General features: G+C 38.6%; 49 protein-coding genes and 5 tRNA genes (2 of these 54 cut by a window edge). 29 read left to right on the top strand and 25 right to left on the bottom strand.

The window, feature by feature from the left end; translation table 11 throughout:
* Positions 1-285, top strand: partial view of a cell division protein FtsZ gene (gene ftsZ, locus AAHH40_RS05835; protein ID WP_342219735.1) — the final stretch only. 894 nt of this gene lie to the left of the window's left edge; the window shows 285 of its 1,179 coding nt (coding positions 895-1,179); its start codon lies beyond the left edge, outside the window; its stop codon occupies positions 283-285.
* A 41-nt stretch (positions 286-326) separates the two neighbouring features.
* The gene (gene lpxC / locus AAHH40_RS05830; RefSeq protein ID WP_342220810.1) at positions 327-1,247 is read left to right on the top strand and encodes a UDP-3-O-acyl-N-acetylglucosamine deacetylase; all 921 of its coding nucleotides are present in this window, start codon (positions 327-329) and stop codon (positions 1,245-1,247) included.
* 49 nt (positions 1,248-1,296) lie between these two features.
* Here lpxC and rnhA read toward each other — a convergent pair whose 3' ends face one another.
* Together rnhA and AAHH40_RS05820 are read right to left on the bottom strand one after the other, a co-directional pair.
* Positions 1,297-1,743 (bottom strand): ribonuclease HI, encoded by a 447-nt coding sequence (gene rnhA / locus AAHH40_RS05825; RefSeq protein ID WP_342219734.1) that lies wholly within the window; start codon positions 1,741-1,743, stop codon positions 1,297-1,299.
* Complete coding sequence (locus AAHH40_RS05820; protein WP_342219733.1) at positions 1,736-2,455, bottom strand: hypothetical protein; 720 nt, start codon at positions 2,453-2,455, stop codon at positions 1,736-1,738. Before AAHH40_RS05820 ends, rnhA begins: the two co-directional genes overlap by 8 nt.
* Before the next feature lie 274 nt (positions 2,456-2,729).
* Between AAHH40_RS05820 and AAHH40_RS05815 the strand changes: the two genes are divergently transcribed.
* A complete protein-coding gene (locus AAHH40_RS05815; protein WP_342219732.1) occupies positions 2,730-4,055 on the top strand; it encodes a transglycosylase SLT domain-containing protein in 1,326 nt (441 codons plus the stop codon).
* Between the two features lie 60 nt (positions 4,056-4,115).
* On the opposite strand, the gene galU is transcribed toward AAHH40_RS05815, so the two are convergent.
* Both galU and AAHH40_RS05805 read right to left on the bottom strand, forming a co-directional pair.
* Positions 4,116-5,003 carry a UTP--glucose-1-phosphate uridylyltransferase GalU gene (gene galU, locus AAHH40_RS05810; protein WP_425287958.1) on the bottom strand — a complete coding sequence of 296 codons (888 nt, stop codon included), beginning with the start codon at positions 5,001-5,003 and terminating at the stop codon, positions 4,116-4,118.
* A gap of 1 nt (position 5,004) precedes the next feature.
* Positions 5,005-6,336: a UDP-glucose/GDP-mannose dehydrogenase family protein gene (locus tag AAHH40_RS05805; RefSeq protein ID WP_342219731.1), complete on the bottom strand. Its 1,332-nt coding sequence runs from the start codon at positions 6,334-6,336 to the stop codon at positions 5,005-5,007.
* Between the two features lie 159 nt (positions 6,337-6,495).
* On the opposite strand from AAHH40_RS05805, the gene AAHH40_RS05800 reads away from it, so the two are divergent.
* Together AAHH40_RS05800 and AAHH40_RS05795 are read left to right on the top strand one after the other, a co-directional pair.
* Positions 6,496-7,290 (top strand): thymidylate synthase, encoded by a 795-nt coding sequence (locus AAHH40_RS05800; protein WP_342219730.1) that lies wholly within the window; start codon positions 6,496-6,498, stop codon positions 7,288-7,290.
* 235 nt (positions 7,291-7,525) lie between these two features.
* Positions 7,526-8,170, top strand: coding sequence for a hypothetical protein (locus tag AAHH40_RS05795; protein ID WP_342219729.1), 645 nt, complete (start codon positions 7,526-7,528; stop codon positions 8,168-8,170).
* A 26-nt stretch (positions 8,171-8,196) separates the two neighbouring features.
* Here AAHH40_RS05795 and greA read toward each other — a convergent pair whose 3' ends face one another.
* The 4 genes from greA to grpE all read right to left on the bottom strand — a co-directional run bounded on the left by greA (position 8,197) and on the right by grpE (position 12,930).
* On the bottom strand, positions 8,197-8,673 hold the full coding sequence (gene greA / locus AAHH40_RS05790) for a transcription elongation factor GreA (protein WP_342219728.1): 477 nt from the start codon (positions 8,671-8,673) through the stop codon (positions 8,197-8,199).
* Positions 8,674-8,894: 221 nt separating this feature from the next.
* Positions 8,895-10,046: a molecular chaperone DnaJ gene (dnaJ, locus tag AAHH40_RS05785; RefSeq protein WP_342219727.1), complete on the bottom strand. Its 1,152-nt coding sequence runs from the start codon at positions 10,044-10,046 to the stop codon at positions 8,895-8,897.
* 127 nt (positions 10,047-10,173) lie between these two features.
* The gene (dnaK, locus tag AAHH40_RS05780) at positions 10,174-12,159 is read right to left on the bottom strand and encodes a molecular chaperone DnaK (protein WP_342219726.1); all 1,986 of its coding nucleotides are present in this window, start codon (positions 12,157-12,159) and stop codon (positions 10,174-10,176) included.
* Positions 12,160-12,285: 126 nt separating this feature from the next.
* Positions 12,286-12,930 (bottom strand): nucleotide exchange factor GrpE, encoded by a 645-nt coding sequence (gene grpE / locus AAHH40_RS05775; RefSeq protein WP_342219725.1) that lies wholly within the window; start codon positions 12,928-12,930, stop codon positions 12,286-12,288.
* Positions 12,931-13,288: 358 nt separating this feature from the next.
* Here grpE and AAHH40_RS05770 point away from each other — a divergent pair, with 358 nt between their 5' ends.
* The 6 genes from AAHH40_RS05770 (at position 13,289) to AAHH40_RS05745 (ending at position 18,309) form a co-directional block, all read left to right on the top strand.
* The gene (locus tag AAHH40_RS05770) at positions 13,289-14,176 is read left to right on the top strand and encodes an NAD(+) kinase (RefSeq protein ID WP_342219724.1); all 888 of its coding nucleotides are present in this window, start codon (positions 13,289-13,291) and stop codon (positions 14,174-14,176) included.
* A 137-nt stretch (positions 14,177-14,313) separates the two neighbouring features.
* Complete coding sequence (locus AAHH40_RS05765; protein ID WP_342219723.1) at positions 14,314-15,573, top strand: hypothetical protein; 1,260 nt, start codon at positions 14,314-14,316, stop codon at positions 15,571-15,573.
* Between the two features lie 94 nt (positions 15,574-15,667).
* On the top strand, positions 15,668-16,987 hold the full coding sequence (locus tag AAHH40_RS05760) for a hypothetical protein (protein WP_342219722.1): 1,320 nt from the start codon (positions 15,668-15,670) through the stop codon (positions 16,985-16,987).
* A 13-nt stretch (positions 16,988-17,000) separates the two neighbouring features.
* Entirely contained in the window at positions 17,001-17,774 is a 774-nt protein-coding gene (gene tpiA, locus AAHH40_RS05755) for a triose-phosphate isomerase (RefSeq protein WP_342219721.1), read from the top strand.
* Between the two features lie 33 nt (positions 17,775-17,807).
* Complete coding sequence (secG, locus tag AAHH40_RS05750; protein WP_342219720.1) at positions 17,808-18,209, top strand: preprotein translocase subunit SecG; 402 nt, start codon at positions 17,808-17,810, stop codon at positions 18,207-18,209.
* Positions 18,210-18,224: 15 nt separating this feature from the next.
* Positions 18,225-18,309: transfer RNA gene (locus tag AAHH40_RS05745), tRNA-Leu, on the top strand.
* Positions 18,310-18,504: 195 nt separating this feature from the next.
* Here AAHH40_RS05745 and AAHH40_RS05740 read toward each other — a convergent pair.
* The 10 genes from AAHH40_RS05740 to icmW form a co-directional block, all read right to left on the bottom strand.
* Positions 18,505-18,981, bottom strand: coding sequence for a DUF4440 domain-containing protein (locus AAHH40_RS05740; RefSeq protein ID WP_342219719.1), 477 nt, complete (start codon positions 18,979-18,981; stop codon positions 18,505-18,507).
* Between the two features lie 71 nt (positions 18,982-19,052).
* Positions 19,053-19,877: a 2,3,4,5-tetrahydropyridine-2,6-dicarboxylate N-succinyltransferase gene (gene dapD, locus AAHH40_RS05735; protein WP_342219718.1), complete on the bottom strand. Its 825-nt coding sequence runs from the start codon at positions 19,875-19,877 to the stop codon at positions 19,053-19,055.
* Between the two features lie 33 nt (positions 19,878-19,910).
* Positions 19,911-23,003 (bottom strand): efflux RND transporter permease subunit, encoded by a 3,093-nt coding sequence (locus tag AAHH40_RS05730; RefSeq protein WP_342219717.1) that lies wholly within the window; start codon positions 23,001-23,003, stop codon positions 19,911-19,913.
* 4 nt (positions 23,004-23,007) lie between these two features.
* Positions 23,008-24,045, bottom strand: a complete 1,038-nt coding sequence (locus AAHH40_RS05725; RefSeq protein WP_342219716.1) for an efflux RND transporter periplasmic adaptor subunit — start codon at positions 24,043-24,045, stop codon at positions 23,008-23,010.
* 136 nt (positions 24,046-24,181) lie between these two features.
* Positions 24,182-24,958 carry a type I methionyl aminopeptidase gene (gene map, locus AAHH40_RS05720; RefSeq protein WP_342219715.1) on the bottom strand — a complete coding sequence of 259 codons (777 nt, stop codon included), beginning with the start codon at positions 24,956-24,958 and terminating at the stop codon, positions 24,182-24,184.
* A gap of 19 nt (positions 24,959-24,977) precedes the next feature.
* Complete coding sequence (secA, locus tag AAHH40_RS05715; protein ID WP_342219714.1) at positions 24,978-27,686, bottom strand: preprotein translocase subunit SecA; 2,709 nt, start codon at positions 27,684-27,686, stop codon at positions 24,978-24,980.
* A 70-nt stretch (positions 27,687-27,756) separates the two neighbouring features.
* Positions 27,757-29,649: a 1-deoxy-D-xylulose-5-phosphate synthase gene (gene dxs, locus AAHH40_RS05710; protein ID WP_342219713.1), complete on the bottom strand. Its 1,893-nt coding sequence runs from the start codon at positions 29,647-29,649 to the stop codon at positions 27,757-27,759.
* Positions 29,650-29,779: 130 nt separating this feature from the next.
* Positions 29,780-30,793 (bottom strand): hypothetical protein, encoded by a 1,014-nt coding sequence (locus AAHH40_RS05705; protein ID WP_342219712.1) that lies wholly within the window; start codon positions 30,791-30,793, stop codon positions 29,780-29,782.
* A gap of 35 nt (positions 30,794-30,828) precedes the next feature.
* Positions 30,829-31,335, bottom strand: a complete 507-nt coding sequence (locus AAHH40_RS05700) for a hypothetical protein (RefSeq protein ID WP_342219711.1) — start codon at positions 31,333-31,335, stop codon at positions 30,829-30,831.
* Between the two features lie 2 nt (positions 31,336-31,337).
* Complete coding sequence (gene icmW / locus AAHH40_RS05695) at positions 31,338-31,790, bottom strand: type IVB secretion system protein IcmW (RefSeq protein ID WP_342219710.1); 453 nt, start codon at positions 31,788-31,790, stop codon at positions 31,338-31,340.
* Between the two features lie 250 nt (positions 31,791-32,040).
* On the opposite strand from icmW, the gene icmV reads away from it, so the two are divergent.
* Genes icmV through AAHH40_RS05680 form a run of 3 tightly spaced genes read left to right on the top strand, consistent with a single transcriptional unit; the run spans position 32,041 to position 35,527 of the window.
* Positions 32,041-32,493, top strand: coding sequence for a type IVB secretion system protein IcmV (icmV, locus tag AAHH40_RS05690; protein ID WP_342219709.1), 453 nt, complete (start codon positions 32,041-32,043; stop codon positions 32,491-32,493).
* Positions 32,493-34,961, top strand: a complete 2,469-nt coding sequence (gene dotA / locus AAHH40_RS05685; RefSeq protein ID WP_342219708.1) for a type IVB secretion system protein DotA — start codon at positions 32,493-32,495, stop codon at positions 34,959-34,961. Before icmV ends, dotA begins: the two co-directional genes overlap by 1 nt.
* Positions 34,962-35,011: 50 nt before the next feature.
* Complete coding sequence (locus tag AAHH40_RS05680) at positions 35,012-35,527, top strand: hypothetical protein (RefSeq protein ID WP_342219707.1); 516 nt, start codon at positions 35,012-35,014, stop codon at positions 35,525-35,527.
* A 42-nt stretch (positions 35,528-35,569) separates the two neighbouring features.
* Here AAHH40_RS05680 and AAHH40_RS05675 read toward each other — a convergent pair whose 3' ends face one another.
* The 3 genes from AAHH40_RS05675 to AAHH40_RS05665 all read right to left on the bottom strand — a co-directional run bounded on the left by AAHH40_RS05675 (position 35,570) and on the right by AAHH40_RS05665 (position 44,528).
* The gene (locus AAHH40_RS05675) at positions 35,570-36,772 is read right to left on the bottom strand and encodes a hypothetical protein (RefSeq protein WP_342219706.1); all 1,203 of its coding nucleotides are present in this window, start codon (positions 36,770-36,772) and stop codon (positions 35,570-35,572) included.
* A 6-nt stretch (positions 36,773-36,778) separates the two neighbouring features.
* On the bottom strand, positions 36,779-43,441 hold the full coding sequence (locus AAHH40_RS05670; RefSeq protein WP_342219705.1) for a hypothetical protein: 6,663 nt from the start codon (positions 43,439-43,441) through the stop codon (positions 36,779-36,781).
* 208 nt (positions 43,442-43,649) lie between these two features.
* Positions 43,650-44,528 (bottom strand): LOG family protein, encoded by an 879-nt coding sequence (locus AAHH40_RS05665; protein WP_342219704.1) that lies wholly within the window; start codon positions 44,526-44,528, stop codon positions 43,650-43,652.
* A gap of 127 nt (positions 44,529-44,655) precedes the next feature.
* Between AAHH40_RS05665 and AAHH40_RS05660 the strand changes: the two genes are divergently transcribed.
* Together AAHH40_RS05660 and AAHH40_RS05655 are read left to right on the top strand one after the other, a co-directional pair.
* The gene (locus AAHH40_RS05660) at positions 44,656-44,871 is read left to right on the top strand and encodes a ribbon-helix-helix protein, CopG family (RefSeq protein WP_342219703.1); all 216 of its coding nucleotides are present in this window, start codon (positions 44,656-44,658) and stop codon (positions 44,869-44,871) included.
* Positions 44,865-45,230, top strand: a complete 366-nt coding sequence (locus tag AAHH40_RS05655) for a type II toxin-antitoxin system VapC family toxin (protein WP_342219702.1) — start codon at positions 44,865-44,867, stop codon at positions 45,228-45,230. The genes AAHH40_RS05660 and AAHH40_RS05655 overlap by 7 nt, the downstream gene beginning before the upstream one ends.
* An 88-nt stretch (positions 45,231-45,318) precedes the next feature.
* Here AAHH40_RS05655 and pgi read toward each other — a convergent pair whose 3' ends face one another.
* From pgi to AAHH40_RS05640, 3 genes are all read right to left on the bottom strand, one after another.
* The gene (gene pgi, locus AAHH40_RS05650; RefSeq protein WP_342219701.1) at positions 45,319-46,926 is read right to left on the bottom strand and encodes a glucose-6-phosphate isomerase; all 1,608 of its coding nucleotides are present in this window, start codon (positions 46,924-46,926) and stop codon (positions 45,319-45,321) included.
* Positions 46,923-48,146, bottom strand: coding sequence for a polynucleotide adenylyltransferase PcnB (gene pcnB, locus AAHH40_RS05645; RefSeq protein WP_342220808.1), 1,224 nt, complete (start codon positions 48,144-48,146; stop codon positions 46,923-46,925). The genes pgi and pcnB overlap by 4 nt, the downstream gene beginning before the upstream one ends.
* Before the next feature lie 363 nt (positions 48,147-48,509).
* Positions 48,510-50,687 (bottom strand): cation:proton antiporter, encoded by a 2,178-nt coding sequence (locus tag AAHH40_RS05640; protein ID WP_342219700.1) that lies wholly within the window; start codon positions 50,685-50,687, stop codon positions 48,510-48,512.
* A 177-nt stretch (positions 50,688-50,864) separates the two neighbouring features.
* On the opposite strand from AAHH40_RS05640, the gene AAHH40_RS05635 reads away from it, so the two are divergent.
* From AAHH40_RS05635 to rocD, 4 genes are all read left to right on the top strand, one after another.
* Positions 50,865-51,452, top strand: coding sequence for a hypothetical protein (locus AAHH40_RS05635; protein WP_342219699.1), 588 nt, complete (start codon positions 50,865-50,867; stop codon positions 51,450-51,452).
* Positions 51,421-52,086 carry a hypothetical protein gene (locus AAHH40_RS05630; RefSeq protein ID WP_342219698.1) on the top strand — a complete coding sequence of 222 codons (666 nt, stop codon included), beginning with the start codon at positions 51,421-51,423 and terminating at the stop codon, positions 52,084-52,086. Before AAHH40_RS05635 ends, AAHH40_RS05630 begins: the two co-directional genes overlap by 32 nt.
* Before the next feature lie 81 nt (positions 52,087-52,167).
* A complete protein-coding gene (locus AAHH40_RS05625; RefSeq protein ID WP_342219697.1) occupies positions 52,168-52,323 on the top strand; it encodes a hypothetical protein in 156 nt (51 codons plus the stop codon).
* A 5-nt stretch (positions 52,324-52,328) separates the two neighbouring features.
* Positions 52,329-53,597 (top strand): ornithine--oxo-acid transaminase, encoded by a 1,269-nt coding sequence (gene rocD, locus AAHH40_RS05620; RefSeq protein WP_342219696.1) that lies wholly within the window; start codon positions 52,329-52,331, stop codon positions 53,595-53,597.
* A 119-nt stretch (positions 53,598-53,716) separates the two neighbouring features.
* Here rocD and AAHH40_RS05615 read toward each other — a convergent pair whose 3' ends face one another.
* Entirely contained in the window at positions 53,717-54,313 is a 597-nt protein-coding gene (locus tag AAHH40_RS05615; protein ID WP_342219695.1) for a MarC family protein, read from the bottom strand.
* Between the two features lie 114 nt (positions 54,314-54,427).
* Here AAHH40_RS05615 and AAHH40_RS05610 point away from each other — a divergent pair.
* The 9 genes from AAHH40_RS05610 to rplJ all read left to right on the top strand — a co-directional run.
* Positions 54,428-54,512: transfer RNA gene (locus AAHH40_RS05610), tRNA-Tyr, on the top strand.
* Positions 54,513-54,547: 35 nt separating this feature from the next.
* Positions 54,548-54,622 (top strand) — tRNA-Gly (locus tag AAHH40_RS05605).
* Between the two features lie 95 nt (positions 54,623-54,717).
* Positions 54,718-54,792 (top strand) — tRNA-Thr (locus tag AAHH40_RS05600).
* 11 nt (positions 54,793-54,803) lie between these two features.
* Positions 54,804-54,879, top strand: a tRNA-Trp gene (locus tag AAHH40_RS05595).
* A gap of 111 nt (positions 54,880-54,990) precedes the next feature.
* Positions 54,991-55,362: a preprotein translocase subunit SecE gene (gene secE / locus AAHH40_RS05590; protein WP_342219694.1), complete on the top strand. Its 372-nt coding sequence runs from the start codon at positions 54,991-54,993 to the stop codon at positions 55,360-55,362.
* Between the two features lie 134 nt (positions 55,363-55,496).
* The gene (gene nusG / locus AAHH40_RS05585; RefSeq protein WP_342147892.1) at positions 55,497-56,024 is read left to right on the top strand and encodes a transcription termination/antitermination protein NusG; all 528 of its coding nucleotides are present in this window, start codon (positions 55,497-55,499) and stop codon (positions 56,022-56,024) included.
* Between the two features lie 88 nt (positions 56,025-56,112).
* The gene (gene rplK / locus AAHH40_RS05580; RefSeq protein ID WP_342219693.1) at positions 56,113-56,556 is read left to right on the top strand and encodes a 50S ribosomal protein L11; all 444 of its coding nucleotides are present in this window, start codon (positions 56,113-56,115) and stop codon (positions 56,554-56,556) included.
* Positions 56,549-57,244 carry a 50S ribosomal protein L1 gene (gene rplA, locus AAHH40_RS05575; protein WP_342219692.1) on the top strand — a complete coding sequence of 232 codons (696 nt, stop codon included), beginning with the start codon at positions 56,549-56,551 and terminating at the stop codon, positions 57,242-57,244. The genes rplK and rplA overlap by 8 nt, the downstream gene beginning before the upstream one ends.
* A 292-nt stretch (positions 57,245-57,536) precedes the next feature.
* On the top strand, positions 57,537-57,671 hold the 5' portion of the coding sequence (rplJ, locus tag AAHH40_RS05570) for a 50S ribosomal protein L10 (protein ID WP_342219691.1). It continues 396 nt past the right edge of the window; the window shows 135 of its 531 coding nt (coding positions 1-135); its start codon is at positions 57,537-57,539; its stop codon lies off the right edge, out of view.

The raw sequence follows: 57,671 nt of genomic DNA, 5'->3' as shown, positions 1-57,671 counted from the left end.
GGTACAGTAATAGATCCTGGGATGAACGATGAATTGCGTGTGACAATAGTAATAACAGGTCTTGGACATCAACTTCCTACGGGTGCTGCAATGCATGAGGTAGAAGATTCAGGCCTCATTAGAGCAGCTGACGGTAGTTTAGACTACCATCAGTTAGAACGTCCTACGGTATTACGCAAGCAAGGTGTCGTTACATCGAGTAAGTCCACAGTAGATAGTACCGCAACCGATATTGAATATTTTGATATTCCAGCTTTTTTACGAAGACAAGAAGAGGTTTCTTAAGGGTGTCCAGAAAAAACAATTCAATTCAAACTTCACGTGCGCTGAAACAACGTACTTTAAAAAACGTTATTAAAGCCGCAGGGATCACTTTACACAGTGGTGAAACGGCTATTTTAACGTTGCGACCAGCTCCGATAAACACGGGAATTATTTTTCGACGGATAGATTTTAATCCTATAGTTGAGGTTCAAGCGCGGGCTGAACATGTCGGTGAAACTACCTTGCAAACTACTTTACTTAAAAATGGTGTCAGAGTGGCTACCATAGAGCATTTAATGTCAGCTATGGCGGGTTTGGGTATTGATAATGCGTACGTTGATATTACCGCTTCAGAAATTCCTATTATGGATGGAAGCGCAGGACCCTTTATTTTTTTAATTCAGTCGGCAGGTATTGAAGAGCAAAGTGCCTCAAAACGTTTTATCCGAATTAAACAAGCTATTAAGGTGACGGAAGGGGATAAATGGGCTTGTTTTGAACCCTTCGATGGATTTAAGGTTTCGTTTGAAATTGATTTTAATCATCCGCTTTTTCAAAATCGTAGTCAAAAAGCAAGTATTGATTTTTCTACGACTTCCTATATTAAAGAGGTTAGTCGCGCACGTACCTTTGGTTTTATGGCAGACTACGAAAAATTGCGTGAGGTTCGACTCGCTTTAGGTGGAAGCCTCGATAATGCGGTTGTTGTAGATGAGTATAGAGTACTGAATGAAGATGGTTTACGTTACGAAGATGAGTTTGTGCGCCATAAGATTCTTGATGCAGTGGGAGATCTCTATTTATTAGGTCACAGCCTCATTGGAGCATTTAGTGGTTATAAATCCGGTCATGCACTGAATAATTTATTATTACGTCGCTTGCTGAGCAATGCAGATGCTTGGGAATATGTGGAATTTGAAGATGAGATAAAAGCACCGCTGGTTTATCGACGTGCTTTGTTAGATGCATATAGGACTGAATAAAGCCTAATCTAAGATATTCTCTATTTTTTCTCGCAGGATAATAAATTGGCTATTTTAGCAGTTCATCCAAAGCAGCATTAGCTAAACTATCTACGCGGTCGTTTTCAGGATGGCCGCTATGTCCTTTTACCCATTCCCAGCGGATTTGATGACGTTCTGCTTGTACGGCTAATTCTTTCCATAAATCTGAATTTTTTACCGGTTTTTTATTGGCAGTTAACCAAGCTCGCCGCTTCCATTGAGGTAGCCATTCGGTAATACCTTTTTGGACATATTGTGAATCGGTACTGAGTGATATTTGACAGGGTTTTTTTACCATCATTAAAGCCTGAATGGCTGCCATTAACTCCATACGATTATTGGTAGTAGAGGTTTCTGTGCCTGAAATGGTTTTTTCTTTTCCCTGATATCGCAGGAGAGCTGCCCAGGCTCCAGGCCCCGGATTTCCTCGACAGGCGCCGTCAGTAAAAATCTCTATTTTTGGGATTTTAGGCATGATGGGCTCCTCGAGCATTGGGTGCTAAGACCTTATTATTGAGTACCGGGGGAAATTGCCAAACTAAGCCTAAGCCATTGAGTCTTTTTATTCGTTTTTCTGCAATAATCAAATAAATTCCTCCCATGTAAGGAATAAGCCAAGGCGATACCCGTTCTAACCATGCTAATTTCTTAAATAACCACAAACCGGGGGTACTGGATAAAGGGGGGCGGAATAGAAAGGTCTCGGTATGCTGAATTTCACCCCCTAAAAAATGTATCCATTGGCAAAGAGTTTGGATGGTGTGAAAACGACCCCCCCAAGCAGGGTTTTTATTGGATGAGAATAGCCGATATAGGCCCCATAAGCTGATAGGATTGATCCCTAATATAATCAAATGGCCATTGGGAGCGAGTACCCGCCAGGCTTCTGTGAGTATGGCTAATGCGGTACTTTTGTTCGTATCTAATGTATGGGGCATCAGGAGCAGATTAATACTATCATTGGCAAAGGGTAAATGAGTATATAGACTCTCTAAGTTAGAGCCATCTATTTTGTCAGTATTAGGCTTGCTTTTATAGTCAGAAGAAACCGTAATTTTATGAATAATAGGACTAGTAGATAAGCTCGAAAACGAATGTTGGCTCAACTGCAATAAGTGTCGGCCATCATAATGAGGGATTAGACTAGCTAAACGATGATCTTCAATATCCAAGTAATGCTGTTTCAAGGGGTTATATCCAGCTAACAAACAGTTAGAGTTAATTAATCGATGAATCTTAACACCTTTTTTATTATCGCATAGGTAGGTCTGGCTAAAAAGACCCTTAAAATGTAGGTTTTAACCGGGTATTTCTACTCAAAAACAATGCGAAAATGTAGGTCTTTAAGTAAGAAATCGCCTTTATAAATGTAGGTTAAAAACCTACAAAAAAGGCGTTTAATTTAGCTTTTGTAAGCCCTTTGTCTTGACCTACCTAAGGGCTCCCCGTAAGATCTTTAGTATGACTTATAAAATGCTTAAAATTTATTCTTTATTACTTACCGCACTACTCATTCTAGCAGTGGGTATCACCGCATGTGTGCAGTTTCCTACTTCTGAAGAAGGTGGAATGGGCCTCAGCGGGGCGGGTAACGATACAGATAGTAAAACCTATCAAACCGTTATTATGAAATCGACTGGTAGTAGTTTAGCGCCTCGGAATGCTAAAGCGCTTTATAGCGCCGTAGACAAGGGTACGCTTTGGGAGCCTATTCGAGCCCATTTACAATTGTCAGCTCGTGAGGAAAACCAACCTCAGGTTCAAGAGCAGATCCGTTGGTTTGCTAAAAATCCACTCTATTTAAAAGACGCGGTAAATCGAGCTGCGCCCTACATTTACTATGTGTATGCGCAGGTGAGAAAGCGTGATTTGCCTACAGAATTGGTTTTATTACCTATTATTGAGAGTGGTTATAATCCGTCAGCGACTAACTCGTCTTCAGGGGCGGCTGGTTTATGGCAGTTAATGACCGGTACCGCTAAGGGATATGGTGTACATCAAGATAGAGGTTTTGATGGTCGTCGAGATATTAGTAGCTCGACCAATGCGGCCTTAAATTACCTTACCTATTTAAGAAGCTTCTTCGGGGGCGACTGGTTGTTAGCCATAGCGGCTTACGACACAGGTGAAGGTAACGTACAGAATGCGATCCGTCATAATACGCAGCAGGATAAGAATACCCATTTCTGGGCATTGCCATTGGCATCTGAGACACGTTCTTATATTCCGCGTTTATTGGCTTTAGCTGCGATTGTTAAAAACCCAGCTAAGTATGGCGTGAGCTTACCTCCGGTCAGTGCTAAGCCTTATTTAGAGCTAGTTGACGCAAATAGCATGAGTTTAACTCGTGTAGCTAAATTAGCGGGCATGAGCGTTGCGGAATTAAAGGAATTGAATCCGGGAGTGAAAAGTAGCTCTGCTGCCATTAAACGTGGGCAGGTCGCTTTACCTATTGATAGGGTAGCTTTGTATAAACAACAATTAGTTACCGCTCCAAGCTCGAACTCTAAGGTTCAAGCTGATGATAGTAGGCTCGCTTTAAAACAGGCTGGATCAAAAGGCAAGCGTAGTTCTGCTCAGTTAGTGAGTAACCAAACTAAGCCTAGTCCGGCTACGTTGGTGAAGACTAACCCAGGTTCGCAGCAAATTCACTTAGTAAAAAGTGGAGATACGCTGGCAGGTATTGCAAAGCACTACCACGTATCGGTTAAGAAAATACAGGCTTGGAATAAGCTTGATAGCGACTTTCTCAAGCCAGGTGAAAAACTAAAAATTATGCTTTCATAAGCATAGCTTTAAAACGAAGAAATACGCAGGTATTTACTTCGTTTTTTTTTGCCAAAAAAACTAGCGATGCTTTTCACTCAAAATACTTAAATAATGAGTAAACAAATTTTTAGTTTCTGGGTGCTTTAAGGCATAGGCTATGGTTGCTTTTAAATAACCAAATTTACTTCCACAGTCGTAACGTATCCCTTCAAATTCCCAAGCATGCATCACCTCATCTTGTAGCTGGCTAGCGATGGCATCCGTCAGTTGAATTTCGCCGTTTTTTCCCATAGGTGTTTTGGAAAGATAAGGGAAGATAGTTGAAGTAAGAATATAACGACCGACCACAGCTAAATTGGAAGGTGCTTCTTTGTGACTGGGTTTTTCTACAATAGTGTTAATCTGGCTCAGTCTACCCGTTTTAGTTTTATAACCGATTATACCGTATTGCTCTGTTTCTTCGGGAGTGACACTTTGAACGGCAATGACAGTATTTTGTTTTTCTTGATAGATATCTAACATTTGTTTTAAACATGGGATAGCAGAATCTATTAAATCATCGGCAAGTAAAACAGCAAATGCTTCGTCATTTATAAGAGGCCGTGCACATAAAACTGCATGTCCCAAGCCTAAGGTGTCTGGTTGACGCAGATAAACACAACTCACCCCTTTTGGTAAGATATTTTTTACAATATCTAAAAGGTCTTTTTTTCCCGCTTCGTTGAGTTTAGCTTCTAATTCATAATTTGAATCAAAATGATCTTCAATAGCTCGTTTACTACTGCTCGTTATAAAAATGAGTTCGGTAATTCCCGCAGCAATGGCTTCTTCTACTGCATATTGAATTAGAGGTTTATCGACGATAGGCAACATTTCTTTAGGACTGGCTTTTGTTGCAGGTAAAAAACGTGTCCCTAAACCAGCCACTGGGAAAATTGCTTTTGTAATTTTTTTAATCGTTTTCATGTTAGAAATGCTCTCCGCGACCAATGGCATAGTATTTAATTCCCAATTGCTTTAAACAATCTGGATCATAAAGATTTCTTCCATCAAAGATAGCGGGCTGTTTTAAACGTTCTTTGATGAGCTGGAAATCTGGATTAAAGAAGATATTCCATTCAGTGACTATCACTAAGACATCTGCGTTAATTAAGGCTTCTTCAGGAGTGTCATAGCAACTAAAATTAGCTTGATCTTTATATAAACGAATTGCTTCAGGCATGGCGACAGGATCATAAGCTTGAATCCTCATGCCTGCAGCTAAAGCGGCTGTAACAAACACTTTGCTAGGTGCTTCGCGCATATCATCGGTGTTCGGCTTAAAAGATAAACCCCATAAGGCGATTACTTTTCCGCGTAAATTATTTTGAAAGAATTGAGAAACTTTGTTAAATAAAAGTTTTTTTTGTGCATCATTCACCTGATGTACCGCATTTAATAGCTTAGGTTGATAGTGAACCGTTTTAGCGGTGGCCTCTAAAGCGAGCACATCCTTAGGGAAGCAAGAACCACCATAACCGCATCCAGGATTAATAAAATGATAACCAATACGCGGGTCAGAACCGATGCCAATACGAACTTGTTCAATATCTGCATTTAAACGATCGGCCAGTTGACTCATTTCATTTATAAAACTTATTTTGGTCGCTAAAAAGGCATTGGCGGCATATTTTGTGAGTTCGGCCGAGCGAATATCCATGGCGATTAAACGATCGTTATTACGATTAAAAGGTCTGTATAGATGACGTAAGTGCGATTCTGCAGTTTTATTATCGGTACCAATAATGATTCTATCAGAACGCATAAAATCACTAACCGCTGCACCCTCGCGTAAAAATTCAGGATTTGAAGCAACATCAAATGAAATGTTGACGTTGCGCTGATGTAATTGTTTTTGAATAATTGCCTTTACTCGATCAGCAGTTCCTACGGGCACAGTCGATTTATTGATAATCAGCTTAGGTTCAACCAGTGCTCTCCCTATGTATTCAGCAACCTCCAAAACATAGCTTAAATCCGCTGAACCATCTTCATCTTGAGGCGTGCCCACGGTAATAAATTGGTAGAAGCCGTGCTCAACCCCGCGTTGCGGATCCGTACTAAACTCGAGCCGGCCAGCACTTAAGTTTTTTTGTAATAAAGCAGGCAAATCAGGTTCATGAATAGGGCATTCACCTTGTTGTAACCGTTTTACTTTTTCTTGATCAATGTCAACACAAAGCACTTTATTTCCATGCTCGGCTAAACAAGCGGCTGTGACCAAACCTACATAACCTGCACCAAAGAGATTAATTCGCATAATTTTAATAAGGGCTAGAAAATACTAGGGTTTATATAGATTACCTTGAAGAGACGAAATCACGTCTGCAACATCGAGCAGTATAGTATCGCAGAATAGTGATTGCTTCAATTTTGGCTAAATATCCGCTAGACTTTGATGTTTTAGAGAGTAACTCTGATGCGACCCTATTTGGATTTTTTACAGCACATTCTTAATAATGGACAAGCTAAAACCGATAGGACGGGCACGGGTACACTCAGTACCTTTGCTTATCAAATGCGTTTTGATTTGAGTGTCGGTTTCCCACTCGTCACAACAAAAAAATTACATTTAAAAAGTATTATTTATGAGTTGTTGTGGTTTTTACGTGGTGATACGAATATTCGTTACTTAAATGAAAATAAAGTTACTATTTGGGATGAATGGGCTGATTCAGAAGGCAACTTAGGGCCTGTTTATGGTAAGCAATGGCGTTCTTGGCCAACCTCCGATCATAAAACGATTGATCAAATGAGCCAGCTTATTCAACAAGTAAAAACTAATCCGGATTCACGGCGCTTAATTGTTAGCGCTTGGAATGTCGGCGAGCTGGCAAAAATGGCTTTGCCGCCTTGTCATTTGTTATTTCAATTCTATGTAGCTAATTCACGGCTCTCATGTCAGCTGTACCAGCGCAGTGCCGATGCATTTTTAGGTGTACCGTTTAATATTGCTTCTTACGCTTTATTAACACACATGATTGCGCAACAGTGTAATTTAGAAGTCGGTGAATTTATTTGGACCGGTGGTGATTGTCATATCTATAGTAATCATCTCGAGCAAGTGCATACTCAATTGTCACGACAGCCCTATGCCTCACCACAACTAAACATTTTACGCAAACCAGATTCATTATTTGATTATGCGTTTGATGATTTTTCTTTAGCAGATTATGCGTATCATCCTATGATTAAAGCAGCCATAGCGGTTTAATTAAATGCCCGTCATGGCGAGGCCGAAACCGTTAGTGAGGCCGTGGCCATCCATGGATTGCCGCGCGCTTCGCGCTCGCAATGACGAGTAACAAGATGTTTATTAACTTCTCGATGTATTAGAAAAAAATAAAAATTAATTTATACATAAATTTTTTTCTATTCCTTAAGGAAACCTTAAGACTAAATCGTTAGCCTATAAAAAACTTACATAATATTTTATGGGCTAATCTCATATGCGAACAAAAAATGAAATTAAAGAATTACTAAGTTCTCCTTCTGATCATAAAAAGCCAATTGAAGAAGCAACGGAGCTTGATAATAAACGTCGTTGGTTTGAACAATTCATAAAAGAAGCAGAAGGACGAAATAAAATTTCTAACCCGGTGTCTAATTCAAGCCTTAATGATCCAATAAAAACTTCTAAATTTTCTAGGGAAGATCAAGCTACCCAGTCTCCGTTTAGGGTTTCCCGGATCCCACAGCTGGATAAAAGCATCAATACGAGTGATTCATCCAGTAACATTTCGTTAAGAAGCGCTAGTAGCAGCTCAAGTTTATCTTCAACAATTCCTTCAAGAATTCCCACACCAATACTAACTAGAAGAAATTCGAGTTTATTGTTTAATAAAGATCAACTAGAAAAGATAATTAAAATATATAAACTTAATAAAGACAAGAGGTGGGTTTTAATTTCTCCTGATCACAGATTTGTAAGGCAGTGTCGTCCTAAAACAACACCAGCGCTTACTTATCGAGAACATGACAAAATCCGAGTTGAACATTTATCAAATAAAGAAATTGAAATATTAGAACTAATGCAATTAGAGGATAATTCAGAAAAAAATAACAAGGAAATAAGATTTTTGGGAAAGAAATAAATTATTTCAGTTCAAATATAATTAACTTAAATATACTCTACTTTATCAATCTCTAGATTAACCAAGCCAGCCGGAGTTTGCACATCGACACTATCGCCTTCTTCTTTGCCAATGAGTGCACGGGCAATCGGGGAGGCGACCGATATTTTCGAGTGCTTGATATCTGCTTCGTCTTCGCCGACGATTTGGTAAATAACCCCTTCGTCGGTTTTGGTATTAATTAGACGTATGGTAGAACCAAAAATGACTTTGCCATGATTGTTTATTTTGGTGACATCAATCACTTGCGCGCTGGCTAATTTATTTTCGATTTCGGCAATACGACCTTCAATAAAACCTTGCATTTCTTTAGCGGCATGATATTCGGCATTTTCCTTGAGATCACCATGCGCACGCGCTTCAGCAATAGCCGCAATGACTTGTGGTCGCTTCAAGGTTTTTAGTTGGTTGAGTTCTTCCTTTAAATGTTCAGCACCGCTGATAGTCATAGGAACTTTTTTCATGATTTCTCTCTAGCTTGCTTGGTATTTTTTTCTTCAGCGTCCTTACTGAATCCATTGCTATACTCTTCGCAGTTGAATTTTTGTCTGCGTTGCCGCTCAATTCGCAATCCTCATGTATATTAATACATTCCGGTTGCTTCATTATCACGCCGCCTTGTCAAAAATCCGATTGCTGTGAGCATAAGACCGATCATACCTTTTTTGATTCAATTTTTCGAGTTTCAGTTTTGTTTACTGAAAAATTTCCTTACACTTTCAAACCATAATCGCGCTTTAGGGTAGTGATTTCCGTTTTGCAATTCTTTTTCTAGCGCAATGACCAATTCTTTTTGTGCTTTGCTCAGGTTAACCGGTGTTTCTACAAACACACGACAGAGTAAATCGCCGGTTACGCCAGGACGTCCAGGGACTCCTTTGCCACGCAAGCGTAATACCTTTCCACTTTGTGTTTCTGGCGGTATGTGTAAGTTTACCACACCCGTTAAGGTAGGAATTTGTATATCACCACCTAATAGCGCCAGCGTTAAATTAATAGGAACATCACAATATAAATGATTGCCTTCACGTTTAAATAAAGGGTGCGGTTTAAGATGGATTTGCACATACAAATCTCCGGCAGGCGCGCCATGACTACCGGCTTCTCCTTCACCGGATAAACGGATTCGGTTACCTTCGTCTATTCCAGCTGGAATCTTAACAGATAAGGTTTTGGTTTCTTGAACTTGACCCTGGCCACGACATTCTGGACAAGGATTAGTGATAATTTGACCCGCACCATGACATTCAGGACAGGTTTGTTGAATAGTAAAAAAGCCTTGTTGTATGCGAACTTGACCTTGACCTTCACAGGTTTTACAAATAGTGGGTTTCGTGCCTTTTCGTGCGCCGGATCCCTGACAACTTTGACAGGTAACAAGACGTGGAATACGAATTTGTACGGTGGTACCATGAATTGCGGATTCTAAATCCAATTCTAAGGTATAACGTAAATCGGCACCGCGTTGTGTCCGTTGACGTTGTTGCGGATCGCCGCGGTTGCCGAAAATATTTCCAAAGACATCACCGATATCGCCAAAAACATCATTAAAATTAAAGCCATGAGCGCCTTGACCACCCATTCCTGCTGCAGCATCTATGCCAGCATGACCATGTTGATCATACATATTCTTCTTTTTCGGATCAGATAAAATTTCGTATGCTTCACTGATCTCTTTAAATTTTTCTTCAGCAGCGGCTGCTGATTTACTCTCAGCAGCGTGATGTTTATCAGGATGATATTTCATCGCCAATTTACGATAGGCTTTTTTTATTTCATCTTCTGATGCGTTGCGTGACACACCCAGTGTTTCATAATAGTCAGTTTTTTTTGCCATAGTTAGAGAACCAAAGATAGAAAATCCCCTGTGAGTAAACTACACAACAAGGGATTTTGAGATTTTTAATGGATATAGGTGTCGATCTAGTTACTGGGTTGACCACCAGTAACTAGAAGGCGAGCGCTTATTCTTTATCCTTATCGTTATCTTTTTTATCCTTGTCTTTGTCTTTTACTTCTTCGAATACAGCGTCAACTACGTCGTCTTTATTGTCATTAGGGCTGTCCTGCGCAGTGCTACCCGTTTGACTTCCAGCATCACCCGTTCCAGTATCTGGTTGTGCATAGAGGCGATCAGCCATTTTGCCAGATGTCTCGGTAAGTTCTTTAAGCTTAGACTCGATGTTTTCCTTATCAGTTCCTTTTAGCGCTTCTTTCAGTTCCTCTATCGCTTTCTCTAATTGCGCTTTTTCATCCGCATTAATTTTATCACCGGCATCGGTTATTGCCTTGCTAGTACTATGGATTAAACTGTCGGCTTGATTACGAGTTTGGATAAGCTCGTGGAACTTACGGTCATCATCAGCATGTACTTCAGCATCTTTGATCATTTGTTGAATTTCTGCTTCAGACAAACCACTACCTGACTTGATAACAATCTTTTGTTCCTTACCGGTAGTTTTGTTTTTAGCTGATACGTTGATAATACCATTCGCATCAATGTCAAAGGTTACTTCGATCTGTGGTGTACCCCGTGCACCCGGTGGAATATCAGCGAGATCAAAACGGCCTAATGTTTTATTCGCTGAAGCCATTTCCCGTTCCCCTTGCAGTACATGAATGGTAACTGCAGGTTGGTTATCTTCAGCCGTTGAAAACACTTGGCTTTTTTTGGTTGGAATAGTGGTATTTCTATCGATCAGTTTAGTCATTACTCCACCTAAGGTTTCTATTCCTAATGAAAGTGGAGTGACGTCAAGCAATAATACGTCTTTAACATCACCAGCTAATACACCGCCTTGAATAGCAGCGCCGATAGCGACTGCTTCATCCGGGTTTACGTCATGACGTGCTTCTTTACCAAAATAATTTTTAACAACCTCTTGAACCTTAGGCATGCGGGTTTGCCCCCCGACTAAGATAACTTGCGATATTTTATCGAGAGAAATCTTGGCATCTTTAACGGCTTTCTTGCAGGGTTCAATGGTGCGTGTAATCAAGTCTTCTACTAATGACTCCAGTTTGGCACGCGTTAATTTAATATGTAGATGCTTAGGGCCATTGCTATCAGCAGTAATGTAAGGAAGGTTGATGTCTGTTTCTTGAGCGGAAGAAAGTTCAATTTTTGCTTTTTCAGCGGCTTCTTTCAGGCGCTGTAAAGCAAGCGGGTCGTTATGCAAATCAATGCCTTGATCCTTTTTAAATTCGTCCGCTAAATAATTGATAACACGCAGGTCGAAATCTTCACCACCGAGAAAGGTATCGCCATTCGTTGCAAGTACCTCAAATTGATGTTCACCGTCGACTTCAGCGATTTCAATAATGGAAATATCAAACGTACCTCCACCTAAGTCATAAACGGCTATTGTTGAGTCACCACGTTTTTTGTCTAATCCATAGGCAAGCGCTGCAGCCGTCGGCTCGTTGATAATGCGTTTAACCTCAAGCCCTGCGATACGGCCTGCGTCTTTAGTCGCTTGACGTTGTGAGTCATTGAAATAGGCTGGTACGGTAATAACCGCTTCTTTTACTTCATATCCTAAATAGGCTTCAGCATCTCTTTTTAATTTCATTAAGATTTGTGCAGAAACTTCTTGAGGTGATATCTTTTTATTACCTACTTCCATCCATGCATCGCCATTGGCTGCACGAATGATTTTGTAAGGCACCATTTTGATATCTTTTTGTACCGCATCGTCCTCGAATTTCCGGCCTATCAAACGTTTTGCAGCATAAATCGTTTCAGCAGGTTTGGTGACGGATTGACGTTTTGCCACTTCACCTACTTTAATCTCGTTATGGTCAAAACTAACGATAGAGGGGGTAGTTCGTCGCCCTTCTTTGTTGTCGATTACTTTTGCTTTGCCGCCTTCCATAATGGCCATACAAGAGTTTGTCGTACCTAAATCGATGCCGATTATGGTATTTCTTGGTGGTTGTGCACTTGCCATAAATTTCTCCGCGTTAGTAGTAGCTCTTCTTGACTGGTATCAATAGAGTTGAAAATGATGGGTTGATTGAAAATTAACAACTCCTATTAAAATTGGGTTAGGAAGTTTAATTTTCAAGATATAGAATCATGAAGTTTTCTCTTTAGCTTTCGTGACCACGACTAAAGCGGGTCGTATCAGTCTTTCATGAAGTAAATAGCCTTTTTGCAGTACCCTTATAACAGTATTCGGTGCTAGTTCATCATTTTCTTCTGCCAGCATGGCTTCATGAAAATGAGAATCAAAAGGTTTGCCAGCAGGCTCTATCGATTTTACGCCGTTCTTTTCTAATAGGCTTTGTAGCTGTTTGAGTGTAAGTTGGATGCCAGATAAAGCAGTATCCTGTTCTTCAGCTTTGGCATGATCGAGGGCTGTTTCTAAACTATCCTTTACCGGTAATAATTCTTTGATAAATTTTTCTAATGAAAATTTATAAGCGTTTTCAATATCGCGCTTAGTGCGACGCTGAATATTGTCCATTTCAGCCAGCTGGTAAACTTTTTGCTCTTCAAATTTAGCTAATTGACTTTTGTAGTCATTAACTCGATTTTCTGTTTCTAGTAGTTGAGCTTCTAATGCTTCGTAAGAGGGGTGGGTTAATTGTTTCTCTTGCTCTAGTTCTTCTTTTTCTGCAGAAGGAGCTTTTTTCTCGTTAGCGGTAGAAGAATCTTGTTTTGCTGCAATATTGAGCTTTTCCCAAGTGGATTTTTTAGATGGTTCTTTTTCAGCCATTTCTGACAGGACTCCCATTTTTTAAAGAAAGAGACAGCTACTCTATATTAGAATAGAGGCACATGTATAAATTATGGAGGCTCGACCGCTTGGATTCAAGAGTTTGGGTTCTGCCAAATAAAATTTAACGAAAAAAGCTAATCACGACTAATATACAAAGTATCTGAGTTGACTAGCATGATAGTTTCGATCACGATATATACTCTTCGCACTTGGATTTTTGACTGTGTTGCCGTTCAATTCGCAATCCTCATGTATCTTGCATACATTCCGGTTGCTTCATTCTCGCGGCGCCTTGCCAAAAATCCAATTGCTGTGAGTATATTGCCTCAGTTTTAGCGGTATGAAATAAAAGCTTATGAGCAAAATTTTTACAACCATCGGTTTGATCGGCAGACAAGGGATGAAGGATGTCAGTGATACACTTATCGCTGTCTTAGATTATTTGCAATCCCATCATTATGAAGTATTGGTCGAAGAAGCAACGGCACATTGCTTTAAAAATCGCCAATTTACTTCTTGCACACGTGATCAATTGGCACAAAAAGTTGATCTGCTGATTGTGGTAGGCGGTGATGGGAGTCTAATCAATGCAGCCCATAGTGCCGTAAAACATGATACACCGGTGTTAGGTGTCAATCGCGGTCGTCTTGGTTTTCTTACCGATATTCATCCTCAAGATTTAGAAAAGAAAATAGGTGAAGTTTTAGAAGGAAGCTATCAAGAGGAACGGCGTTTTCTATTAAATGCCACGATAGCCATGCAATTAGATAAGCAGCAAGCGGGTTTAGCTTTAAATGAAGTGGTATTAATGCCAGGCAATGTGGCGCGTATGATCGAATTTTCTATCATGATTGATGACCAATTTGTCTGCGCTCAACAAGCCGATGGTTTAATAGTGGCGACACCAACTGGATCCACGGCTTATGCTTTATCTGGCGGAGGTCCGATTTTATACCCACAACTCGATGCTATTGTACTTGTCCCGATGTTTCCACATACGCTAAGCGCAAGACCTATCGTCGTTTCGGCAGAAAGTCGTATTGTGATTCATATTGATACGCATAGTACTGCCGCACCTTGGTTAAGCTGTGATGGTCAAGAACGCATTTCAGTGCCTGTTGGTGCCAATATTAGTATTCAAAAAAATGCTAAAGCACTGCGCTTAATCCATCCTTTAGATTATAATTATTTTGAAACTTTACGGTCAAAGTTACATTGGAATAAGCACAATCATACTAAATAAATAAAAATAAATTTGTTAATTTTAATTTGGTATTTAGCTAATTTAACTAAAAAGAAAGTTTTTTATTAATTGATTTTTTTTATATTTTTTTGTATTCTGTTGCAAGTAAAAAATAATAACAAAAAGAAGAGTTTTTTATGCCCTCCATAGCTCCACCCATATATGATAGTGAGGTCAATGAACTTAGTGTTTTTCTCGATCTGAAAGCAGCTAAAGATTGGCTGAAAAACAACAAGCTTGATACCAGCGATACACCCATTTTAGTCCCCTTCAAAGACGACAACGATAAAGTACATTTTTTAAAGCCAAGCGATCCTGATACTTTTTCAGATCCAAATAATGGAAAAATTACCGAAGAGGCTAACAAGAATATTCGAATAATAGGCGCAGCGAATAGTAGCCATGTACACGGGTTTTTCGGAAATATTTCAGCAGCATTTACTACAAAACGAGTTCCTCATTTGAATGAGTTAGAAGGGGATACTATCAATCTTGCTGATCATGGATTTATTATTATTTATAAAAGAGGAGAAGAAAAAGCCGGACATGACTTCTTTAAACTATTCGAGAAGGAAAGAGAACGTTTAATTGAAGAGATTAAAAAAGCCCAAACCAATGAACAGCCACATGTTAATCCAGCTGAATTTTTAGAAGCACTCTCTAAATTAGCTATAGATTTAAAAATAAAAGCAGGGATGTGCTATTTTTTTGGAACAGATAAAAATGGTAAACAACATGTTTATCGAGAAATTTTTAGACAAGATGCAAATAGTGCCAAACTTGATAAATATTTAAAAGAAGAATCAAAATGGCATGAATCTAAACCGATTAAAATCAAAGAACATAAATCTCAGAATCATCATATGATTCCATTTTTAATTGATTGGGGAAAGTGGACAGCTTTTGCAGCAATCACTGCTATAGGAGCTGGGTTGATACTTGGAATTTTTATCACTCCACCGATAGGAACTATTGCTGCAGCAGTCGTAGCAGTTGCTACGTTTGTTGGTATGAGTAGTATCGGTCTTGCTAAAGCAGATAGAGACAACCCTACAACGACAGATTTTGATACTCCAGAATTTGAGGTAGAATCTGAAGTTAGCTTTCTTTCTCGGATAAAAGCAAGGATTAGCAGTTTACATGATTTTTTTAATAGTAAATCAAACAAAACTGTAGCTTTGTCTACTCAAACTAACGAAAATGAAATATCCAGCGCTCCAATTGGAATATTTACTACTATTGTGGCCTCGACTAGGATCTTACCAACTAATAAAGCTAACTTTAGTCCAACTATAAATGCATTAGTCGAATCAAGCTTATGTTTATTTTCATTTCAGAAGGAAAAAGAGCTTATTCCAGATAAAGGTTTAAACAGGTCTCTCTCATTAAGAAATTAATTTAATTAATCGACGTTATTTAATTTGTTGATGCAAGTGTGCAAAAAAATCTGTGCTCAGTTAGTATGCCTTAACGAAAACAACAAGGATGGTTATGTTGCTGAGTCGATTAGACAATCAAAAAGGCACACGGAAAATATTAGTCGATTTACTTTTTAAAAAAGGCTATTGTCTCTGTATTCCCGATCCAGAAATTATTAAGTCACACCTCGAGCAAGTACGTCCAAGCTGGATACAAAACTTCTTCTTAAGTAAAAATGAGCTTGAACTTTCAGTGATCCCGATGTTCATGCTTATTTTTGTAAAAAATAAGAGTTTAACCACCGATCAAAGCAAGCGTCTACTTGAATTATTGCACGTGTTAATGTCGCGAGCAGAATTCGATACTATCGATCAAATACTCTTTGATAATAAGATGAATCAAATGGCTTGGGCCTATTATATATTAAGTGAGTTAATAAAATTTACGTTAAATGATTTTGCTAGTTCGGATAAAAATAGCAAAAGAATGATGGCGCTGGCTGCGAGCATAGAGTTTTTTTTTGATAAGGCGAGCGCGCTTACGATGACGAAATTAAGTTTGAATAGCGAAAATACAGGTTTTCATATTATTCACAAACTTATGTATGTCATAGCGTATGAAACTTTACATCCCAGTCAAGTTATTTATTTAAGTGCTATTAGTAAAAAAATAATTGATAAAACAACAAATTTTGCTTTAGAAACATTAGTTTTCCAGACGCAGCCTAATGGTTTTAGTTTCATCTGGTGTGTTTTAGGGACATGGTTACGGATAGTGTTTGCGGGTGAAAATTCAAATCAATTTAAAATCAATCAATATTCCCAGTTGCTTGATAGTTTATTGGAAAAAATCAATGATGAAAAGTTGTCCTCTATTCTGTTAGAAAATGAAACAAAAGGTTATATAATCATTTTACGTTATATTTTTTTTAAACGCTTTAGGTTTAGCTCTTCTCCGCAGAACTTAAGTGAAACGTTCAGTTTCTTTAATCGCCGGTGTAAAAAAATATTTTCTGCGCTTACCCTCCAACAAATTGAACTAATTTTAGATAATCTTCCTTTATTACTAATGAATGATCGAAATCTTTCCTATGTCGATCGACAGCAATTGATGCAAGATTTCTTTGTTTATTTGTTTGAGTTTTCTAGATTGCAACCCCAAGAGATTATCCAGTTAAAAGATTTAAAACAACGACTAGAAGATCGTTCTTCCCCTAGTAATAAAATAATAAGATTTCTTAGGCAAATAAAAACGCATTGTCGGTTTTTTAACAGGCCTAATTTTCGAAATGCTGTCCAAAAGGAGGATGAAATTTCTCTTGATGAAAGCAGTGATCTGCTTAGTGCTGAGTATGCTAGACTAAACACCAATTATTTGACAGTGAGTATGTAAGAGGAATCTCGTCATGCGTAAACAATATATCATCGGTAATTGGAAGATGCACGGTAACAAAACTTCCGTTGCTGAATTATTAGATAACATCAAGGATTTTGAGCAAAAAGAAAAATCTAATGTAAAGATGATAGTCTGTCCTCCTTATGTTTTTCTCGAGCAAACACAGATTTTACTAAAAAACACCCAACTGCAATGGGGTGGTCAAAACATGGCGGCTGAGCAAGAAGGTCCTTACACAGGAGAGATATCGGCGCGTATGTTGTATGAATTTGGTTGTCGATATGTTTTGCTTGGCCACTCAGAACGCCGGCATTTGTTTGGAGAAACGGATGCACAAATCGCAAAAAAATTTGATTTAGCTATAAAATCGGGCCTTACACCCATTCTTTGTGTCGGAGAGACCTTAGCTGAACGTGAAGCAAAACTAACCTATAGTGTATTGCAAACTCAATTAGAGAAAATAGTAGATTATGGTAACGATGTTTTGAAACGAGCTATTATCGCTTACGAACCTGTTTGGGCTATTGGTACAGGGTTGTCAGCCCAACCCGAGCAAGCGCAAGAGGCGCACCAATTCTTACGTGAGCAAATTAAATTTTTGGGCTCGGATCTTGCGCAAGAATTACCTATCCTGTATGGTGGCAGCGTTAAAGCCAGCAATGCTGAGGCTTTGTTTCGGATGCCCGATATTGACGGTGGCTTGATTGGCGGAGCATCATTAGATGCCATAGAGTTTTCACGTATTTATGGAATACTTGCTTCAATAGCATGTGATAGGGTTTAATTTTTAGTATTCTAGTAATAACTCACAAGATTTATGTTACAGCAGTTTTTAGTTTTAATGCACGTTATTATTTCAATCGCATTGATTGCTTTGGTGCTAATACAACAAGGCAAGGGTGCTGAATTAGGTGCGACTTTTGGAAGCGCAGCTTCACAGACAGTCTTTGGTAGTCAAGGATCAGGTTCCTTTTTACTTAAATTAACCGGTCTACTTGCGTTATTATTTTTTGTCACCAGTCTTAGTTTAGGTTATTTAGCTGGACACACAGTTAGAAAGGACCCCATTCAAAATTTAGCTAGCATGGCTCAGCAATTACCATCCAAAGTTAATAAAACTCATGATGTGGAAAATAAAAATTTATCTTTAAATAAAAGTACAGGAAAAACAACTTTAAACCATCAACAATCGTATCCTCTACCGTCTGAATTTTCTTAATTTATTCGTATCGTTGCCGAAATGGTGGAATTGGTAGACACGCCGTCTTGAGGGGGCGGTGGCGCAAGCTGTGCCGGTTCGAGTCCGGCTTTCGGCACCAACTGTTTGTGTATACGCGCAGCAATGGGATTTTTGACAAGGCGTCGCGATAATGAAGCAACTTAAATACATGAGGATTGCGAATTGAGCGGCAACACAGGCAATGTCAAGTGCGAAGAGTATTTTTACACTTTAAGATACCAATAGATATCTTGAAGTGTTTATCTCGGTTTTTTTGTTCTTCTTAAAATCATTTTTATTTAACTTCTTCTGGTAACACAGAAGAATGATGTGATGAAATCAACCATTTGTGCCCATCCCAGCGATAAGTGAATGTGTAACGTGCATGAACTTTTTTTCCGTCTTTTAAAGTAAATGTATATAAACCGGTATCAATTGCTTTGTTACACCCTATCTTTATGGTGCGTGAATCGATTTTTCCCACCGGATGTTTACTTAAAAAGTCTTTAAAATAAGCTATCCGTTCAGCACTATTCACTCTGGGCTTGTTGGATATAGTTGCCAACAATATGGCGTTATCTGTGTAATTAGCATTTACTCTAACAGGATTTCTGCTTTTAAGAGAGGCATTCCAGCGATCAAATAGTGCGGCAATCTCTTGTTCGTTAGTTTTGACACACGCTATATGGTTACTCGAGCTCATAGCCATAATAGCGGGGGTTGATAATAAGCTGCTTAATAAAACGGCTGTAATAATAGTTTTCTTACGCATAGGAAAATCCTTAAAAAATTAGAACTTAATACCAATAATAGTAGGTTAGTTATTTGATGTCTGCAATTAAATTAACTGTCTCTAAGTAATTCATTAATCGCAACTTTGGCTCGAGTTCGGTTGTCAATTTGTTTGATAATGACGGCACAGTTGAGGTGGCAATGTCCTGTTTTAGAGGGTAGACTCCCTGAGAGAACTACCGAACCTGCAGGAACGCGACCATAGATAACTTCATCTGTGTTGCGATTATAAATAGGCGTATTACTGCCTATAAAAACCCCCATACCAATGACACTATTTTCTTCAACCACTACGCCTTCTACCACCTCTGAGCGGGCGCCTATAAAACAGTTATCTTCAATAATGGTTGGCTTGGCTTGTAGGGGCTCGAGTACTCCACCAATACCTACACCGCCAGATAAATGTACATTTTTGCCAATTTGTGCACAAGATCCGACGGTGGCCCAAGTATCTATCATAGTCCCTTCGTCAATATACGCGCCTATGTTAACGAATGAAGGCATAAATATCGTATTTTTTGCTACGAAGGAACCTTGGCGAATGCAAGCATTAGGTACAATTCGCGGTGAACCATCTCTTGCAAAATCTTCTGTTTTATAATGAGCATACTTTAATGGGATTTTGTCAAAATAATGCGTATACCCCGCATCAAATAATTTATTGGTATGAATTCGAAAGGATAATAAAATGGCTTGTTTTAACCATTCATGGACTATCCAATCATCGTCTATTTTTTCTGCAACGCGTAGTTTTCCTTTATCGAGTAATTCAATCGCTTCTAAAATGGCTGATTTACTTGAGTCGTCAATCGTTTCAGCATTAATCTCATTTATATGTTGGTAAGCTTTTTCGATAATCGATTTTAATGACGTCATGGATGAGAAACTCAGTTGATTTCGGTAAAATAATTACTCGCTTGCAATGACTGCTTCGGTTTTGTCTTCTGGTTCAATAATTTTATCAGGACTTAATTTAGAATGATAAATCAAAGTATAGACGACTGGCAAAATAAATAAGGTAAAAAGTGTACCGATTGACATTCCTCCTAAAATAACCCAACCCAATTGGTTGCGCGCATGAGCCCCTGGACCATTGGCCAATGCCAGTGGAACGGCTGCTAACAACATAGTTGCTGTGGTCATGAAAATAGGACGTAAACGTAATGCAGCGGCTTCGATGACAGCTTCTTGTACAGAAATATGCAGATTTTTTTGTAATTGTCTGGCAAATTCTACAATTAAGATACCATGTTTAGTAATCAGTCCAATTAAAGTAATTAATCCAATTTGTGTGTAAATATTTAAACTTCCGCCCACGCAATGCAGTGCAAATAATGCTCCGGTTAAAGATAAAGGTACAGCAATGAGGATAATAAAAGGCGCACGAAAGCTTTCAAATTGGGCAGCAAGGACTAGAAAGATAAATAACAGCGCAAACAAAAAGGTTTGTTGCATACTATTTCCGGCTTGCATGAATTGACGTGTTTCCCCTCTAAAATCAATTTGCACGTTATGAGGAAGAATTTTATTCGTCAATTGTGTTAAATACTTAACAGCATCACCGATGGTATAACCAGGAGTAAGATTAGCACTAAACGTAACGGCGCGTAATTGCTGAAAATGATTGAGACTTAAAGGCGTAAATGAATTTTGTACATTGACGAAATTAGCTAAAGGAATCAGTTTGTTATTTTGTCCACGCACATTAATGAGTTTTAGCTGTTGGTCAGTCGTCATATAATTTCGATTTAGTTGAGGAATTACTTGATAACTACGACCATCCCAATTAACTAGGCTTGCTTGTGGCGCACCAATCAGACTATTCAAACTATTCGCTATATCACTCATAGCAATGCCTAATAAATTAGCTTTATCTCTATCAATATTAATTTGGATTTGATTAGCATCAATTTTCAGATCGGATTGTAGGCCTAAAATATGCGGGTTATTTTGTGTAATGGCTAATTGTAATTTTTTGCTAAATTGATTTAAGCTATCATAGCTGTCGGTACTTTTAAGTACAAACATCAAAGGAGCATGCCCAGTAGCGCCAGGCAAGGCATGCGGATTAAATGGGAATGCTTGTAGACCACTAATTCCCCAAAAACGCTTAAATAAAGTTTGAATAATATCGGTAGTAGTTTTACTTCGTTCCTGCCAAGGTTTTAAAATTAAAAAGGAGAGTGCGTTATTGGTGATAGGCATTCCTATTAAAGTAATATAAGTATCTATCTCGGGTGTGGATTTATAGATGGCTTGAATTTTAGCCATATACTTTTCCATATAAGCTAGGTTAGCCGATGTAGGTCCAGTTGCTGCACTGATGATAAGGCCTTGATCTTCTTGTGGAGCCAACTCACTAGGTAAGGTTTTAAATAATCCAAAACACACAAAATAAATTATTAGGCCGATACCTAACATGGTTTTTCGATGGGTTATTGCCAAAAGTAAATATTTTTTATAAGCAGTTATCGTTATATGAAAAAAAAGATCGACTTTTAGGCTAAAGCGAGAAGCTTGCTGTTCATGTTTTAAAAGCTTAGCGCACATCATCGGAGAAAGTGTTAAAGCAATAAAACCTGAAATAATGACGGCTGCGGCCAAAGTAAAAGCAAATTCACGAAATAATAAGCCGGTCATATCATTGATAAAACCAATCGGCGTATAAACAGCCGCTAAGGTTAATGTCATGGCAATGATGGCAAAGCCAATTTCTTTAGTGCCGATAATAGCTGCGTTTTCCGGCGTTTTTCCTAAACCGATATGACGGTGAATATTTTCTAACACTACAATCGCATCATCGACGACTAAACCAATACCCAACACCCAGGCTAAAAACGTTAATACATTTAATGTATAACCTAAGGCCAGCATAGCGACACACACGCCCATTAATGATAAAGGAATAGTGACAAAAGGGATTAAACCTGCACGAAAATTAGCTAAGAATAAAAAGATGATGGTAAATACAAATAAGCAGGCTTCAAAAATAGTTTTTTTTACATCATGTAAGGATGCAGCGATAAATTTTGCAGCATTCCAAACTAAATGAATTTTTACATCCGTTGGAGCCGCTTTTTCTAATCCGGGTAACAGCGCTATTACTGCTTTGGAAACATCTAAGGGATTTGCGGTGCTAAGAGGCACGATACCCATAATGACTGATTGTTTATTCCCGTTAACCGCGGCACTGCTTTCGTCCGACTCTACACCGAGAACCGCCACTCCGACGTCGGATAAGCGCACTAAATAATTATTTTGCTTGCGAATAACTAAATGATTTAATTCGGCTGCTGTATGTATATCGGTATTGGTATTGATATTAATGATTTGATTAGGAGTAATCAGTGACCCTGAAGCCGATTGAATATTATTTTGCTGTAAAGCGGTCATAATATCGCTAGCTGTTATTTGATGGGCAGCCATTTTTATCGGATCAAGCCAAATTCGTAAAGCATAGTGGTTACCACCAAATATTTGTGCTTGGCTAACGCCAGGAATAGTTTGTAATTGTGGTTGGATAACTCGAGTTAGATAATCGTTAATGGCAGGAGGACTCAGCGTATTACTAGCAAATGAAATGAAAAGCGTTGGATCTGCGTCCGGATCTTTGGTATTAATGACTGGATCTAAAACTGCTTTAGGTAATTGTTTGCGTATAGACGCAATCGCGTTACTGACATTGGTCATAGCTTTGGTTAGATCATAACCGAGCTTAAATTGCAAAGTGATCTGGCTAGTATTTTGTTTGCTTGAAGAATGCATAAGATCGATTCCTTCGATACCGCCTAAAGCACTTTCTAGAGGGGTAGTAACAAAACTTTCCATTAATTGTGCAGGGGCGCCCGGATAAGTGGTTTGTATGTTAATGACAGAAGGGGATATGGAAGGGTATAACCGTATCGGTAATGATAAGAATGCTTTAACGCCGACTAGCAAAATGAACAAGCATAAAACAATACTTAATACGGGTTTGCGGATAAACAGTTCAGTGAATTGCATGGGTTTATTTCTCGACCATCACGACTGAATTTCCTTGTACTTTAAAACCACCGGCGCTAATAATTTGATCTCCAGGATGAATATCACTACTCACTAACCCTATTTTTCCATCCTCATGAAAACGGATACTGACGAATGTTTTAATCGCTTTATGATGAATGATGCGATACACAAAGCTGCCGTTATCATCAGTATTGACTGCGGTTTCTGGGACGATAATCAAGGTTTGTGGTGTACCGACTTCTATTTGAATATCAACAAAAGCACCAGGAAGTAATGCTTGCTCCGCATTATTAAGGCTTGCGCGTACAGCTAAACTGCGTGTGTCATTATCGATGTGTGAATCAACCGCATAAATAGTGCCAACAAATGTCTTATTTGGGTAAGCACTCGCGTGAATCAATATCTTGCTACCCATCGTTATTTTGCTCGCTTCCGTTCCGGGTATATTAAAATCTACCCATAAGAGATTAATCGCCTCCAAGTTGGTAATAGGCGTACTCGGATCAATAATATCCCCTAAATTGACCTGACGGAGACCTAATCGTCCGCTGAACGGCGCGCGTATGAGTGTTTGATCGAAAGCGGCTTGACTTTGCGCTTGTTTAGCTAGATCGATTTGGTAACTTGCCGAAACTTTATCAAGGTCTGCTTTTGCAAATACCTTTTTTTTATACAACGTTAAACCACGTTCATAGTCGGCTTTACTTAATTGTGTTTGCGCTTTAGCGGCATCTAATTGAGCTTTTAAAATATCCGGATTGAGCTGCAGCAAGGGTGCACCGGCTTTAACATTTTCACCGGAACGGAAAAAAATGCCAGTAATGCGGCCAGATGTTTCCGCCTTGATAACGGTGCCTTGACTGGCAGATAGACTCCCGACAGCCTCTATCGTTTTTTGCCAAGATCCTAGGCATGCAGGAATAGCTTCCACCACTACAGGAGATGTGAGTTGAGTGCCTTTTTTATTAAAAACGATGCTAACCGCACTCGCGGCCATTAAGCCGGATAGGAATATGTAGCAAATTAAGCTTTTTGACATATTGTTATTTTTATTTGTTGACGCTTTTATTTTGTAAAATTCGCAGAATTAACGACTATAGAGGCTTAATAGCTTGAAATCAACCAGAGAATTTTAGTGAACATAAGGGGTAAAGGAACAATTATTTTTCTAGAGTCTAGATAAAGTCTCGTTCTTCGGTGCGTTTAGTCAATACTTCATAACCGGTTTCAGTAACGAGTAATGTATGTTCCCATTGCGCCGATAGGCTATGATCTTTGGTTATGACTGTCCATTGATCCGGCATGAGTTTAGTGAAACGTTTACCGGCATTGATCATAGGCTCTATGGTGAAAGTCATGCCAGGGACTAACTGGACCCCAGTACCGGTTCGACCATAGTGCAGTATTTGTAAGTCTTCATGGAAGAGTCGACCTATACCATGGCCACAATATTCACGTACTACGGAAAATCCTTCAGCTTCGGCATACTGTTGTATGCATGCGCCAATATCACCTAAGTGGGTGCCAGGCTTGACCAAGCGTATGGATTTATACAAACATTCTTGAGTTATTTTTGATAAACGTTGCGCTAATATCGAAGGTTTACCGACAAAAAACATTTTACTGGTGTCACCGTGGTAACCGTCTTTAATGACAGTGACATCAATATTAATCAGGTCGCCATCTTTTAAGACGCGATCGCTAGGGATGCCGTGGCAGACCTGGTGATTGATAGATGTGCAAATAGATTTCGGAAAACCACGATAGTTTAAGGGAGCAGGGATGGCTTGTTGTTCATTGACGATATAGTCATGACAGATTTTATCGAGGTGGTTGGTGGTAACCCCTACTTTAACATACGGGACAATCATTTCTAAAACTTCTGCCGCTAAGCGTCCCGCAATACGCATTTTATCGATTTCTAGCGAAGTTTTTATAATAATAGATGACATAATAAATGGATTTTATAAATTAATTGATCTGACCATGGCAATGTTTATATTTTTTTCCAGAACCGCATGGACAAGGATCATTGCGTCCTGTTTTATCAGAATTTCGTTGCGTACTAAGACGAGCGGTTGCAGTTTCATTAGTTAATGATTCCCCATCAGTCGCTAATAAGTCTTGATGTTGAAAATCGAGTAATTGTGGCATTTGTTGGCGTCGTTGCTCTTCCAAGCGTTCGGCATCTTCAGGTGTCTGTATTTGCAAACAGCTCAATAAACTGATGACTTGGTATTTTAATTGATCTAAAAGTTCAGCAAATAATAGGAAAGATTCACGCTTGTATTCTTGTTTCGGATTTTTTTGTGCATAGCCACGCAGATGTATCCCTTGACGTAAATGATCCATAGCCGCTAAATGATCTTTCCATAAAGTATCCAGTGTTTGTAGCATCAAAGTTTTTTCAACTTGGCGCAGCGTCGGCGAGCCAAATAATTTTTCTTTTTCTGCATAAGCATTTTGAGCGGCAAATAATATTTTTTCACGGAGATTTTCTTCCAGACAGTTAGGATCTTCCAACCATGTGTCTATCGGCAAATCTAAGCAAAAATTTTGTTTCAACTCATTTTTTAAGCCCGGTATATCCCATTGTTCTTCTAAGCTTTGTGGTGGAATAAAATGTTCAATGGCGCTATAGATAACGTCAGCCCATAAATTGTTAATCACCGGTGAAATATCTTCTGTAGCCAATAATTCATTACGTTGTTCATAAATCACTTTACGTTGTTCGTTGGCGACGTTATCAAACTCTAATAATTGTTTGCGCACATCAAAATTACGGCCCTCTACCTTACGTTGTGCATTTTCTATGGCGCGCGTTATCCAGCGATGTTCAATGGCTTCGCCGGGCTGCATGCCAATCTTTTGCATAATCATGGCAACTCGATCCGAAGCAAAAATCCGCATTAAATTATCTTGCAGGGATAAATAAAAACGCGAGGAGCCTGGATCACCTTGTCGACCGGAGCGTCCGCGTAATTGATTGTCGATACGGCGTGATTCATGACGCTCGCTACCGATGATATGTAAACCACCGGCGGCAATCACTTCATCATGTTTTTTTTGCCAGTTAAGTTTATGTTGCGCAATTTCTTCCGCAGAGCTATCACTCGGTAAGGCAGCGAGTTCAGCTTTTAAATTGCCACCCAAAACAATATCCGTTCCACGACCAGCCATATTCGTGGCAATGGTTACTGTGCCAGGACGACCGGCTTCAGCAATAATTTGGGCTTCCTTTTCGTGAAACTTAGCGTTAAGCACTTGATGGGGAATGTTTTCTTTTTCTAGCAGTTGCGATAAGTATTCCGATGTTTCTATCGATGCAGTACCGACTAATATCGGCTGCTTACGCGCCTGACAAGCTTTAATATCGTCGATGATGGCGGTAAATTTCTCATCTTTGGTCAAATAAATTTGATCGGCTAAATCATGACGTGAAACCGGTAAATGCGTGGGAATAACGACGACTTCTAAATTGTAAATTTGCTGGAATTCATACGCTTCGGTATCGGCGGTGCCAGTCATCCCCGCCAGTTTATGGTAGAGGCGAAAGTAATTCTGAAACGTGATCGACGCTAAGGTTTGATTTTCGTTTTGAATGTTGGCTTTTTCTTTGGCTTCAACTGCTTGGTGTAAACCATCCGACCAGCGTCGACCCGACATTAAACGGCCGGTATGTTCATCGACAATGATTACCTGATTATTTTGTACGATGTAATCAATATCACGTTGAAATAGATAATGTGCACGTAATGCCGCATAAACATGATGCATTAAACCAATATTAGTCAGGTGATATAAGTTTTCACCTGGATTTAGTAAGCCTTGTTTGACTAATAACTCTTCTAACTTTTGATGTCCTTCTTCGGTTAAGTAAGCTTGTTTAGCTTTTTCATCCAGATAAAAATCGCCGGGACCGTCTTCTTCTTTTCTTAAAATCAGTTTAGGTATAATTTGATTGATCTTGATATAAAGTTCCGAGCTTTCTTCGCTGGCACCAGAAATAATTAAGGGGGTACGAGCTTCATCTATCAAGATGGAGTCCACTTCATCGACAATGGCAAAATTTAAAATGCGTTGTGATTTTTCTGCCAATGAGAAAGCCATATTATCGCGTAAATAATCAAAGCCAAATTCGTTATTGGTACCGTAAGTAATATCTGCCGCGTAAGACGCTTGTCGTTGGGGAAGAGGGAGATCAGAAACAATCACACCGGTACTTAAACCTAGAAAAGCATAGACTGGCTTCATCCATTCGGCGTCGCGTTTGGCTAAGTAATCGTTGACAGTCACGATGTGTACACCTAAACCACTTAAGCCATTCAGATAAGCAGGTAAGGTAGCGACTAAGGTTTTACCTTCACCAGTACGCATTTCAGCAATTTTGCCACTATGTAAAACCATTCCACCAATTAGTTGTACATCGAAATGACGCAAACCTAACACACGAGTACTTGTTTCACGCACTACAGCAAAAGCTTCTATTAACAATTCATCTAAAGAGCAACCATCTTGTAAGCGGGCTTTGAATTCTGATGTTTTTGCTTGCAATTGCGCATCAGATAAACTTTGCATACTAGGTTCTAGCGCATTTATCGCAACAACGGTTTTTTCAAATTGTTTTAGTACGCGCTGATTGCGGCTAGGAATAAATTTACTTAAAAGCTTAGAAATCATAAATATAAAAAAGTCTCAGTATGCTTTACGCAACAAACTCAACAAAAGCCCAGAAAATGTGCTCACTGTACTAAAAAGTAAGTGATAGTGCTAGTCGTTGCTCAATAACAGACAAAATAGTAGCAGCATCTAAACCTGCTTCTGCAAGCAATGTATTTGGGTCACCATGTTCAATAAATTGACCCGGAAGTCCTAAGATCAATACATCACAAGGAATGCCTTGTTGATGTAGAAACTCACTCACCGCTGACCCGGCACCACCTACCTTAACATTTTCTTCTAAGCTGACCAATAAGCCATGTGTTTTTGCTAGATTACGCAACAACTTTTCGTCTAAAGGTTTGACGAAGCGCATATTAACCACAGTTGCATCCAATGACTCACCGACACTGAGAGCGGGATGCAACATGGAGCCAAAGGCCAACAAGGCTATCGATAGTCCTTTACGACAGATTTCTGCTTTGCCGATAGGGATACATGACATTTTTTCTTCTACTAAAGTGCCTCTCCCGACGCCACGCGGATATCGTACTGCGCAAGGCGTGGTTAGTTGAAAACCAGTGTAAAGCATTTGTCTTAATTCATTTTCATTGCTCGGTGTCATGATAGTCAGATTCGGAATGCAACGCAGATAAGATAGATCAAAGCAACCATGGTGGGTTGCGCCGTCTCCACCGACAATTCCGGCCCTATCTAAAGCAAACAATACAGGTAGATTTTGTAGCGCAACATCATGTATCAGTTGATCATAAGCACGTTGCAAAAAGGTAGAATAAATGGCAACTACTGGTTTTTGACCTGCGCAGGCTAAACCTGCCGCGAAAGTGACGGCATGTTGTTCCGCGATGCCAACGTCAAAGTAACGATCCGGATAACGTTCCGAAAACTCTATTAGATCCGATCCTTCACGCATCGCCGGTGTAATCGCGATTAGACGCTCATCGGTAGCCGCCATATCGCAAATCCATTGCCCAAAAATATTCGCGTAGGTTCTAGGTTTGGGTTTATTCGCAGTAGTGGGTAATACCGGCGCTAAAAAATGTGGGTTGACGGCATGATAAGCAATAGGGTTTTGTTCTGCGGCAGTATAACCTTTGCCTTTGGTAGTAATGACATGAACCAGTTGCGGGCCAGATAATTGACGTAAATTGCTGAGTGTATTTAACAATAAAGGTAAGTCATGGCCATCAATCGGGCCAATATAATTAAAACCTAATTCTTCAAATAAAGTACCCGGTACTAACATCCCTTTGACATGCTCTTCAGTACGTTTAGCGAGTTTACGTACACTGGGAATAGATTCTAAAATTCTTTTACTGCCTTCTCTCACACTAGAGTAAAGTTTACTGGATAATATACGCGCAAAATAATTAGATAAGGCGCCGACATTGTTGGAAATCGACATGTCATTGTCATTGAGTACGACTAAAAGATCCGCATGGATATCGCCCGCATGATTTAAAGCTTCAAAGGCCATACCTGCAGTCATCGCTCCATCGCCTATAACTGCTATCGCTTTTTGGCCGGTGTTATTTTTTTTAGCGGCGACACTAAATCCTAATGCTGCGCTAATAGAAGTGCTCGAATGACCGACACCAAAGCTATCAAATGAACTTTCTTCGCGCGAAGGAAAGGGCGCTAAACCATGAGTTTTTCGAATACTGCAGAGTTGTTCGCGGCGACCGGTCAGAATTTTATGTGGATAGGCCTGATGGCCGACGTCCCAAACAATATGATCGTATGGCGTATTAAACACATAATGCAAGGCAATGGTTAATTCTACGGTTCCTAAATTAGCGGCAAAATGACCCCCACATTGATCCAGCGTTTGAATAAGAAACGCTCTGAGCTCTGTGGCTAATTGCGGCAGCTGCGTAGGTGTGAGGTTGCGCAACTGTGCGGGAGAATTAATCTGTTCTAATATACTCTTCGCACTTGAATTTTTGTCTGCGTTGCCGCTCAATTCGCAATCCTCATGTATCTTGAAGAAATGAAGGTTGCTTCATTATCGCGGCGCCCTGCCAAAAATCCAATTGCTGTGAGTATAAAAAGCATATGATATGTTTAAATTCCATGTAGTTTCTAAGAGAAAATTATCCTGATGTTGGGTTAGGGTTATTGATGTTTTGCGCTTGTTGTATCAGTTGAGCTCTTCCTTGGTTGTTGAGTTCTAACACTAAGACCGACATAGTAGCGAGTAAACGCTCTAATGTCATCCGTGTTTGATAGCTCTCTGCTAAGTTTTCGGCTAATAATTCGACTTGTTGACGCTGCAATGTGGCTGGATTTTCATTAATCAAATCATTTTTATACCAGTTTTTATCTAGAATTCGGCGTGTTGCCATAAAATTTTCTAATTTTAATAGGCTGACTGGGCCCGATGTTTGACGACTTAATGCTGCCAATGCAGGCTGCACGGCAGGATCGGCTTTGCTAGGATCGATGGGTTGTCGTTCTGCGTACAGTTGATTAAGATTACTTAGCGCGACACTTTGTGTGGCTAAATAGCTGCGTAAGCTCGCGAGATATTCTTGTATGGGTTTTTCATTCAGTTTAATTCTTAGATTATTCTTTTTATCCCCATTTAGATTAGCAACCAGTTGATTGAAGTTGACGGTATTGATAGGTGTTAGCGAAGTATTTAAGGCATTAATAACATTTTTAGCTTCAGCGGCTTCGGTGTCACTATAGCTAATAGGTTGTAGCAAACTATTGATATCTATCGAGTGTAAAGGATTTTTTTCTATATTAGGATTAGCTTTTGTATTCGGATTCCAAGTAAAAGCGACTATATTATTGTTTTTATCATCTAAATTAGCAGATTGGATAAGTAGTTGTTGCGTCAATGGGCTAACCAAGGGTGAGGTGGGATATAACAAATAAGCGGCTTGAGCATTGTTAATAGCAATAGTTAAGTCATCACCTACCGGTGCAGTGTTCATGGCACTGGCATGGATTGCAATAGTTCCATAACCTGCAATTAAGTTATCAACACCGATATTATTGGTAGTATCTGCATAACTAGATAGGCTGTAGAAACTTAGGCTTGCTAAACTAATACTTAAAAAACTGTTTTTTAAAGTTTTTATTTTTGATGAGTAAGGCATAAAAACATCCTCATGGAGTTTGAAAGTAAAATTTCTTATAAATTAGCATTGGATTGCGATTTGTTTGTATTAGGGGTTGTTTGTGAGGGCGCAAAAATATTCGGTGGACTAGGAATAGCTAAATTTGCTGATGGCGTTGGACCTGGAATAGGTGCATTGGAATAAGGGTTTACTTTGGCGTTTTTTTCCCAAATATTAGGCGGTTGCTTTGCCCAGGGATTAGGCTGCAGCCAGGGATTTTTATTGGCTGTGTTTGCAGGTTTATCTGAAGGTGAAAAGGCTTTATCGTTATTTGAACGAGGCGTGGGCGTTGATGATGCAGGGGCTTCAGGTACTGACTTGTTTTGTTGAGAAGAGCTGTCCGGGGTGGCATTGGCTGCTTTCAAGGCATCCAGAACCGCTTGCGAGGCATTGGCTTCAGACTGTTTGATTTCATCACGATAGTCTTGCAAAGGATCATTTTTCGTGGATGCAGAATAAGCATGTGCCAGACCGATCGAGGAACAACCGAAAAAAATTAAAGCATATCGAGATATACTCACAATTACTCCCCCTCTAACGCTTTTAAAACTAAGTCCAAACGATCTTGCGAAAAAACTCTGGCGAGTAGACGTAAGCGCTCAAAGCTAATATTCCTACGCAGAAATAAGCCAGCTTCATCTTCAGGACCATTACTGACTTCTTCGGCATGCATGAGTAATTTAGCGGCAGAACCTGGATGTGATGTATCTAAGGCTTGGAGTAGACGTAAAGTACGTGACATACCTAAGTGGTTGCCTAAACGGATAAACAAAGCTTGTTGAGCGAGTTTATCCAGATCGACTTTATCGATATCATCCAGCTCTTTACCCAGTTCTAAGATACTGGCTTCAAGTGCGCTATCGCCATCCTGAGTCCAGGATTCAACACTTTCCATGAAGCAAAGAACCCGATAGATCAAAGGGTCTTGATAGTGTTTCCAATAGAGATGTGAACCTTTGTGAGTGAGATCAGGCATAAGTATTATATTTTTATTTGTAATATTCTATTTTAATAGGTATAAAACTGCTGCAAAGGAATCTTGATTATCCAACTTAATGCAAGCTAAATCAAACCCAATCTAGGTCTAGGTGAAAATTTACTGGGGGTAAGCTTACTTCAGGAAGCTCTATTGGCGGCATTTGGCTGTCTAAATATGCCTAGAGAACTGAAATTTGCAAGTTTGGTGTGGTCGGGATAATATAGGTAATTAAACCGCGGGGTGATACGTGAGTTTTTTTGGTGGTATAAAAAAAATAATTAAGCCAGCTGTTGATGTTCCGAAGTGGATAGACTATCGGCAATTGGTTAAAAGCAATCGTTCGATTTTCGGATTTATTAAAAAGTTTTTCATTCCTGATCAAGCTAAGACACAGGAGTCCTTTGAAGAGGCACTGTTACGTCTTAAGCTAACTCCAGCCGATTTAATTCAACGCAGTAAAGAATTTACGCGTTTGATGTGGATATGGATTTTTCTTTTCTTACTGACTCTTAGCTATAGCATTTATTTCTTATATAATAATGCTTTACGAGGATTTTTTCCTTGTCTTGCCATTAGCGTTATTATTTTAACGCAAATCTTTCGTTATCATTTTTGGCTTTTTCAAATTAAGCAGCGTCGGTTAGGTTGCGGTTTTCGTGATTGGTTAAATAATCAATTTATTATTGGAAAGAAAAAATAATGAAAAAGATTCTATTAAGTGGCTTTCTCTGCTTGTTTCCATCCTTATTATTAGCAGATAACTTAACTTTAACACCACCCAGTACAGATTTATCGATGTCGTATTTAGCGACTATTTTTGGTGTCGTGGATGGCGTATTACATGGAACAGGAAGTCAAATTTTAGGAACTATGTTCGGTGCCTTTAATGCCATTATATTAGTCATGGCTTCTGTCATATTAACCTATGTTTTATTTATTTCGATCTTAAATACTTCACATGAAGGTGAGTTTCTCGGTAAAAAATGGTCATCGATATGGGTACCTTTAAGAACCGTCATGGGTATCGGTTTATTATTACCGAAAGCGAGCGGTTATTCGTTTATACAAATCATGGTGATGTGGGTGGTGGTACAAGGAATCGGTGCAGCGGATGAAGTCTGGAATGTTGCTTTAAATTATATGAATCGTAACGGGACCATCGTTGAACCGATACAATCTCTGGCACCCGATCCAACATCTGGAAAAGCAAATAATACTTTTCTTATTAATAAAGCAGGAAGTATTCTTAAGTCAGAAGCCTGCATGCTCGCGGTGCAAAATGCGCTAATGCGTCAAAATGCTGCAAGCCCATCTTCCGGTACTCCCACGGCTCCCGTTCCTGATTTCATGAGCTCACTGTCTGTAACTGGGAAAGGTTCTGATGGCTTAAACACCGGCTTACCAATAAAGTACTCAAAAGATACGGGTGGGTTTATAACATTTCCTGGTAGAGAAGGTTTAGTTAAAACACCTTACGAAAAATATATAGGTATGTGCGGGAACGTTTCTTGGGATTTTATTGGTAAGAGTGATAATGCCAAAGTGTATAACCCGGCGCAATTGACCGCCAATGATAGTGCCAGTATTGCGGCTAGACAAATGACTTTAGATATAGGTTCGCTAGCTAAATCCATAGCCAATAAATTAGTTCCTCCTTACACAGATAAATCAGATAAAACAGTTCCAGTAATTAATTTGCTTGTAGACGATACTATCTTTGTTCCCGATGCATTAGTCGGTACCGGTGATGATTATTTTGCAATCGTAAAACCTGCTTTACGATCCTTAGATGACGATGCCAATAAAAAATATAAGGATTTTATCAAAAATGCTAAAGATACCGGCTGGATACTGGCCGGAAGTTATTACTACAACATGGCACGTTTAGAACAAAATATAAAGAAAAATACTGGTATATTGGCAATTAAGGACAAAATGAATACATCATTTGTTCCAACGTATGACAAAGGAAGTTTTAACGATATCTCTGATGACAATGTTAAAATTAACTTAAAAAATAATTTGCCTAGCAATGACGGCGTGATTGATAAATATATTCTTGCCGAAATCGCTAACGCAGGAAAGAATAATAATCCAGGGCCTGAAACAAATCCTTCGTTTCCAGCGAATATACACGCAACTTCTGGGGGCGTGGGGTCTATGGTAAATGGACTAATGAATCTCATATTCCCACGTGTATATGATTTCGAAAAAACTCTAGCAAATAATATTAATAAGGAACAAATGGATCCTATTTTTGCTCTAGTATCGGTAGGAAATGGTCTAGTTAGCATGGTAGAGCAAATATGGATAGCTATATTAGCCGCTGCTGTGGGATTAGGTGGGATTGGTGCTGTAGTTTCGTTTTTCTTCCCTGGGCCTGCGATTGTAGCGGGTTTAGTTGCTTCGATAATAGTGTCGATATTTATGCCATTAATTACAGTCTGGATGATCGCTAATTTGCTGCTAGGTTCGGTACTATCCTATTACGTGCCACTTATTCCTTTTTTCCTATTTACGTTTGGTGCCATTACTTGGTTTGCAGTCGTGCTAGAGGCAATTTTAGCTGCACCATTAGTTGCTTTAGGTATTACTCATCCAGAAGGACATGATTTTTTAGGGAGGTCAGAGCAGTCGGTTATGTTGCTGGCTAGTGTTTTTTTAAGGCCGATGTTAATGATATTTGGTTTAATTTTTGGAATTATTTTATCTTATGTCGCATTGTCGGTATTTAACCGTGGTTTTGCTATTGCTGCACAGTTTTTAACAGAATACAACGGCGATTTATTTAGTATGATCTATCAGTTAGCGATGATGGCTATTTATACCGCCGCAATATTAGCTATTGTTAATCGATGCTTTGCGATGATTTATGAGGTGCCGAATAAGGTATTACGCTGGATCGGTGGCCAAGCAGAAGGTAGTCACGAAGAACAGATGTTGCAAAGCATTCGTAGTCAACATGATGGAGATGTAAGACAAGTGGCTCAGCAAGCGCCCACCAGTGAAACGCTTACTGGCGCGATTACAACTGGGCAAAAAGCCGGCGAAGCTTTATCCTCAGGTAGTCAAACCTCAGCTAGCAGTTCTAGTGGGGGTGGTGGAAATAGCGCTGGCGGCGATGCAGCAGCAGGCGGAGGAGTGCCGCCTGAAGCAGCGCTGCTATAGTTTTAACATTTAGTGATGCGATATTTTAAGTATTTAACCTATGAAAGAATATGAAAGAAGATGTTGAATTTAATTTAAATTTAGATGAGTTATTTGCTCAGCTTGCTGAAATCACACAAAGCTCCGATATAAATCAGCAGGCGTATTTATATTTATTGCTTTTATGGGGTTACTTTGAAGTTTCTATGCAGGATGGAACTGAAGGAGAAGCCTCTGGAAGCATTTCATTGTCCAAGCCTAATGTTATTCAAATTGCACAAGGCTATCAAATCTTTGATTACGGGTCGCATCTGAAAACGGCGACTGGAAAATTTTATGGCAGTTACACAACAGGACGGTTATTAGTAACAGTGCGCGAGATGATTAAACTACTGAGTGAACGCGGTGCTAAAAAGCTTCAATTTTCTGGATTGGATGCAGCTAAACGCTTTGCTAGTCTCGAATGCGAAAAATACAAAATAAAAGTAACTAACTTTACGCCTGATAATAAGACCCAAATATTACGTGATCGTTTACCGCGTCTAGATAGCTTACGCACTAGCATCGCTTATACAGCTAGCAAATAAATCCGTTTTTATCCTTTTCCACATTTGAATTTTTGAAGGAAACTAAGAAGGCCCTCTAGGTCTTGAGTAGGCCACGTCCTCTTCTTCAGTTTCTGAATTATAACCAGATTCCACAGAGGGATTTGTGGATAACGGATTTTTGTTTTTAATTTGCAAGGGTTGATGATCTTGCAATTTCTTTTTAACTTCATCAATACTCAATTGTAATTCCTTTATCTGTTCTGCATTTAATACTGCTTTTTTCCTAATGACAGTGGGTTTGCCATTATTATTCAAGCGTTTGGTGGTAAGTGTAATATCGTTGGGATTTATTAGGATACCTTTTTCTTCAATCACTTTTTTTATTGCATTTACAACTCTTCCTTCATCGTCCCTAATTCGGGGGGCAAGTCTCACGCCTAAAATTTTTAGGTCGATATCCATGGTTGCTATATAAAAAATCAACATTATAAGAAGAGCAATAGCTGGATTTCTATATTGAAGTCCGATCTCGCCGAGTTGTCTAGAAATAGCGTCCCTATTAGGAACAGTAAGTTCAATATTTATTTTTTCTCCGTTCTTTTTATTAGCTAAAGTATGCATTAACTGCTCAGAAAGATTATCTTTATGAACTTTAAAGCCGGTGACTGGAGCAGGCGCAGCGCCCGTTGATAGCTTATCAAGATCGGTTTCTTTTAAGGCAAACGTGGCATCTGGATCGTTTGCTTTCAATTCTGATTCTTCGTTATTTATATGTAATTGAAGCTTGGCTACTTTAGACCAAACCCCGTCAATTTCTTCTAAAAAGCTATTAAGTTTTTTCCCGCAATTATCAGCATATTCGTTTAATACATAAATTAGTTCTTCTTTATCTTCTTCATTGAAGCTTTGCCCCTTTGCAGTGAGTTCATGGTTTAAGGTATCGCAAAGTGTGGGTTTTAATTTATCCAATTTATCTTTCAAAAAAGTTTTTGCTTTCTGTACAGTTGCATGAGGATCAAAGCTTGCTAATGCATCTTTCTCAACTAAATCTAATAGCTTTAAATATTCTGATTTTAATTCTTGATCAAATTTTTTAAAAGTAGCTTCTAATGGCTCTTTAAAACCAACATCATAAATATTTTTTCCATCTTCGGAAAGATTATCTTTAAATTCTTTTCCAAATAATTTGAAAAATTCTTTTTTATCAAAATTAGGTGAATCAACTAATTTTTTTTTAAAGTATGTAACTGCATCCTCATATTGTTCTAATGTATTTATTGGCATGGTTTATTATCCTCTTGAGCGTATTATTTTATGGCTGATTGTATCATCTTTTAGTTTCTCAGATGTATCGGCTAATTCTTCGCCATGAAGATTTAATTTAGTTTTAATTTCTTCTTTTGCCTTAGCGATTTTATCTTTATCCATATCAGGAGGATTTTTCATATGGCACATTATTCGAGGCCCTTTTTGAGGGCCATTATCACGGCGTAATTCATTATAGGCATGGGCAAAAAGATAAAGCTTTTCCTTCATAGCATCAGAACAATTACCAAAGTTAAGCGTACAAGTCTTAGCGTTTTTAAAACTATTAACCGAGTGGATCATTTGTGCGAAACTAATTTCCTGCATGTAGCTTTTTTTGCGTCTAAAAAATTTCTTTTCGATTTTATAGGTTAAGCATTTATCGGCGCTATGTGTGGCAGACCATTTACATATCTTCTCATTTTCTAATTTTTGTGCAAATGTAACCGTTTCATTTGGAGCAAGTGCTTTTTGTTTATAAAAAATATTTGCTTGCACATCGAATTGGTATGTATCTGAGGGATCGGACTGAAAGTTAGGTATGATCCGACATTTGTTTGGTATATAAACACCTTTTGGTATAACGAAGGTTTGTTCCTCAGCATCCGCTTGTTTTAGAGCCAGTATATCTTCGAGAATATCTTCTCTTTTTTCTATTTCCTCAGAAAATTGACTATTTGGTCTCAATTTTTCTGTGAAAGCATACAGCGATTTAATATCCGTTTTCCATTTTTCTCTTTTATTAAGCGTGTCTTGTAGATCATGAAATTTACGTAATATCTCAAACGTATTACTAACGAGCATTTGAATAGCATCTTTATTTGCAACCCCAAATTGATTTGCATTGTCTGCAAGAATATCATTGGTAATTTCTTCAGTTAGCTTATTATTCAGCCAATTCCATTTGCTGCTATCATTTTCTAACCGATAGTTTATTTTTTCTAAGATGATGTTTATTTGGGCATCGTTAACGTTTGGTCGTCCATTGACGTCTCTAATTGAAAATATGAGAGGGAGAGAATTATTCAGATTAGCTTTGAAAATCTCGGCGTCCTTCTCATCAATTAAATTTGGATATTCTTTTAGCTTAATTTCAATTTCCGAGAATGTTTTATAAAGTCTAGCGGCAGCTTTTATTTTTAAGTCATGTAATTTTTCTAACTCATTGGTTAATTCCTCAACCGTTTTATGTGTAACAGCCATAGGTTCGAGCGGCGATAGCGGAAATAATTTATAAAATTTATTATCCAGATCCTTTTGTTGCTTTTTGTTTAGTTCTAAAGCAATAGATTTATCGGTTACTAGTGCCAGTTTTTTTTCTAACCAAGCTTCGGCAGATAAATCAACTAATTCATCATTGTTTATAAGTGTTTGGTTGATAGTTGATAAAGCATTTTTTCGTAATATTAAAACGGATTTGTCAAAAACATCTTTGGATATAGGAAAGGATTTCAAATGATGATAATTCGCAGTTAAACCTAAAGCAAAATCTTCGGGTGTATCGGCATATTGGAGTTCTGATGGAATTTTTTGTATTTCCTCTTCAGACAAAGCTTGGCCATTGTTAATTTTTTCTAAAATACGAGCGATAAAAATGTGAGCAAAGTTAGTTTCAATAATAGATTTTATTTTCTCATCGCATTGATTAGAAAGTATATCTTTTGTAGCTCGTACTAAATTATTTGAGCCTTGTGAGCTACTAGCTTTTTCTTTTTCTAAGGCATCAAGCATATTCCTTGGGTTTAAAATTTCATCAACTAGTCTAGAAGCTGTGTTTAATATCGGTTCTCTATATTCTTCAGGATTTACATTAATTGCAGTTAAACCTTCTTTCAATTTAGTTATAATATACTGCTTGGCAAGTTCTTTATTTTCTGTGCTTAAGATGTGTTCTCCGCAAACTTTTAATAGCGCGACATATCGTTGAGCGTTGACTTTATTAACATTAAGGGTTTGCAGTAATACTTCGTTACTTTCCGCATAGTCTATTGGAGCGCTGCTCAATGTATTAGGCATGAACAAACGTAAAAAGTTTTTTGCTGCATTTTCAGGGGAAAGTACAACTACTTCTTCTTCAGGTTGTGAAACAATTTGAGTAAGCGCCTCTTTAATTTCTGCTTTTGTATCTTCATCATTGAGCAAACGATCCACAGTATCCCTAACCAATAGTTTAAGCTTAATTGCTTCGCTTTCAGAGGATATTAGCAATGCACTATCTATAGCTCTGTATTCAGGTTTATTCAGTTCAGTTATAACTGTTGTTTGATAATCGTTTTGTAACCATGCTGCTAATGTACATCCGAGTTGGTTTTTAAACTCAGAATCTACTAATAAGTTATTAATTTGTTGTTCTTGTGTTAAGGCCATGGGCATACCACCATCTATAGGAGTTATTGTTATTGGTGTTCTGGAAGGTCCTTCTAGGGGGTCAGTTGTTAAATCTATCAAATCACGGTTGGTAGAATTATTTTGGATAAAAGCTGCATTTTGTTCAGCAACGAAATCCTTTCTCAAATTAGGTAAGCTTTGTGATCGAAACAGGATCGAAGATGAATGATTTAAAGAAGAGGACGTTAAATCGGCTAAACCTGAATCCTCTCCTGATGAAGAATTTAGGTTTGCAAGAAAGTTAAGTGGCTCGGAAGAGGAGCCCGGTGTATGGTCAATAGACGAAGCAATTGATGAGCCTGGGGAAGAATGGAGTTGTGGGCTTATTTTCCCTGTGTTTGTATCCTTGTTTGAGTTTAGATCGATGAGAAGACTTTCATCGGTGGGTATATCTTGGATTGGCATAGGGTTCTCCTTATCCTTTAATTCCTGTAATTGTTTTTCCAAACTTAGTGTATTTTGCTTTGCTGTTGTTATTTGGGTTTTTAAATTTTCTGATTCTTGTTTGCTATTTTCAAGTTGTTGTTGAATTTCGGCGATTCTATCCGTAAGGACTCTTATTTCTTTATTTTTTAGTTTTAAATCTTCTTCAAGCGTACCATATTTAATTTGTAGATCGCTATCTATTTTTTGGATATTTTTATATTCATTTTTTAAGTTTTTATTATCATCAGATAATTCTTCTTCACTCTTTTTTGATTGAGTAAGACTTTCATTAACTCGGACTAACTCAGTTTCGATTTCTTTTAAATTTTCTTTTGTAGTTTGTAATTCTTCATTAAGACTTTCTAAGTCTTTATCAAGAAAAGTTAATCTTTGCGCATGTTGTTGTTTTTCTTCTTCAAGGTTTGCAATATTTTCATTTTTTTCCTTTAATTCATCTTGTAGCTCAGTCATTTCAAATTTTGATTCCTCTAATGCGTTTTGCGCACTGTTTAACTCCTTTAATTCTTGAATTTGTATTTCTTGTATTGACTTAAGCTGGCTTAACTCTTCGATCCGCTTTGTAAGTTCAGATATTTTATCTTTATTAGTCGATTTACTTGTTTGTAGATTATCTAGTTCAATTTGAAGACTGCTTATTGTTTCTTCAGATTCTTTTTGTTTTTCCTGAGCTATGTGTAAATCTTGACATAAGCTTTCTTTTTCACTTGTTAAGCTTCCAATTTGGTTTGAAAGAGCAAATTTGTCATTGGTTAATTGACCTATATCTTGTTGATGTTTTATTGTTTGTTGTTCTAGCTGGCGGTTTCGATTTTCTAATTGTTTAGACTTTTCCTGAATTTCCATTGAAGTTTTATTTAAGCTTGCTATTTGATTTTCTTGCTTTTCTATTAAATTTGAATTAATTACTATTTTTTTTGTTAACTCGTCAATAGTTTTTTCTTTATCTAGCACAAGTTGTTTTAGCTGCGTGAGCTCATTGGTAAGTCCAGATATTGCTTCTTGGTTAGATGAATTATTGGTTCGTAGCTTAATTAATTCATCTTCGAGTTTAGTTGTTTCAAGCTTAGATTCTTCTGTTTGAGTGAACAATTTTTCTTGTAATCTCTTTAACTCGCCATTTTTTTGCTCAAGTTCAGCTTTTGTTTCCTTTAAGGAAGCCCGTATCGATTTTAGTTCTTCCTGGTAAGCAGTAGTTACATAATCATCAACAGTTTCTTCGTTATCATCATAATCCCAGTTATCTTCCAGGCTATAATTTGCTGGAGTAGTAGCTTGATATAGTTCTTTATTTTGATCTTCAAGTTGAATAAGTTGATTGGTTAAGCTCGAAATTCGTTCTTCAAGTACCTTTTTTTCCGCTGTTACTTTTTTTGTATTCTCATTAATTAGTGTATTGCCAGTTTCTAAATCTTTATATTGGTTACGTAGGGCGTCAATTTCTTGTTTATGGATTTCAAGGAGCCGCTTTTTTTGTTCATCTTGGGATTTTAAATTATATAATGTTGAAATTAATTGTTGTTTTAAAAAATCGAGTTTTTCAATAGTTTGATCATTATAAGAAAAAATACTAATATCAGTTACGTCTTCATCGAGAGGAATTATAGTGTCAATCGGGTTAATTTTGTATTTGGTATCTATAGAATCAAGTTTTTTGTGAGTTTGTGTCTCATTGGAATTTAACTTATCTAACTCAGTTTGCATTGTTTGAATGAACAAGAATGCTTGCTCATTAAAGGCAGTTAATTCTCCATTTAATTCCTTTGTTTTATTTTCTTCCAAATGTAGTTTTGCGGTAAGTGATGTAAAGCTTTCTTTGGCTTGACTGATTTTTTCTTTAAGCGGTTCTAATTCTTGCCTTTTTAAATCATTCGCGGCTAATTGTTCGCGCGCAGTTTTTTCTCCTACGTTTGCTTCCTGGAGTTGATGCTTAACTGTTTCTAATTGGCCAGTAATTTGTTGAAATTCTTTTTCCTTTGCTTGCAATGTATCATTGATTTTGGTAACTGTTTGTCGTTGTTCCTCAATTTGTTTATCTTTTTCTCTAATTTCTTCCTTTAATTGGCCGGATTGTTCTATTTGGGCTTTTAACTGCCTTTCAACTTTAACGATGACATTTTTTTGTTTTTCTAAATCCCGATCTTTAATTGTTGACTCAGCTATAAACAACTTATGATTCATTTCCAAAGCTTGGTGGGTATCTTTTTGTTTAGACAGCTGAGTTTGAATTTCATTTTTTTGGGTGTTTAAACTGTTTTTTTGTTTTTCTAATTCGATTTTATTTAACTTTAACGCGTCGATAGTTTTTTTAGATTCATCGAATTTTTGAATAGCGTCATTAAGTTCTCGCACTTTAAGACTGATTTCATCGTTCAGTTTGTTTATTTCTGCATGAAGTAATTGTGTATTAGTTTCTTTAGATTGCAAATCTTCTTGAAGCAGTTTGTTGTGATTTCCTAAAGTATCTCGAAGAAAAGCATGTTGAGTTTGTAAATCATTTAGTTGCTTTGAGACCAAATCATGAGCGGATGACTTAAGCTCTAAATTATTGGCTGTCTCTGTTAATTGAGTATTTGTTTTTTCTACTGCATCAGCCAATTTAGTGTTGTTAGCTTCAAGTGTTTTAATTTTGACTTCAGTTTCCTTAAGCTTGGTTGTAAGATCATTTTTTTCCTGTTGAGTTTTTTGCAAGTCTGATTTAGCATTTTGTAAGCTAAGTAAATAGTCTTCTTTTAATTTTTTTAAAGATTCAAGTTCTACTTCTTTGTCTTTTGTATTCTTTTGGAAAAAAGCCAAAGTAGTTTGTAAGTTTTCCAATTTTTGTTTGTTTGATTCAGATTCCTGTTGCTGAACGGCTTCATTAGTTTGAAGAAGAATTTGTAGCTCTGATATTTGAGTTTCTAGATTCGCTTTTATAGCTTCCAGAGATTGAGATTTTTCTTCTAATTCTTTTTTTGTATGCTTAAGTTGCACTATTTCTTGATTTTGTGCTTGTTCATTGATTACAAGTTGGGTATCTATTGATGGTGTAATTGATCCTGAAGTATCAGTAGAATCGGGAGAAATATTTATACTGTCATTAATACTAGTGTTTAACATGGTATTGCTGGAAGATGGAGTCGAAATGGAACTTAATGTATCGGTCTGAGGAGGCACTAAATTATTTAAAATACCTTGTTTTACTTTGGGCCAGTCTTTAATATTACCTAATTGTGAAAAACTTAAAGTTTGATTAGGTTCTGGTTTGTTTTTTAATAATTCGTAATTCTCTGGACCTAAAGGGATAAACTTTTTTGCATTTAAGCTTTTTTGAATTTCTTGCAAACGAAATAGGCTGACGATGTTATCCCATCTAACAAAAATATATAGATTAATATATTGGAAGGTTTGCTCTGGCGTTAAAGCGTCAATTTTTGTTTCAAATGTTTCTAGTTGACTTATTATTTTTTGCTCACTAGTTTGGCTTTCCTTCTCTAATTGTTTCCTTAATGCCATCATTTTGATTCTATCAAAGCTAAATAAGCTAAAAACTTTTTCGCGAATTTCTTTTGTTTTTTCATCGGTTTTAGGATCTTGAAACCAACCATTTGTTATTGTTAATAAATCAATAACTTTACCTTTCTGACTTGTTCCTGGTTTAGATTGTCTAGGCGGTATAAAAAACAAATTATCTATTTCTGTTTTTTTATTTTCTGTAAATAATGAGAATAAATCATCGGATCCATTTGCGGATATAAATTTATTTAAATTGTAAAGACCCTTTTTTATAGCATCATAATTTTGAGCATTTTTTGGTTGAGGGGTTGTTAATGGCATTTTTATTCCTTGTATTGAATTATTATTCTTTTTATTAATAAAGGTTTTTTACTTATTTAATTCTACGCGATGAACCTTAAGAAACTCTTAAGGTTTTCTTAATGAAAGGTTACGTGCAGATTAAGAGTGAACTAGCCGGCCGTTGGTTTTAGGCAGTAAAACTATGGAATAGCTAAGAAATAGTTGTGAATTTAAACAATTTGAAAATTTATTTCATCGGCAAATCATAAAATTGAGCGATGATTTTCCAGGCCTGCTCGGCGGTTTCAACATAATGAAATAATTTTAAATCGTTGGCATCGACCATACCTTCACTGAGTAAAAAATTAAAATCGATTAATTTTGACCAATATTTTTTGCCGAATAATAGCAAGGGAATCGGTTTGATTTTTTTGGTTTGTAACAAGGTTAAGGCTTCAAAGAGTTCATCCAAAGTACCATAGCCGCCGGGGAAGCAGACTAAGGCTCGGGCACGGATCAGAAAATGCATTTTGCGTATCGCAAAATAATGGAATTGAAAGCAGAGTTCCGGCGAAATATAAGGATTGGGGCTTTGTTCGTGTGGTAGCACGATATTTAAACCGATACTTTTGGCTTTGACATCCTGTGCACCGCGATTGGCCGCCTCCATAATGCCTGGCCCACCGCCGGTGACAATGACGAAATGACGACGTCGATTTTTTTGACAGCGCTCCGAGACAATTTGACTGAAACGTTGCGATTCTTCGTAGTATTTGCCTTTTTCTAGTTGGTTTTTAAGCAATTTTTCTGCTTTTTTGGCGGAAGCACTATTGGGCGTCTGTTTTAATTTTTTTTGTATTTGCTTTAACTCCTGCTTGGTCACTTCTGGATCGACAACTCGAGCGCTGCCAAACACAACAATGGTGGATTCGATCTTTAGCTTTTGTTGCGAGAGTTCTGGTTTTAACAACTCTAGTTGTAAGCGCACCGAACGTAAGGATTTGTGGAGCAAAAAATCATGGTCTAAAAAGGCCAGTTCAAAGGCAGGCCAGGCCACTTTTTGCCGGCTACGCTTTTTAACTTCGACTTTCGCGGATGAAAACGGCTTAGAATCTGCAATATCCATTCATTAACCTTGATGGGTATAAATCGTAAGTATATCAGTGCTATTCGAGTGTGCCTAATACAAATCAAGGATAGTAATATCATGAAGAATGATATATAGTAAAGATATCATTCTTGGCGAGGACATTATGCGAACCTTAGTCGATATACCCGATAAACAGCTGGGCGAATTAGCTGAGATATGTAAGCAGGAAAACCTATCTCGTGCTGCAGTCGTTCGAGAAGCAATAGCAGCCTATATCGTCGAACATCGATCCAAAAAACCCGTGGATGCTTTTGGTTTATGGGGAAAAAAGAAAACAGATGGGCTTAAATATCAACGCAAGATTCGTTCCGAATGGTAAAAGCGCTTTTTGATACCAACATTTTAGTGGATTATTTAAATGCCGTGCCACAAGCGCGAGACGAGCTAAGACTTTACCGCGAGAAAGCGATTAGTATCGTGACATGGATGGAAGTCATGGTAGGTACTGTCTCTACGACTGAAAAAAGGACAAAAGCTTTTTTGAATAGTTTTTACCTAATTGCACTTGATGATTTTGTTGCTGAGCAAGCTGTTTCACTTCGTAAACAATATCGCATCAAGTTACCTGATGCGGTAATATGGGCATCTGCGCAAGCTAATTCTATGTTGTTAATTACTCGGAATACTAAAGATTTTACTGAAAAAGAACCAGGGATTCGCGTGCCCTATAAACTTTAGGTGTTTCTGCTATTCAGACCACGGTATTACCTACCTTAATCCGTTTTATCATTAAGCTGATATTTTTCTAACCGATTTTTTAATCGCTTTATGTCCGATTAATCTGTTGATAGAGTTCGATGAGTCCTTCTGTTGATGAATCAAAGTTTGCAGACATCTGTTGGTCGCTAGGCTTATTCAAGCATTGATAAACCTTTTTATTTAATTGTTTGCCATATTCAACGCCCCATTGATCAAAGGGGTTAATCTGCCAGATGACACTTTGCACGAATACTTTATGTTCATAAAGTGCAATTAACATTCCTAAACTAAAAGGATTCAGCTCATTCAATGCCAGCATATTGTTGGCATGATTTCCCGGCAGATTTTTGTAGCAAATATCGCTGTGATAACCTTCCATAAAGGCTTTACTTTGACTTAAAGCACTGGCGATGACATGTTGGTGATGTTGAATATTAAGTTTGGGATCACGCAACGTACAAATAAAATCAGCTGAAAAATGTGCCGTACCTTGATGAAAAAGTTGATTAAAAGCATGTTGGGCATTTAAACCAATGTCTCCGAAAATGATCGGACAGGTGGCATACTCTACGGCTTCACCATTAATACGCGTCGATTTACCATTACTTTCCATCTCTAATTGTTGCAAGTAAGCAGGAAAATATTTTAACCCTGCATCGTAAGGTAATACCGCATGAGCTGAAGAAAGAAAGAAATTGACTTGCCATATGCCTAACAGACCTAACAACACCGGCATGTTAGATAACCAGGGTTGATGAAAAAAATGTTGATCCATAGCATGCGCACCGCTGAGCAGTTCGCGAAAATTTGACATACCGATGCATAAGGCGATCGGTAAACCAACCGCTGACCATAATGAGTAGCGACCGCCGACCCAATCCCAAAATGGAAATACACACTCAGGATTAATACCGAATGCGATGGCTTTTTCGATTTCGCTGGTGACGGCTAAAAAATGCTGTTTAATGGATGCTGAGCTAAATTTTTCTTGAAATAGCTTTAGGATGCTTGTGGCATTCAGGAGCGTTTCGCACGTGGTGAAAGATTTGCTGGTAATAATAAATAAGCTGCATTCTAAGTCTATTTTTTTTAATAAGCTTTGCAAGGTTCGGTCATCGATCGATGAGACAAAATGAAAACGAAACGAGTTTTTTTGCAGGGGTTGCAAGGCATGAACGGCCATTAAGGGCCCTAAATCTGATCCTCCTATACCTAAATTGATGATATCGGTTATTTTTTTGCCGTTAAAACTGCGCCATTGGTGTTGATGTAGTTGTTCCACGAAAAGTTGCATTTTATCTAAACAGGCATGAATTTTGACCAAGACATCTTCGCCATTCACAATTAATCCGGTTTTTCTAGGATCGCGTAATGCGGTGTGTAAGGCAGGAAGTTGTTGCGTGGTGTTGACGCAGGCACCTGAAAATAAGTCATGGATATGTTTCTTCAGGTGAGCATTATCTGCCAATTGGGCTAATAGTGTCAGCGTTTTATCAAGTACAGGATTTTTTGAATAATCAAAATGTAAGTTTTTTTCAGTTAAGCTAAATTTTTTAGCGCGTAATGGATCATGATGAAATAATTCTGCGATGCTGGTTTTTTTAATTTGTAAAAAATGTTGGTTTAAATCTTTCCAACTAGCCGATTGAGTCAATCCCGCTTCGATTCCTTTCATATTGTTCTTCCTCGTTTTTTAGGACGTTTGGCTCCTCGCGGCGCTTGTGTTGCGGTTAGGATTAATTGTTTTCTGGTTTCATCATCGGCTTCTAAAAATCCAGTCCACCAATTTGCAATATCTGGATCAATCTCTTTGATTTCGGCGCGTAATAATAAAAAATCATAAGCAGCACGAAAGCGTGGATGATTCATTAAACGATGTAGCATAAAAGGACGTCGTTGCAACAATCGATGTTGTAAATCCCATATTTCACGAATGGCGGAACTATAACGACGCGGGATGGTAATGAGCTTTTGTTGTTTGCTCAGTGCATAACTTACCGCGTGTTGATAGGCAATAAATGTCGGTGTGTGTTGAGTAATGAGTTGTTGAGCTTTGCTTTGAACAGTAGGCCATAAAAACACTGCAAACAAAAATGCTGGCGAAACTGTTTTTCCATCTTTGATACGCTTATCAGTGTTTTCGCAGGCCAGTTCTAGAAGTTTGTCGTTTGTATCATCTACAGAGTCTTGGTTAACGTGTGGAAATAATTCATTGAGTAAATGATATTGCTGTAGTAGTTGATAAGTTTTTAAGGCTTGGCCATGATGAAAAAGTTTAAGTACTTCTTCAAATAAACGAGCAGGTGGCACATGACGGAGTAATGGGGCAAGTTCTTGTATTGGTTCTGCAGTAGCTGGATCTAATTGGAAACCTAATTTTCCGGCAAACCGTATAGCACGCAATAATCGAACCGGATCTTCTTGGTAACGAATGCGTGGTTCGCCGATAATGCGTACCGTTTTATTTTGTATGTCGGCCAAGCCGCCACAATAGTCGACTAAAGAAAAATCGGCGATATTGTAATAGAGGGCGTTCATAGTAAAATCTCGCCGCCAAACGTCTTCTTCAATGGTTCCGTAGACATTATCGCGTAACAACATACCATGCGTGGCAATTTTGCGATGTTCAAAGGATTTTTTTTTGCTTTGCGCCCGAAAGGTACTAACCTCAATGATTTCTCTGCCAAAGCGAATATGTGCGAGACGAAAGCGTCTGCCAATCAATAAACAATTGCGAAATAGCTTTTTGATGTTTTCGGGACTGGCATTGGTGGCGATGTCAAAGTCCTTAGGTTTTTGATTGAGTAAAATATCACGTAAACAACCCCCGACTAAATAAGCGCTATATTTATGTTGATTGAGTCGATATAGAACCTTAAGCGCATTATGACTAATATCTTTGCGGGAAATAGTATGTTCAGCCCTAGGGATGATTTTAGCTTGTGCGTGAGCTATTTTTTTGGGAAATAATCGATGAAAAAACTGCTTAATAATGGGAATCTTCCTCTTCTGTGTAATTGATTAATGAGTCGGTTAGTAAGGGTTGATAGTTGATCTGTTGCTCAATGCTTTATCACACTAACCTGTTCCTAGGCATGTATGCTACCAAAATTCTTTCACAATAGTATAAAAAAATCACTGTCATGGCGAGCGAATGTCTAGATTGCCGCGCGCCTGCGGCGCTCGCAATGACGAACCGTATGCCGCGGTGCTTGCAATGGCGAGTAAGAGGTTATTCAGCTAGCTTAAATACTTCTTTTAAGTTGGTGCTTTATACACTAACAAAATCAACAGATCTTCTTTACGTAAGATAGTATTTTTACTTGGGTTAATTTTTCTGACCCCTTTGCGCTCCATGCCTAGTACTATTCCATCGATATGATTTTTTTGCATGGCTTCTTCTATAGTAAGCCCAACGAAAGAGTGGCTTTTATCGAGTAAAAAAGTTTTTAATTCCAGGTGGTTAAATAGTTCCAGTTCTTCTTGATAGGTATTCACCTGTAATAACTGACTAAAGGTATCGATTTGTTCGTCACTACCTAAAATAAAAAGTTTATCATAAAGCCTAATTTTTTCATGATGTGGCGGGGTCAAAATAATTTTTGGGCCACGATAAAGGGCGATCACATGAATGCCAAATTGTTGCGCCAGGTCCAATTCTTGTAGGGTTTTATTAATAAAATAATAATTATTTTGAATATCTGTCCCTTTTAAATTTACACCCCAAGCGCTTAATTCATCTTTGGAAATTTCTTGAATGCTAGGTGTTTTAATATTGGCTAGAAATCTTTTTTCTAACCAAGGATAAAATTTTTGCAGAGGTTTATGCAATAAACTAAATAGTGTAAACGCAATAATGATTAACAGTAAAATAATGGACCAGGTATGAAAATAGGTAATCGCTAAGGTCGTGATAACGGTTAAAGTGAAAATCCATCCTAAAGCGATGATAGGTCTAATCGCAGCATGGCGTCGGTGAGGGAAAGCACGGTAAGCAAAAATCATACCCCAGATAAACGGCGAGGCTAATAATAAAGCAATCAGACAGCTTAAGGTGTTTACCCAATAAGTTGCGGGGATCCATTCACTAATTTTTGGAAATATCCATTTTTCGCTTAAGCTAAAAATAATAGCCACCATGACACTGTTAATCAGTAAACGCGTGATATATTGACTATACACTGCTCGTTTTTTCTTAAGTCTGAGGTAGCGATGAATGAGTATCGTGTAATGGCTTAGTAGTTGTCTTACTCGTATGGGAAGATTTTTTTCCAAAAGTTTACTCAATGCAGCCGATGACATGATGAGATAGGGCGTAGTAAACGTGGTGACGGCCGATACGGCGATGATAATAGGAAATAGTGCAGGGCGTGTCACCTGTAATGTCAGTCCTAATCCGGCAATAATAAAAGAAAACTCACCAATTTGCGCCATACTAAAACCTGCGCGCACTGAAGTGGTTAAACTTTGTCCCGATGCTAATGCGCCGGTGCCGGTGGCAAGAATCTTAGCAATGATCGTGATGATAGAAATCAGCAACACTATCCATATATTTTGAATAATCATATTCGGATCGATAAGCATACCCACCGAAATGAAAAATACTGCCGCAAAAATATCGCGGATAGGCCGCATATATTGTTCAATAAACTGGATTAAATCCGTTTCAGCCAATATGGAGCCCATAATAAAGGCGCCCAATGCTGAAGAATAGCCAAAATAAGCAGCAATACAGACCAGCAATAAACACAATGCTACTGAGACGATGGTTAAGGTTTCTTGATTCGCGACATCGACTAGTTTTCGAATCAGCGTAGGAATTAAAAAATAACCGATCAAAAACCAACTGCCAACGACTATAAAAAGTTTAATAGCCGAGTCTGCGAGTGTGGCAGAAATAACGGCATGTGTGCCAACCACGATAGACAGACCGGCAAGTAATAAAATCGCGAGCAGATCTTCAACAATCAACACACCAAATACGAGTTCCGCAAAATGCTTGCTTTTTAAACCCAATTCTTCCATCGCTTTGATGATGATAGTGGTAGATGAGATGGAAAGTGCGGCACCTAAAAAAATACAATCATAAGTAGACCAGCCCAAAATTTTGCCTAGCATGAAACCAATAAATAAAACTATCAACACTTCAAACAAGCCGGTAATGATAGCCGGTGTTCCAACTCGTTTAAGTTTATGAAAACTAAAATCTAAACCGAGGGAGAACATCAAAAAGATAACGCCCAATTCTGAGAGCGTATGCAAGCTGGGTACATCGGCAACGAGATCATAGGGAGGAACATGAGGGCCGACAATAATTCCGGATAATAGATAACCCAATACGACCGGTTGTCTTATTTTTTGAAATAAAAGTGTGACTAAGCTGGCTACGCCTAGTATGACGGCTAAATCTTTAATAAGTGGAGCAAGGGGTTGCATAGATCTATTGTTAGTCGGCTTTTAGGATATAGCAAGTTTTTTTGCATGACTTTATATTGAAACTTACACTGAGTAACCTTTTTTCTTAGAACTTAATATTTCATTAAGATTTTTTCTTTACTCTAGGAGAGTGATCACATAAACAGTTTAAAACATTAATATAATAGGGTAGTAAATATGACAGAAATACAAGCGGTTGGCCTTCAGCGTAGAACCGTAAATATTATGGATAATTTTTTTGTTTATATTGATAAGCTTGATGACAAAAACATAGATAGTTATCAAATGAAGCTTGCTATTCGTGTTAAAGAATTTTTTGATGCTATGAATAATGTTGGTATCGAAGAGTTTGCAAGTTTACTTAAGAAACATCGATTTGAAAATATGGATCCTGCTCAACGACGAAAATACACCGATGCTTTTGACTGCTTAGTCGCATTTATTGTCGCCAAATACAATGAAAGGGATCTATTGCGTTATTTTCTCCCAAAAGAATCTACTATCGAAGTTAAACCGACACTAGAGTCAAATTCATGGCGTATTGTTTATTGGGCGCAACTCTTGGGTTACTGGGTAAGAAAATTATTTAATACACAACGATTTGAAATTGTTAACGCTGAGACTGCGAATGAATCTCTAGGATCAGCAATGGAGTTAATCAAGCAAAAGTTGAAAAAAGGTAATTATTTTGATTTACAACAAAATAGTGATTTTAAGGAAAATTTAAAAATGGTTGTTGGAAAATTTGTTGAAAATCGTAATTAAAGTGAATGTTGAACATGCAGAGAATGATACTTCAAGCAATGGAGATGTCCCACCGGGGCTTGCCGATTCAGATGAATCTTTTAGAGCAAGGGGGTATGCATTTGGATCATCAACATCGACATCAGAGCAAGCCACAAAATCAGTGCTATCACCACCACCGCCGCCGCCTCCTCCTACTCTTAGTGGTACTGGCGTAAGCCCAGGCCCATCTACTTCATCGGTTAAAACTACTAAAGCACCCGTTAGGAGTGCGCTTGGTAATGACAATAGTGTTTTATTTGATGACATTAAGAAAGGTATAAAACTTAAGTCGGTAGAAGAGAGAGGACAACTTCCAAATAAGCCTAACATCGAGAATAGCATGGATCTGAAAAATGTCTTTGAAAGAGTTCTTGGTAAAAATCGCCAGTTTATTGATCCCGATTTAGCAGAAATCCAGGATGAAGGTAATGATGAAGATTGGGCAGATGAACCTAAAACTTTGGGTAGCGAAACTACTACACAGTCCATTGCGATTCCGAGCAAAACCCAATCTCAAAAAATCACTAATACTTACGGAAGATTTTTTAGTAACCCTCATAGTTCTAAAACTGAAGAAATACAACCACCTAATGAGAATAGTTGTACTCTCTAAGATGACGGCTTCCTATTAAAAATTAGTGTTTTTGGAGTGGCTAGTTTAGCCGTTCATTACCGAAGGACATTGCTTATCACAATGTCCTTTTCTTTTGCATGCTGCGTACTCAGTCAATTTCGTCAAGAAACATCGCTGATTGGAGTTGAAGTGGTTGAATACAACCCTTATCATGATAGGGATGATAAAACGGAAAGATTAATTATGGAAATGTTGCTGAGTATTTTTGGAGTTTAAACTAAATGGGTAAGCAAAGCGCTATCGCCGATCAACAGACTAGCTTTTCGAACGATCTAAGCCTGAATAATCCCGTCAAGCTGGAACAACGTTATGGCGCAGCCAATTATGATCCTTTGCCGGTGGTACTCACTCGTGGTTTAGGTGCAGAGGTATGGGATGTCGCTGGTAAGCGTTATATCGATATGATGAGTGCTTACTCAGCGGTCAGTCATGGCCATAGTCATCCTCGCTTGGTAAAGGTTTTAACGCAGCAGGCACAACGCTTATCAATTTGTTCACGCGCTTTTTATAGTGATAGATTGGGCGCTTTTTTAAAGCATGCCTGCGATTTAACGCAGATGGAGCGTGCTTTACCCATGAACACGGGGGTTGAAGCGGTAGAAACAGCGATCAAAGCGGCTAGAAAATGGGCATATACCGTTAAAAAGGTCGCAGAAAATCAAGCTGAGATCATTGTTTGTCGAGGTAACTTTCATGGCCGTACCACAACCGTAGTGGGCATGTCATCAAAACCACAGTATCAGTTCGGTTTTGGTCCTTTTGCGCCAGGATTTAAAACCATAGAATATGGTGATGCAGCCGCTTTGTCGGCTGCAATCACGCCCAATACAGCGGCTTTTTTAGTGGAACCTATCCAAGGTGAACGAGGCATAGTTGTGCCGCCCAAAGGATATTTGCAAGCCATCGCAAAAGTCTGTAGAGAAAATAATGTTTTACTCATTTTTGATGAAATACAAACAGGTCTAGGTAGAACAGGCAAATTTTTGGCGTGCGAGCATGAGAATACTAAACCGGATGGTTTGATTCTGGGTAAAGCATTAGGTGGTGGTTTATTACCGGTCTCATTATTTTTAACCCGTCGTGATGTCATGGATGTTTTTACACCGGGTGATCATGGCAGTACTTTTGGTGGCAACCCACTGGCAGCGACGGTTGCTTTGGAAGCCTTAAACATATTGTTCGATGAAAATCTAATTCAACGTTCAGAAGAGCTAGGTGACTATTTACATCAAAACCTATTAAAAATTTCATCACCTTTAATCAAAGAAGTTCGTGGTAAAGGTTTATTCATCGGTGTCGAACTGGATGCACGCTATGCGAAAGGGCGTGACATTGTTTTACAGTTATTAGAACATGGTTTATTAAGCTATGAAACGCACGGTACGGTTATTCGTTTAGCGCCCCCTTTAGTTATTAGCAAAGAGCAATTAGATGAAGCGCTAACGATCCTGAAAAAAGTATTGTTAGCGAATACTGTTCAGCAAAATTAAAAGCATATTAATCAAAAATACTCGCAGCAATTGGATTTTTGGCAAGGCGCCGCGAAAACGAAACAACCGGAGTAGACATACATGAGGTTTGTGAGTTGAGCGGGAACGCAGAAAAAAATTCAAGTGCGAAGAGTACTAAGGTAGGTACCTAGACCGGTTAAAAACATTTGTACGGCAATGGTGGTTAATATCATTCCCATTAAACGTTCTAATGCAGCGATGACTTTGACGCCCAATAATTTTTGTAAAGGTACGGCAATTAAAAGTAGTAGTGTCGCTATCAGCGAAGCGGCTGCTAGCGCGGCAAACCATTCACCCATTCGATGCGGTGCTTCACTGGCGAATAAGATGACGGTTGTCATGGCGGAAGGGCCAGCGAGCAAAGGAATGGCCATAGGAACAATAAAAGGTTCTCCTTGAGATTGAATGGCCAATTTATTTTGCTCCATAGGGAATAACATTTTGATCGCAATAAGAAATAAAATAATTCCACCTGCGATGCCTAAGGCTTCTTCGGTAATATGCAAGCTGTCTAAGATAGGTTTTCCACAAAATAAAAAAAGTGTCAGGATAGCCAATGCAATTAAACTTTCGCGCAAAATAATTTTAGTACGTCGTTTTGGGTCAACTTGTTTGAGTAATGATAAGAAAACCGGGATATTTCCGAGCGGATCCATGACTAAAAAAAGTGTCACAGCCGCGGAATAAATGTTCATTTGAAAATGCATAATAAAAAGTGCTAAGAGTACACAAAAAATATTTATGTATTGTAATTGAGATAGTGGTTGACATCCAGCCTTGACTTTCGCAAAATAGCCCCTCAATTTTGAGGAGGGGTTCCCGAGCGGCCAAAGGGAGCAGACTGTAAATCTGCCGGCTCAGCCTTCGAAGGTTCGAATCCTTCCCCCTCCACCAGTTAATTTTTAGATATTAAACAAGAACGTCGTATTGCGGGTGTAGTTCAACGGTTAGAATTCCAGCCTTCCAAGCTGGCTATGTGGGTTCGATTCCCATCACCCGCTCCAAAAAGCGATGCAGGCAAACTAGCAACCAACTGGACAAATACTAAAAACTTAGCCCAGAAACGGAAAAGGGTACAGAAATTTTTAAATGCATGCAGGCCCACATGGCTCAGTGGTAGAGCACTTCCTTGGTAAGGAAGAGGTCACCGGTTCGATCCCGGTTGTGGGCTCCATGAGTAGAATTAGGCCAGTAGCTCAATTGGCAGAGCGGCGGTCTCCAAAACCGCAGGTTGGGGGTTCGATTCCCTCCTGGCCTGCCAAAAACTTAAGTGCGCAGAGTATATTTGATGCCGAAGGCTGCTGTTAACAGTGAGGCATTGATAAACCAAATCAAGTGACTCAGTTTTTTGCAGAAAATAGAAATAGGTGAAATGAAGAACGTAAAGCTTGAAAACAAGGCAACTAAAAAAGATTCCATGCTCTGGATCATGATGGGAGTTCTTTTTCTATTGACTATTTACGCCAATAGTTATTTTTCTCATCAGGCCATTGCTATTCGCTTGATAGGCTGGATAATAGGTGCGCTGGTGTTGGCATCATTATTTTTCTATACGACACTAGGCCGGCGGTTTTGGGCGTTTGCACAAGCTTCACGTGCTGAACTACGCAAAGTAGTATGGCCATCACGAGAAGAAACCGTGCGTACTACTTTGATTGTTATGGCGATGGTTGTGGTAGCGGGTTTGTTTTTATGGGGTATAGATACACTCTTATTATGGGCAGTTGCTTTTTTAACAGCGTAAATGAAGAGGATAGTTAACGTATGACAGAAAAAAAATCAGAACTTCATTCCGATGTTTCAGAGCAATCGTCAAACGATCCTGTTTCAACTAATGAAAAATCACCTAAAGCAGAAGAAAAAACTGCGCATGGACCTATGCAATGGTATGTCGTACAAGCGCGTTCAGGCTATGAGCGCAAGGTTTTGGATGCTTTAAATGAACGAATTAAGCAGCAAGGTCTAACAGAGAAATTTGGTCAAATTATTGTGCCGACTGAAGAGGTGGTCGAAATTCACCAAGGTCGTAAGCGTAAAACAGCACGTAAATTTTATCCAGGATATGTTTTAGTTGAAATGGATATGGATGAAGATAGTTGGTATCTCGTTCAAAAAACGCCAGGCGTGATTAAATTTATCGGTGGAACAAGTGATAAGCCAGTGCCTCTGAGCAGTAAAGAGGTTGATAAGATTTTACAACGTATGCAAGAAGGGGTAGATAAACCTCGGCCGAAAGTCTTGTTTGAAGTGGGCGAAGTGGTCCGTGTCGTGGATGGACCTTTTGCTGACTTTAATGGTGAGGTTGAAGAAGTAAACTATGAAAAAAATCGTATGCGCGTCTCAGTTATTATTTTTGGCCGCTCCACACCGGTTGAATTAGAGTTTGGTCAAGTTAAAAAAGCTTGATGCATTGTGGGCCCTTTTTTAGTAAGAAAGGGATGGAAATAAACGATGGGAAGCTTAATTGTATTAAGCGTTAAACCCGGAGGTAAAAATGGCAAAGAAAATACAAGCCTATGTAAAGTTACAGGTAAAAGCCGGCGAGGCTAATCCTGCGCCACCTATTGGTCCTGCTTTGGGGCAACAAGGGGTGAATATTATGGAATTTTGCAAGGCCTTTAATGCGCGTACGCAAAATGTAGAAAAAGGCATGCCGATGCCAGTAGTGATTACGGTACACACCGATCGTAGCTTTACCTTTATTATCAAAACTCCCCCTGCTTCTTATTTAATTATGAAGGCAGCCGGGATCAGCAAAGCGAGTAGTATCCCCAACAAAAATAAAGTCGGTAAAATTACTCGTAAACAACTGGCTGAGATTGCAACAGTTAAAATGCCTGATCTAACCGCAGGCGATTTAGAAGCTGCTATGCGCACGATAGCGGGTACGGCGCGTAATATGGGTGTTGAAGTCGAGGGGGAAGCTAAAAATGGCTAAGTTAAGTAAACGTTTCCGTGTGATTAAAGAAAAGCTGCTTCCTGGGAAGGTATATACAGTTGCAGAAGCCATCGCTTTGCTCAAAGAGTTTCCAGTTAAATTCAACCAGAGTGTGGATGTTAGTATCAATTTAGGCGTTGATCCACGAAAATCGGACCAAACCGTTCGTGGCGCTGTAGTATTGCCCCATGGAATAGGTAAGACACCACGAGTTGCTGTGTTTGCTCAGGCGGCCAATGCCGAAGCCGCGAAGGCAGCAGGTGCTGATATCGTGGGCTTTGAGGATTTGGCTGAAAGCATTAAAGCCGGTAACTTAGATTTTGATGTGCTGATTGCAACGCCTGACGCTATGCGCTTAGTCGGCCAACTTGGTCAGATATTAGGACCAAGAAACTTGATGCCTAATCCTAAGATAGGCACAGTAACGATGGATGTAAATACGGCGGTTGCCAACGCAAAGTCGGGTCAGGTGCGCTACCGTGCCGATAAGGGCGGAATAATCCACTGTACTATTGGTAAGTTGAGTTTTGAGACTCAGCAATTACTGCAGAATTTAGAGGTTCTGGTAGGAGCGGTTAAAAAGGCTAAGCCAGCTACAGCTAAAGGTGTTTATTTAAAGAAGCTGAGTCTTTCCAGTACGATGGGCCCTGGTTTATTAATTAATTTGGCATCCTTAGAGGCAAGTTAAGTAGAGTATCCGGAATAACGGTTTACGGCTTGACTATTTAGCGTATTTAGGATAGAAGAGCTACCCCCACTTGATATAATAGTGGGAATGAATTCGCAGTTAAAGGGCTTTCCCTCTAACTGTCGGAGACCGTAGGTGCGCCGGCATTAAAAAGATAGATTTCAAAGTCCCTCTTGATAATTTGGTGCTTAATTTATTACCTACGCAGACGGTGAACCTTTACGGCCACCGAGCCTTTAACCATCATCCAGTAGTAGTCGATGGTTGAACAATACATGAGGAGAAAACCAACGTGACATTAAGACTTGAAGATAAACAGGCCATTGTTGCGGAAGTTGGAGAGGTTGCAAAAAATGCGTTATCAGCAGTCACTGCTGAATATCGTGGTTTAAGTGTAGGGGAAATGAGTCAATTACGCTTACAAGCA

Origin of the sequence: Rickettsiella endosymbiont of Miltochrista miniata (genome assembly GCF_964031245.1) — a bacterium.
Classification (GTDB): Bacteria; Pseudomonadota; Gammaproteobacteria; order Diplorickettsiales; family Diplorickettsiaceae; genus Aquirickettsiella.
The sequence above is the reverse complement of the archived record's forward strand: the minus strand, read 5'-3'. Positions and strand labels throughout refer to the sequence as shown.

Coding starts and splice junctions, on each gene's coding strand:
- rnhA (WP_342219734.1), bottom strand. CDS start 1,743: ATGCCTAAAATCCCAAAAATAGAGATTTTTACTGACGGCGCCTGTCGA.
- AAHH40_RS05815 (WP_342219732.1), top strand. CDS start 2,730: ATGACTTATAAAATGCTTAAAATTTATTCTTTATTACTTACCGCACTA.
- galU (WP_425287958.1), bottom strand. CDS start 5,003: ATGAAAACGATTAAAAAAATTACAAAAGCAATTTTCCCAGTGGCTGGT.
- AAHH40_RS05805 (WP_342219731.1), bottom strand. CDS start 6,336: ATGCGAATTAATCTCTTTGGTGCAGGTTATGTAGGTTTGGTCACAGCC.
- AAHH40_RS05800 (WP_342219730.1), top strand. CDS start 6,496: ATGCGACCCTATTTGGATTTTTTACAGCACATTCTTAATAATGGACAA.
- AAHH40_RS05795 (WP_342219729.1), top strand. CDS start 7,526: ATGCGAACAAAAAATGAAATTAAAGAATTACTAAGTTCTCCTTCTGAT.
- greA (WP_342219728.1), bottom strand. CDS start 8,673: ATGAAAAAAGTTCCTATGACTATCAGCGGTGCTGAACATTTAAAGGAA.
- dnaJ (WP_342219727.1), bottom strand. CDS start 10,046: ATGGCAAAAAAAACTGACTATTATGAAACACTGGGTGTGTCACGCAAC.
- dnaK (WP_342219726.1), bottom strand. CDS start 12,159: ATGGCAAGTGCACAACCACCAAGAAATACCATAATCGGCATCGATTTA.
- grpE (WP_342219725.1), bottom strand. CDS start 12,930: ATGGCTGAAAAAGAACCATCTAAAAAATCCACTTGGGAAAAGCTCAAT.
- AAHH40_RS05770 (WP_342219724.1), top strand. CDS start 13,289: ATGAGCAAAATTTTTACAACCATCGGTTTGATCGGCAGACAAGGGATG.
- AAHH40_RS05765 (WP_342219723.1), top strand. CDS start 14,314: ATGCCCTCCATAGCTCCACCCATATATGATAGTGAGGTCAATGAACTT.
- AAHH40_RS05760 (WP_342219722.1), top strand. CDS start 15,668: ATGTTGCTGAGTCGATTAGACAATCAAAAAGGCACACGGAAAATATTA.
- tpiA (WP_342219721.1), top strand. CDS start 17,001: ATGCGTAAACAATATATCATCGGTAATTGGAAGATGCACGGTAACAAA.
- secG (WP_342219720.1), top strand. CDS start 17,808: ATGTTACAGCAGTTTTTAGTTTTAATGCACGTTATTATTTCAATCGCA.
- AAHH40_RS05740 (WP_342219719.1), bottom strand. CDS start 18,981: ATGCGTAAGAAAACTATTATTACAGCCGTTTTATTAAGCAGCTTATTA.
- dapD (WP_342219718.1), bottom strand. CDS start 19,877: ATGACGTCATTAAAATCGATTATCGAAAAAGCTTACCAACATATAAAT.
- AAHH40_RS05730 (WP_342219717.1), bottom strand. CDS start 23,003: ATGCAATTCACTGAACTGTTTATCCGCAAACCCGTATTAAGTATTGTT.
- AAHH40_RS05725 (WP_342219716.1), bottom strand. CDS start 24,045: ATGTCAAAAAGCTTAATTTGCTACATATTCCTATCCGGCTTAATGGCC.
- map (WP_342219715.1), bottom strand. CDS start 24,958: ATGTCATCTATTATTATAAAAACTTCGCTAGAAATCGATAAAATGCGT.
- secA (WP_342219714.1), bottom strand. CDS start 27,686: ATGATTTCTAAGCTTTTAAGTAAATTTATTCCTAGCCGCAATCAGCGC.
- AAHH40_RS05705 (WP_342219712.1), bottom strand. CDS start 30,793: ATGCCTTACTCATCAAAAATAAAAACTTTAAAAAACAGTTTTTTAAGT.
- icmW (WP_342219710.1), bottom strand. CDS start 31,790: ATGCCTGATCTCACTCACAAAGGTTCACATCTCTATTGGAAACACTAT.
- dotA (WP_342219708.1), top strand. CDS start 32,493: ATGAAAAAGATTCTATTAAGTGGCTTTCTCTGCTTGTTTCCATCCTTA.
- AAHH40_RS05680 (WP_342219707.1), top strand. CDS start 35,012: ATGAAAGAAGATGTTGAATTTAATTTAAATTTAGATGAGTTATTTGCT.
- AAHH40_RS05675 (WP_342219706.1), bottom strand. CDS start 36,772: ATGCCAATAAATACATTAGAACAATATGAGGATGCAGTTACATACTTT.
- AAHH40_RS05670 (WP_342219705.1), bottom strand. CDS start 43,441: ATGCCATTAACAACCCCTCAACCAAAAAATGCTCAAAATTATGATGCT.
- AAHH40_RS05665 (WP_342219704.1), bottom strand. CDS start 44,528: ATGGATATTGCAGATTCTAAGCCGTTTTCATCCGCGAAAGTCGAAGTT.
- AAHH40_RS05660 (WP_342219703.1), top strand. CDS start 44,656: ATGCGAACCTTAGTCGATATACCCGATAAACAGCTGGGCGAATTAGCT.
- AAHH40_RS05655 (WP_342219702.1), top strand. CDS start 44,865: ATGGTAAAAGCGCTTTTTGATACCAACATTTTAGTGGATTATTTAAAT.
- pgi (WP_342219701.1), bottom strand. CDS start 46,926: ATGAAAGGAATCGAAGCGGGATTGACTCAATCGGCTAGTTGGAAAGAT.
- AAHH40_RS05640 (WP_342219700.1), bottom strand. CDS start 50,687: ATGCAACCCCTTGCTCCACTTATTAAAGATTTAGCCGTCATACTAGGC.
- AAHH40_RS05635 (WP_342219699.1), top strand. CDS start 50,865: ATGACAGAAATACAAGCGGTTGGCCTTCAGCGTAGAACCGTAAATATT.
- AAHH40_RS05625 (WP_342219697.1), top strand. CDS start 52,168: ATGTCCTTTTCTTTTGCATGCTGCGTACTCAGTCAATTTCGTCAAGAA.
- rocD (WP_342219696.1), top strand. CDS start 52,329: ATGGGTAAGCAAAGCGCTATCGCCGATCAACAGACTAGCTTTTCGAAC.
- AAHH40_RS05615 (WP_342219695.1), bottom strand. CDS start 54,313: ATGAACATTTATTCCGCGGCTGTGACACTTTTTTTAGTCATGGATCCG.
- secE (WP_342219694.1), top strand. CDS start 54,991: ATGAAGAACGTAAAGCTTGAAAACAAGGCAACTAAAAAAGATTCCATG.
- nusG (WP_342147892.1), top strand. CDS start 55,497: ATGCAATGGTATGTCGTACAAGCGCGTTCAGGCTATGAGCGCAAGGTT.
- rplK (WP_342219693.1), top strand. CDS start 56,113: ATGGCAAAGAAAATACAAGCCTATGTAAAGTTACAGGTAAAAGCCGGC.
- rplA (WP_342219692.1), top strand. CDS start 56,549: ATGGCTAAGTTAAGTAAACGTTTCCGTGTGATTAAAGAAAAGCTGCTT.